This is a genomic window from Mucilaginibacter paludis DSM 18603 (genome assembly GCF_000166195.2).
GTDB lineage: Bacteria > Bacteroidota > Bacteroidia > Sphingobacteriales > Sphingobacteriaceae > Mucilaginibacter > Mucilaginibacter paludis.
This window is the reverse complement of record NZ_CM001403.1, coordinates 6,990,548-7,048,218: the sequence shown is the minus strand read 5'-3', so window position 1 is coordinate 7,048,218 and position 57,671 is coordinate 6,990,548. Positions and strand designations below refer to the sequence as shown.

Genomic DNA, 57,671 nt, shown 5'->3' with positions numbered 1-57,671 from the left:
CAACCGGCCTACAACAGGCATAATAATTAATGAGCTAACGCCCGAAACCATAAATAACAAGGGCAGTTGCTCCGCAGTAATCCCCAGGTTATTGATAGCGAAGGCGCTGCCGAAGGGCATCATCATAAAACCACCTATCGAAAGCAGTGCCGTAGCGGTAAAGCCAATGCGGTAATCGCGTTTAGCTACTGTATGCCACAGGTGCAGCAGTACCGATTTCTCGTTACGTACCAGCAAATGTTGTGTTACCGGTTTTAGTCTTAACATAATAACCAGCGCAATAATACCCGCCAAACCGGCAACCATTAAAAAAGGCGCTTCCCAACCCAGGGCATTGGCCAGGTACAGGCCTATAGGCACACCTAATACCTGGCTGGCGCCAAAACCCATTTGCACAAAACCCATTACCCGGCCGCGTTGCTGCAGCGTAAATAAATCGGTGATAATGGCCATAGAGATGGAGCCGATAACCCCGCCGAACAGTCCGGTGATAATACGGGCCGCCACCAGTACCACATAAGTATGCGCCAAACCACAAAATACAGTACCGCCAATAAAGCCGATGTAAAAAAACAGCAGCAGCTTTTTACGGTCAAACCTATCGGCAAAGCCAGCAGTTAACAGGCCCGAAAGGCCCGCGCTAAAAGCGTAGGCCGATACGGCTACGCCAAAAGCGGAGGGTTTTAAACTTAACGATTTCATGAGCATATCGCCCAGGGGCGACATCACCATAAAATCAAGTATCACCGTAAATTGGGTAAGGGCTAAAATAAATATCACCATTTTTTGATAGCCCGTAAAGGCTGCAATTTCTTTATTTTTCATTTTTTTTTTGACTTAGGTTAACTCACAGCAATGGTAGCCATGCACGTTAATCAAATTAATAATATACTGGTGATTAAGGCAGTCCGATTCGATACGTAAAACATGATCTTCGTCTTCCATGTCCAGATTCCATTGGTTTATCCGGCTATCATTGTCCAGTAAACGATGCAGGGCATTTTTGTCGGCATCGGTTTTAACATCCGTTTTAAAAATCAATACATGGTCAAAATTCTCCATTACTCTTCCTCCTGTAATTAATGGTATTAGTTTTTCAACGCTTTTAATACCAGGTTAAACGCTTGTTGTAATAACTCGTCGTTCATGATAAATGCCTTACCGCCAATGCTCCTCCCCTCGTTATGGAAACGCACCAGCGAGTAAAGCGGCGCAAAGGCTACCGACCAGTAAACCTCTAAAGGCATCTCATTCATCTCGCCCCGGGCCACTACATTCTGCATAAACTTCCCTATCGTCATTTTAAACCGCTCCATCACCGCGCTCATAAACTCTTCGTGATAGGTTGAGCTGCGCAACTGCTCAAACAACTGGGCCGACAAATAATTCTGAGTCATAAACTCGTACCGGTTTTTCCATTGCACCCACAAGCCATCCTCAAACGACGATTCCGGATCAAAACCCTTCAACATCGCGTCGCCCATCCTATCGCCCTCCTCCATGGCCACCTTGATGATCAAGTCATCCCGATCTTTGTAATAGATGTAAAGCGTAGCCACCGATATGCCGCAGGCCTTAGCCAACTTATTCATACTGAAGCCCTCAAAGCCGTATTTAACAATATTTTCAATAGCCTTTTGCTTAACTAACTGCTCTTTTTCGGTATCCCTGGTGCGCATAAATTTAATCTCGCTGCAAATATAAGTGAATATTCATTTATTTATGAGATTGGATGTAATTTATTTTTTGTGGCAGAGGTTGCATTTACCTGTTGAGATCAATGCAGTGGGTCTGGGGCGGTGAGCATTATTCGTCGCGCGCAGAAACACACCCCCTGTAGCCGCACCGTCCAGCACGCCCCCTATCGAGAGGGGAGCTAATTTAACGTATTCATTATAAATAAATTAAGACAAAAAACCGATGAGCATTTGCGATTCCCTATAGCGAGGTGGAGGCGTGTGCACTATGCGAGCGATGGGTGGTAGCCAGACTGACCAGTTCGGCAAGAGGTTAATTATACCCGCCACCGCATACCTCTCACCAACCTGTCATCCCGAGTAACCCAGCGGGCCTCCCCGCGGAAAAAACAGGGATGACATTCAAAACCTCGCAGACTGTTAAGTGCAGAAAGAAAAGTGCGCAAAAGCCAGACTGCACGCCGGGCCGTGAGGTGGCCTGTGGGAGGAAGGATCGGGCAGTCGTGACGTTATTCACCTGTTGTTTGTTTTTTCAAGGTGTTCATGAGCTCCCTACGGTCGGTATTTGGTTCTTTTTGTGTCAAGACAAAATTGCGATAGCAATCATTCACACCAAAAACAAACAACAGTGAATAACGTAACAGCCCTTCACGCGGCGGTTGAGCGTGCCGATGCTTTAAATTAAGAATACTGTATATTAGAGCAATAATATACACATTGACAATCAGTAGCTTATGTAATCGAAATGATAAGCCGCATCAAAAAAACACCTCGTACAGGGCCATGCCGCACGTCCTTCGACAGGCTCAGGATGACCGCTTTCGCGCACAAAAAAAGGCGTGTCATACTGAGTAAGGCTCCGGCTCTAAATTAAGAATACTAATTTTTTGCAGAAAAAAATACGCAATGATAATCAATAACTTAAGAAGACGTCATCCCGAGGTACGAGGGAACTTTTGCGAGCGATAAGTCTGCTGTATAACAAGCCCTTGCAAAAAGCCTAAAGCAGATCTGGCACGCGCAAAAGTTCCCTCCCTCCGGTCGGGATGACATCGTTTTTGATCGGGCGGCCAGTGCTGAATCAATCATTCGGTCTTGTCCTGAAAAATCAATCAATCAATCAATCAATCAATCAATCAATCAATCAATCATGCCCCTACTCATCACACCTCAAAGACACTCTTAGCTTTGCCAATTACTTTCTCAAGGTCAATGCCTTTTCCTAAAACGCCTTTAAACAAATCGCCCTCGGTTTTCAGGCGGGCTACGGAATTGAATATGGTGAAATCCTTCATGGTTAGTCCTGGTTTTACCTCGTCCCAATGCAGGGGCATGGATACGGTAGCGCCTACTTTGGGGCGCAACGAGTACGGGCCGGCAATGGTGGCACCGGGTCGGTTTTGCAAAAAGTCGAGGTACATTTTGCCTTTGCGGTTGGCTACCATACGCTCCAGGCTGGTATAATCGGGCAGCTGCTTGTGTACAATATTCACTATAATACGGGCAAACATTTGCGATTGATCATAATCATACTTTGCCCCCAGCGGGATATAAATGTGCATGCCGGTAGAGCCGGATGTTTTGCAAAAAGAGGGTACATCAATGGCATCCAAAACCTTTTTAACCTCGAGCGCGGCTTCAATTACCTGGTCGAAGGTGTTTTTATCGGGGTCCAGGTCAATCACGCAATAATCAGGGTTATCCGGCGACTCCACCCGGCTAAACCAGGGGTTCATTTCGATACAACCGAGGGCGGCCATCCATAGCAGGGCAGCCTCGTCGGTACCAACCAGGTACTCTTTGTGCTCACCTTCGCTGGTGGTATAGGGGAAAGTTTTAACCCAGTCGGGCGCTTTGCCTGTAACATCCTTTTGGTAAAAGCTGGGGCCATGGATGCCGCCTGGAAAACGATTGAGCGACATGGGCCTATCCTTCAGGTAGGGCAAAATATATTCGGCAACCTGGTAGTAGTAGTTAAACATATCTCGCTTGCTCACCTTATCTTCGGGCCAGTAAATTTTGCTCAGGTGGGTAAACTTCAGGTCGTGGCCGCAAATTTTGCGTACCTGGGTTTCTTCTGTGGGGTTCAGTAAAGTTTTGCGTCCCTTCTCCTTTGGCGGCTTAATAGCTTCGGCATGGGTGCCGGTTTTTTTTTCTGTCTGCTCCATTACTTGTTCGGTTGGGATAGCTGTTTCGCGTACTACCTCTTTGGCTTTTTTATCGATGCGCATGCCCTGGAACGATGGGTGCCTGAAAACTCCATCGCTGGTTACCTCGCTAAAAGCTACCTCGCAAACCAGCTCGGGCTTAAGCCAGGTTGCCTTTGCCTTGGGCGGGTTGGGCCTGAAGCGCGACGGCTTGTTAACATCCGGAATGGTATCAAAGGGGCTTTTATCGGTAACCAGGGGTTTAAACTGCGCTATCATCTCCTTTTGCAGCTTATCAGAAAACCCGGTGCCTACCTTGCCTACATATTGCAGCACGCCATCCTGGTAAACACCCAGCAACAGCGAACTGAATTGCTTGGAGGTATCCTGGTTGCGGGTATAGCCCGCTATAATTACCTCCTGCCGCTTGTGTACCTTAATCTTCAACCATTCGTTAGACCGCAAACCCGGCGAATAAGTGCTGCTGGCTTTTTTGGCAATAATGCCCTCCAGCCCCATCCGCTCGGCGGCGCTAAAAAATTCGGTTCCGCTGGCTTTAAAAACTTTGCTCAGGCGGATGCGATCGTCGTTGGTGGGTATTATCTCTTTTAAAATGGCTTGTCTTTGGCTTAAAGGCAGGTCCATCAGGTTTTTACCATCGTACCAAAGCACATCAAAAATATAATAGGTCAATTCGCCATCGGCTTCGCTTCGCCAGTTTTGTAAATCGCCAAAGTTGGATATGCCTTGCTCATTGAGCACCAGCACTTCGCCATCTACCACAATATCTATCTTCCATTTTAACAGGGCCTGGTAAATGGGATAAAACTTCTCGTTAAAATCCTTATTATTTCGCGACAGCATCTCCACCTCGCCTTTGTTAATCAAACTGAGGGCGCGGTAGCCATCCCACTTCACCTCGTAAACCCAGTCGGGGTCGTCAAAAGGCTCATCAACCAGGGTAGCCAGCATGGGTTTAATCCCTCTGGGGATGGACGCTTTTTTGGCTTTTTTAAGTAAGGCAGCCACATCGGGGGCTTCGGCATCGCCGCTATCGTTACCGGCTAAATCTGCTGCCGGTTCAGGGGCTTTTTTTTTACTGACCTTCTTCGGCTTTTCTAAATCTTCCTCGTGCCCGTGCAGCCACACCTTGTCGCCGGTTTTCTCTATCCCCTCAATGGTTTTGCCAGATAGTACCGACTTATCGTCCTTAGTAATATCATCCGCGGAAGCGTAAGCATCTTTGTGTTTGATGAGCAGCCAGCCGTTTTCGCCCATGCCGTGGGTTTTAACCAGCGCGTATTCACCTTCCAGCTTTTTACCGTGGAGCTTAATTTTGAGTGAGCCCGATTTAAGTTGCTGTAGCAAATGTTTCTCCTGAGCTTTTTTGCCTTTAATCTCCTCGATAGGTTCGTAGGTGCCCTCGTCCCAAACAATTACTGTACCGCCGCCATACTCACCCTGCGGGATGATGCCTTCAAAGTTGCGATAGTCGAACGGATGATCCTCCACCATCATGGCCAGGCGCTTGTTTTTAGGGTCGGTTGAAGGGCCTTTGGGCACCGCCCAACTCTTCAATACGCCGCCCATCTCGAGCCTGAAATCATAATGCAGGTGCGATGCATCGTGCTTCTGGATCACAAACATCAGCTTATCCTTGTCGGCACTTTTACCGGCTTTGGGCTCTGCGGTTTTGGTAAAGTCGCGCTTCTCCACGTATTTATCCAGGCTCATGGCTTATTTTTTATTGTTTAAGATATTTTTCGATATCTTTTATTGATGTGCCAACCGTTGCAACGGCCTGCTTCAAGGCCTCTACATTGGTGTTTAACTCTTTTGTCCAGTGTTCCACTTCGTAATACTCATGTATATTGATGCGCTCGGTATCAAGGCTACGCATATTTGAATCATCGTCCATATATATCTGTCTAATAGTTTATTTTTAATTGGTACGAAACGGGCTTTTTTAACTGGTTGAGTTATCCCGCTTCGTGATGATTAAACAACAGATAGGGTAGAAAGGTTTTAATGAGGGAGTATGGGGATTTAGGGAGGGATAATTTTTGAAATTTATTGAGCATTTATTATATTTGATTATAATTATTGATAAACCATGAGTGATAAGGACATAGAAATGTTGATTGAGCTGGCCAAGTTAAAATTGGAAGAAGCTAAACATATGTCAAAAAAAGAAGCTATTCTTTCACTTAATAAGGCAGGCCTGCTAACCAAAAAAGGCAAATCCATGAAAGTTTATAATGAGCTTGAGGAGGCGAGAGCCTAATCAAAGCCTATGTATGACACCAGGCCGAACATATTGATTGGTTTTCATGGCTGTGATGCCAGCGTGGCTAATAAATTGATTAACCAGCCAGACGACATTAAAATAAGTACCGAAAACTACGACTGGCTTGGTCATGGTATTTACTTCTGGGAGAACAACGCAGTTAGGGCGATGGAATGGGCGGAAGAAAAAAAAGCCCGGGGTAAAATTACGACACCCGCTATTGTAGGAGCAATTATTCATCTTGGCCAATGTTGCGATTTTCTCGATTCTAAATTCATCCGCATGCTGCAATATTACTACCCAATTATGGTGGATGAATATAAAAGCGCAGGCATGCCGTTAACATTCACCACTATATTTATTGTATTTCAAAACATCATATCAATACCTTATCTTAGCTTATAATTGTACACCTAACAATTATAAAACCAATGCTTGCACCCTTACGCTTTTGCCTGCTGCTGCTTATTATTGCCCTTATCCAAACAAGCGCCTTCGCGCAGGATAAAGTCCCCGTGAACATTAGTGTTGATTTAAACCAACAAATTGGCCCCATGAAACCCATATGGGCATGGTTTGGTTATGATGAACCCAATTTTACTTATATGAAAGACGGCCGCAGGCTGCTTACCGAAATTGCGGCTTTGAGCCCTGTACCGGTTTATGTGCGTGCACATAACCTGCTCACATCCGGCGATGGCGTGGCGGCTTTAAAGTGGGGGTCAACCAATATTTATACTGAAGATGCCCAGGGCAGGCCCATTTACAATTACCACATTGTGGATAGTATTTTTGATACTTACGTTAAACGCGGCATGAAACCGCTGGCGCAAATTGGCTTTATGCCCGAGGCTTTATCTACCCACCCGGAGCCTTACCGGCATTACTGGAAACCGGGGATGGACTACAAGGTTATTGAAACAGGATGGGCCTACCCGCCCAAGGATTATAAAAAATGGGGCGAGCTGGTTTATCAGTGGGTTAAACATTGCGTGGCCCGCTACGGGCAAAAAGAGGTTGAAAGCTGGTACTGGGAGGTTTGGAACGAGCCCGACGGCGCCTACTGGAAAGGCACCGAAGCGGAGTTTTTTAAGCTGTACGATTACGCGGCAGATGGCGTAAAGCGGGCCCTGCCTACCGCCCGCATAGGCGGCGCCAATGTTACTGGCGGCGCTACCCGGTGGCTGCGCGATTTTATTAACCATTGTTTAAAGGACACTAATTACGTTACGGGGAAAATAGGATCGCCGATGGATGCGCTATTGTTCCATGCCAAGGGTTCGCCCCGGATTGTAAACGGCGTGGTTACCATGGGGATCCGCAATCAGCTGGGTAATATTAACGGACATTTTAAGGTGATCAGCGCTTACCCGCAGCTCAAAAACATCCCCATCATCATCGGCGAATCAGACCCGGAAGGTTGCGCGGCCTGCGGCATGGCTACCAACCCCGAGAATGCTTACCGGAACGGCACCATGTATTCCAGCTATACTGCGGCAGCATTCGCCCGTAAATATCAACTGGCCGATCAGTTTGGCTTGAACCTTACGGGAGCGGTATCGTGGTCGTTTGAGTTTGAGGATCAGCCCTGGTTTGCGGGTTTCCGCGATCTGGCAACTAACGGCGTTGATAAACCTGTTTTAAACGTTTTCCGGATGTACGGCATGATGAAGGGCGAGCGGGTGTTGGCGCAAAGCGACCGGATGTACGCCCTGAAAACTATCCTCGACTCGGGTATCAGAAAGCAAACCGACGTTGGCGTATTAGCTACCAAAGCAAAGGGCTACGCCGCAGTAATGGTGTGGAACTACCACGACGAGGACAAGCAGGACGCTGGTTCGGCCATCAGGCTCAACATCAGTGGCGTACCGTCGGCAACCGCTAAACTAACCCAATACCGTATCGATAACCAACACAGTAATTCGTACGAGGTATGGAAGAAAATGGGCTCGCCACAAAACCCTACCCCGCAGCAAATCAGTCAGCTTGAAAAAGCCGGACAGCTGCAAACTATGGGGGCTGCGCAAAAGGTGCTTGTTAAGGATGGCGCAGCGGTTGTAAACCTGGTTTTACCGCGACAGGGGGTTGCTTTGTTGAAGTTGGATTGGTAAGATGAGAGGGGAAGCGTTGGCTGACAGGATGTGCTGTTATAATAACGTTTTCTTAAGTTATTGAAAGACAGTATAAAATCGTCATTGCGAGGAACGAAGCAATCGCGAACTATGCAGAGCGAACATGCCTCCGTGCGATTGCTTCGTACCTCAATGACATAGTTTAAGATACTTTTCAAACGTCATCCCTATTTTTTTCCGGCTGGCCGGGTTCGTTACTTATAACAACGTCTTCTTAAGTCATTGATTATCATTGCGTATATTTTGCTCCAAAAATCAGTATTCTTAATTTAGAACATCGGCCCGGTAGAGTAGAGCGGGAAAGTAAAGCACTTTCCCGACTCCCTCGGCAATATGCCGACATGCATATCCCGTTAGGGTCTCCCACGTTCATGCGCTACCTTCGTCCTGCACGCAACACCATTCTACTCCGGGTATCTGACAGTGTTCTTATTGCCGTTATTCCCACTGTCATGGCAGGTTTAAGCAAATGAGGGTGCTTGACCGATATCCTTTGGCGTAACGAAGCCTTACTGGTGCAGCTTACAGAACCATCTCGCCTGAGCTTCACATTGTTCATTTCTTCCCAATGTGCCAGGCTTACTTCAACCCGAACGGCAAATTTGGTTGTAAGGCTCTTTCATCCTTTAGGTATTTAATTATTACTAATACGCACGCCTCGTGGCGCACCTCAATCGCCGCGGGAAGAAGCCCCACCCAACCCTCCCCGGTAGGGAGGGCTTAAAAAGTCTCCCCTACCGGGCATAGGCGTCAACCTAACACCTGACATTATTGGAGAAGATGTTTGGGCGATTAATTTCACTTGTCTTTTTCTTGTTTGGGAAGATTAGTTTTGGCTTTCTTTACACGTTTTAGTACGAAGCTATTTCTATCTTCTATCAACCATTCCATTTCTTCGCCTTTTTCTAACAGGCAAGCATCGGCAACTGCTGCCGGGAAGTTTACATAAAACGATTTGGTACCTCCTCGCTCAACTTTTTGAACTTTTACTTTGTATCCCATTTTTTTTGATTAATTTACATAGTATATATACTATGTAAATATAAATTATTTCACCCATTAATCAAAAAGACATAATGAAAAAGGTCGATTTTTTAGCGTTGCTAAATGCCATGAACATTGGTGCTGATCAAATAAAGAAAATAGCAATTGATACCGGATTTCTGATACGGAAAGGTCTTATAGAGCCTGCCGATATTTTATATGCCATTTGCTGCACGGCCACGCATGGAACGGTTAGCTTTAATGATCTGGCGGCAAAAATAGATGCGGAAACTACTGTTTCTGTAAGTAGGCAGGCAATTGCAAAAAAGACAAACAAAGAATCATGTGTGCTTTTTTTAAAAAAGATACTGGCCCTTGTTATTATCAGTAGAATCGGAAAGGAAGAAATCGATTCATTGCGCAGGGCAGGTAAATTTAAGCGTGTTTTAGTGCAGGACAGCACAATCATTAAGTTGCCCCTTAGGTTGTTTGGCTTTTTTTCGGGCGTCTCCAACGCCCAGTCCAGTGTTTGTAATGCCCGGATTCAGTGTGTTTACGATTTGATAACTGAAAGCTTTATTTATTTTACCATCGATTCTTATACTAAGAACGATCAGAAAGCCGCCCCCGAATTAACGATAGAAAACGGCGACCTTGTTATTCGGGACAGGGGGTATCTAACCCTTAAGGAAATCGAGAGGCATTGGACAGCAGAAGCGGACTGCATATACAGGCATCAGAGTAATATAGTGCTTTTAGACAACCAAACAAAAGAAAGAATTAACCTGCTCACCGAATTAAAATCAAAAAAACAGCTTGATTTTGAGGTTACTTTAAATAATGAAAAAGGTACAAAAATCAGGATAGTCGCCTTGCCTGTAAGTGACGAAATTGCAAACAGGCGCAGGATGAAGGCTAAGAAAGAGGCCAAAAAGGAACCGGGTAAAGAGTGCCTGGCTCTGATGTCATGGTCCATTTTTATGACTACCATTTCCAGACAGGACGCAAATTATAACTTTCTTTTCAAAGTATATAGCCTGAGGTGGCGGATTGAAATCATATTCAAATCCTGGAAAAGTAACATGGAGTTTTCTAAGATCCATAATGTTTCGAAAAAACAACTATTACTTATCCTTTATGCGAGATTTATCATGATCATCATTTACATCCAGTATATCTTTTCGCCTGCCAGAATGATCATCAAAAAACATCAGAAAAGGGGCTTGAGTATGATAAAAGTAGTCCGGTATCTCATAAAAAATGCCTCTAAAATAATACAGGTCGTTAAAGCCATAGAAAGTTATAAGGGCAAGATAGGATATCATCTAATTGCTTTAGCCAGGTACTGCTCCTACGATAAAAGAGTCAGACCCAATTTTGAACAGGATTTCGATATTGCCTTTTTACCTTAGGTTGACGCATATGCCTACCGGGGGAGATTTAGAGGGGGCTTTGGACTGCCCGATCCTTCCCCCCACAGGCCAGCTCCCGGCCCGGCGTGCAGTCGGGGCCATTGCGCGCTTTTACCTGTGCTCCAATAATTACCGAAGGTACAAACGTCACCCCTATTTTTTTCCGGTTGGCCTGGTCAGTTACTTATGATGACCTCACTTAAGTCATTGACAGACAGTATAAAAGCGTCATTGCGAGGAACGAAGCAATCTCTACATAGGCAGAGTGAACATGCCGCCGTGCGATTGCTTCGTTCCAAAGACATAGTTTAAGATGCTTTTTAAACGTCATTCCTATTTTTTTCAGGCCGCCGGATCTGTTACCTATGATGAAAAATTTTTAAGTAATTGGCTATCAGGGAATCCCCCTTCAACAATCATTAGTTCTTAAATAAAAGCATCGGCCCTCATCCACTATAGCAACTCCTTCAGCTTGTCCATTAAAGCTTCTCCGCGCAGGTTGGTACCTACAATAATGCCCTTCGAATTGATCAACACGTTTTGGGGGATTAACTGGATGTTGTATAACTGGGCGGCGGGGTCTTTCCAGCCTAATAAGCCATAGCCGTCAATTTAAGCGACTGTACTCATACATAATTGATTTTCAGTTATTTAATTTTTAGGCGCGGTTTGCCCGCATGGGCAAACCTATGTATTTTTACTCTCATATTTTTCGTTTTTTAAGGCGGGGAGGTTTAGATGACCCCGCCTTTCTTATTTTTGTTTAACTATCTAAATATAGTATTTAAATATCTAATAATCAAATACTTATTACAATTTCTTCTATTTTTAACCTATGTTTTCTGTGCTCTTTTGAAAGGTGCTTTAAGTTTAATTTCTCCAACAGAGCTAACCACTTTGAGCATATCCCTAAAAGCTGCGCTCGCAATTCTTCTTTCGTAGAAGCGATTAGTCGATGCACCTTTAAAACACTAATTTGACCTATCTTACCGATAGCCATGCATATTTTCCAACTCAAAACTGCCCAGATCAACTTACTGTATAATATACTGGTTATACGATCCGAACTTCCTTTGGGGAACGTGTGTATCTTTAAAAACGACTTCCATGCTTTAAAAACCAATTCTATCTGCCATCGCAGGTGATATAACTTTTGGATCAATTCAGCGCTATATTTTTCGCTCACCAGGTTGGTAACAATAAAGTTAAACCCTGCCCGCTCTTTGAATCCCTTACTGGTGGTACTGCCTTTCTTTTTATTGTACTTTTCAGTATTGGCTATCCGCCTTGCCTTGAGCTCTTCACTTACCGGTTCTATTATTATCCTTACCGGCATCTTATCAGCTCCGATATATACCTGTTGATCAAATACGCCGGTTATGCCTTGTAGTTTCGACAACTCTAACTTTTGGTATTGGTCGTCCTTTAATAGATAAATCGTTGTTTTCGGACATAATTTATTAATAAAGAAAGCTTTGACTTTGTTAATATTGTTCATATAACTCAAGTGAGTGTAACCCAGATCTCTCATATATAATACCCCCGGCTGAATTGATGCCTTGTCCAGATGACTCTCACCCTGGTCATTTGCGTTGGCCGGAGTTACTTTGATATCGCTTTTACCACTTTTGATTTCAAATTCAAATTGTACAGATGCTCCCGCTTTCATCCCACTTCCTTTTGTTCCGGGGAATGTCTCTGCAATAACTTCCGGCAACGCGAAACGGGTAGAATCTTTGATACGGATCTCCAAGCCCTGTGTTTGCTCTTGCGGTAACTCAACTGCTATTAATTGCTCAAAAACGGCTTGTACAAACTTTGTCATATTGCTGTGATGTCTTTGATGCAATGCCTGCTTCGAAATATCAAGCCCATCCCTCCGCATTAACTGCATACTCATGCCGTTAAACGATTGATCTCCATCAAATAACGCCATATCCAATAGTTCCTTGCCTCCCACTTTTCGTTTGCGTTGTATAGCCTCTGTTTTACGGGCCAGGCCATCTAACACCGTTGGTTCAAATAGTTCCGAACTCATTCGCTCGAATAATGACTGCAATTTTGCAGTTCCGATTCTTGCTCTAAAAAAATTTTATCCCTTTTTTTTCTAAAGTTGACGGCTATGGCCTAATAAGCTGGATACGTGGAGCCAGGGCATCCCGTCTTTGGCTATGGCAGCTTTCCAGTTGTCGGCCTTGTTATCCAGCGATACGCTTAATACGTTGAAACCCTTGTCATGATAGGCCATGTAGGCTTTTACCACATTCGGGTTTTCGGCACGGCAGGGTATACACCAGCTTGCCCAAAAATCAACCAGGGTATATTTGCTGGCAGCCATTACATCGCTCAAGCGTAAAGTTTTACCTTCGGGTGTTAGCGACTCAAAATCGGCAGCCATTAAACCGGCACGTTTGCTTTTTCCGGCCAATATTTTTTCTTCGAGCGCTTTTCCTTCGGGCGAACTTTTGAGCTCGGCACTCAGCTTTTCAAAGTGCGGCATGGCTGTATCGTAACTCACCACACTGCCCGATATGTTTATTAAAAACATTAAGGCGATGTATGAATTAGGGTTATCATCTATTGCCTGGTAAATGGCGGCGCTTTCCTGCTTTTTTAAATCTTCTACCCTGGCCTCGATCATCTTTGCCTGTTGGCCGTTGCGCTGCCCGGCAGGTATGGCGTTGAGCTGGCTCCAGTACCTGAATTTCTGATCGCTTATCAGCGCAACCGGTTTGTTCATGCGGTCATAATCCTCGGTTAGCTTGCTGCCGCCGCTAACTACTGCGTATTTTAACGAATCGCGGGTAGTAAAAGTGATGTTCCCGGTGGACACATAGATACTCCTCTGGTCGTGCGGAACGGTACGGCCCATCGATAAATGAATAACCTGCGGCGGCGGAGCAACCAGGTTGATGGTAACAGTGCTGTTTTTAATGATGCCTGAGCCCAAAGTAAATTTTTTACCCGATTGATACAAAACCGTTACCGTATCGCCATTATGGGTAGCATCAAACTTACCGCTTACGGTTACATCAGCACTTTGCGCCATGGCAAAAACAGGCAGCAAAACCCATAAAATGCTTGTTCTAAAATATTTTAATTTCATCGTTTTTTTTGTTTTCAGGATGGAGTGGGAAGAAGTAAGTAAGAGGTAAGAAGCAGGAGGTAAGAAGTAAGAAATAAGAGGTGAGAAGCAGGCAACTGTACGCTTATTTTTTCTCTTTTCAATAACCTTCCTCTTACTCCTTCTTGCTTCTTACCTCCTGCGTCTTGCTTCCTGCCTCTCACTTCTGGCTTCCCTCCCTACATCAGTTGTTTTAGCTTATTAATCAAAGCCTCGCCACGTAAATTGGTGGCTATAATAACGCCTTTGGCATCAACCAGTACGTTTTGCGGAATGGCGTGTACGCCGTATAATTCGGCGGCGGGCTCTTTCCATCCCAGCAAGCTGGATACATGGTACCAGGGCATGCCATCTTTAGCGATGGCGGCCTTCCAGGCATCGGCTTTGGTATCTAACGACACGCTTAAGATATTGAAACCCTTATCATGATAGGTTGTGTAGGCCTTTACCACATTGGGGTTTTCGGCACGGCAGGGGCCGCACCAGCTTGCCCAAAAATCAATCAGGGTATATTTGCCGGTGGCTACCACTTCCTGCAGGCCGAGCTTTTTTCCGTCGGGCGTTAATGATTCGAAGGTTTTGGCCTTTGAGCCAACCATCATGCTTTTAGCAGCCATTAACTTCTTGTTAAAGGCCTTCCCCTTTTCGGTGTTCTTCAACTGGTTGCTGAGCTTTTCAAAATGGGGCATGGTGTTTTTGTAATTGATGGCAGCGCCCGAAACCTTCTCTAAAAAATCGAGCGAAACAAACGAATCGGGGTTATGATCGATAAAATCGTAAATGGCATTAAGGCCTGTTTTGGCAACATCCATAATTTTAACCACCAGGGCTTTCCCTTCTTCGCCCTTACGGTCTGCCGCCGCAATGGCCTGATATTGGACAGTTAGCTGCGCACGTTGTTTAACCAGGGGGCGCACGGTAGCCATCAGCCGTACATAATCTTCGGCAAGTTTATTGCCGCTTACGGTAGCATATTGGAGCGAATCGGCAGTAAGCAAGCTGATTTCACCCTTCGAAATAAAAATATCCAGGCTATTGGCGGGCTGCACTTTACCTAACCTGATGTAAGCTACCTCGGGTGTATAAACTTCGCTTTTAATGGTAAAGGCTCCGTTGGCTACCACGGTGCTATCCTTTACGGCACCTTTGGGGCCACTGTGGACCAACATCACCACTTCGCCGTTATGCGATGGCTTTACCTTGCCACTAATGGTTACATAATCGCTCTGGGCACAGGCCGCAGCAGGTATTAATGCAAAAGCCAGGTACAGACTTAATTTTTTAACTTTCATATGTTATTGTTATAGGTAAATCAATTAGTTACTATAGCCCGGGTTTTGTTTTAAAAACGGATCGGCAATAATATCTCCTGCCGGTATGGGGAACAGTTTAGCCTCGGGCCGCCAGTTAGGTTTGTTTTTAAGTACAATATCGGCCTGTCCGGTACGTTTAAGGTCGAGCCAGCGGTGGCCCAGTTCGGCAAAAAACTCTACAAAGCGCTCATGGGCAATTGCGGCAAGCAAATCGGCCTGATTGATGGTTGGTTTTGTGTTGGCAATTAAGCTAATGCCGGCGCGGTTGCGTACCACATCTAAATCGGCAATGGCGGCAGCAAGTTTACCCGCTTGTTGCGCCCGGGCCTCGGCCCTGATGAGGTATACTTCGGCCAGGCGCAAAAAAACCAAGGCCTCGGTACGTGGCCCTGTGGCCGTTGTACCACTGTTTATTTTATATTTATAAGGGAAATTATAAGCCTTGGCGCCTACAGTATTGGTTTTTATCCAATTGGTTTTTCGCAGGTCGCCGGTTTCAAACGAAGTATAAAGCGCATCGCTGATCTGATAGTTAGGTACGCCGGTTGAAATAAACGCGTACCCTTCCCAGGTATACAGTATTTTATCCGGCTGTACAATTTGTAAAATAACTTCTTTACTGGTTAATAAAAAGGTATTGGTTAAAGTAGTTTCTAAACTATACGAAACTTTCCCCACAGCCCCGTCAATCACATCCGTTGCCATGGCTTCTGCATCAGCATAATCCTGCAGGTACAAATAAACCCGGGCCAGCAAAGCGCTCACCGCATAGCGGTTGGCCCTGTAACGGTTTGCCCCGCTGATATAAGCCGGAGTAAGGTTGGCCTGGGCAAATTTTAAATCGTCGAGAATTAAATTATAAACATCTGCAACAGGTGTACGCGGCAAAAGGGAGTTCACTTTATAGTTTGAGGTGGTCGGCATCGGCACATCGCCAAATAAATTAAGCAGGTAAAAGTAATTGGCCGCCCTGATAAATTTAGCTTCGGCCAGGTATTGCAGTTTTGCCGCGGCCGACATTTGGGTGGAGGCATTGATACCTTCGATAGTGGCATTGGCCACATAGATCATGTTATACATCGGGCCCCAGTAATACCCCAAAACAAGGTTTGATGAGCTAACCGAGTTGTTATACAAATCGGGATAAGAGTTTAACGTAGTTAGCGTAGTAGCCGTTAACTCGTCGGCACTGAGGCCAAGGCCTACAGATACTGCGCCGCCGAAGGCATAGTTTGTACTGCCCACCATATCCACATATAAACCCCTGATTACGGCATCGGCCTTGGCATCGGTATCAAACACTTGTACCGCTGGAATGGAATCTATAGGGGGATCAATCTCCACAAATTTTTTGCATCCGGATACCGATATCAATACGGTGAACAAGGTACATATACTGATTTTTCTATATATATAATTTATTTTCATGACTCATTAAATGTTAAAGTGAGAGTTGTAAACCTGCAGTAATGGTGCGCAAAGGGGGCATCAAGGTAAAGCTTTGTGTTTCCGGATCGGCACCTTTGTAAGGTGTGATCACAAAGAGGTTTTGCCCCTGCATATAAACCCTGAACGACCTGACGTGTACCATGTTTAGCCATTTTGACGGCACATCGTAAGAGAGGTAAACATTTTTTAAACGAGCATACGAGGCATCGGTAACGTAAAACAAGTTTGAAAAATAACCTGCGTAATAACCCGACAAACCCGTTAATGAGCCTGCACTGGTCGTAAATTTTTGAACGTCGGTTATATCGCCCGGGTTTTGCCATCTGTCCAGCACCAGGGTGGGCACATTATTGGCCGTACCGGCAGGGCTGAGCACGGCGCCGCTTTGCCGCCAGTTTCTGCCCAATTGCTTGGTAAACTGAACAAAAAAGCTCAGGCTAAAGCGTTTATAGTTAAACGAGTTAGTAATTCCACCGTAAAACTTAGGATCGTAATTACCATAATCGGCATAATCAGCCGATGAAGCTATTTTATCACCGTTTACATCTTTTACGGTATATAAACCCGTTGCCGGATCGACACCATTATATTGCGCACTAAATATTTCTGTTAACGATTTACCCAAAATATATCTGGTGGCGTAAGCCGTATTCTGGATATCCGGGTATTGCTTTAAAATATTTTGGGGCACCGTCATGTTAAAATCGGTAGACCATTTAAAGCTCCCGCCGTTAAGGTTTTTTGTAGTAAGCGTAAATTCAAGGCCACGGTTTTGTACGCGGACACCCTCCAGGTTTTGAATGATGCTGGCAAAGCCGGTAATTTTGGGTAAGGGGTAGGTAACCAACGGATCGGAGGTGATACTTTGGTAGGCCGATGCCGTGAAAAGGATACGATCTTTAAAAAAACCCATTTCCAATCCAAATTCAAGCTTGCTATTGCGCTCCCAATGCAGGTAAGGGTTATAAAGCTTGGTAGGAAGCAAAGTTGTAGAGTCGGTATAGCCGCTTGCCGCCGACCATGAATCAAGGTAAGTATAGTTACCGATCTGATCGTTACCGGTGGTACCGTAGCTGGCCCTCAACTTACCGTAGCTTACTACCTTATTATTTTTTAAGATCTCCTCGTTTGAAAACACCCAGGCCGCACCTGCCGCACCGAAGTTTGAAAAACGCAAATCGGGCCCAAACCGGCTTGAGCCATCCCGCCTGCCGGTAAAATTAATAATGTATTTATCTTCCCAATTGTAATTTATACGCCCAAAAATGGCCTGGTAATTATATTGCGAACTTGAGTTGGTAGCGCTGATGGAGGTAGCTGCCTTGAGCGAGCCAATTAAATCGTCGCTGGTGTAACCTAACGCGCTGATGCTTTGCGTAGATGTATTGAGTTGATTATAAGTTGTACCCAATAATACATTGAGCTTGCCTTTGCTCACATGCCCGTTATACTCAATTTGAGGCTCGGCAATTACATTCCTGAAAAACGTATTGCCAAAGCCGCTTGTTCCGGTTGCACCACCGGGCTTCATCGGGTTTTGAGAAGCTATCGGTATTACCCGCTGCTCGTTGTTTTGGGTACTGTTATAACCAAAGCTACTTCTTAAAGTTAAGTTTTGCAGTAACCTGTAATTAAGCACCAGGTTAGCGTTTAAGTTGTACATGGCCGATGCATATTGCTGCTTGAGCAAAGCCAGGGGGTTATCTTTGCCATCGTAAATACCGCCTTCGTTCCAGGCGAGGTTTCCGTTGGCATCGTACAACCTGTAATTTGGTGGCAAAATGGCGGCGGCGGCCAGGTCGCCGGCTACCAAATCGCTATTGCTTACCGAGTAATTGCCGGTGAGGGCAGCAGTAAATTTTTCATCCTGCGAGCGGGTATTTAAGTTAAAACTGGTTGATAAGCGATCGCTCGATTTATCGCCTGGCCACACCGTTGTTTCTTTATGGTAGCCTGTAGCTATCCGATAGGTGGTACTCAGGCTCCCGCCCGAGATATTAACCTGCGCATCAGTGGCACGCGCTTTATTGCCAATCAGCAATTTTTCAAAATCTGTATAACGGTTTTGATCCCAGAGCAACAGGTCGTAAGCGTTTGAATTGGTCTTGGTTAGCTTATCATTTGCAAAAGCTTCGTTACGCATGGCAATATACTGTTGGGTATTAAGCAATGGCGTAAGGTAAGTAACCGTACTAATGCCCGAATAAGCGTTGGCGCTTAAAATCATTTTACCGGCTTTGCCTTTTTTGGTGGTAATTAGTATAACGCCGTTAGCGCCCCGGCTGCCGTAAATGGCGGTGGCATCGGCATCCTTTAAAACATCAATACTTTCAATATCGGCGGTATTAAGCCCGGCGAAAGCCGAAAGGCCGTTGGTTGTTGCCGGGCCAAAGGGGCCGCTTTGCACATTAACCTTATCGTTACCGGCCGCAGTGGGCACGCCATCAATAATAAACAGAGGTTGATCTGTTGATAAAAAATTATCAAAATTAGAGCGCCCCCTGATCTCGACATTTAAACGGGCTCCGGGTACACCAGTAGTTTGGCTGACTACCATACCCGGTATGCGGCCTTCCAAAGCTTGTAAGGGGTTTTGTACAGGCTGCTTATCCAGCTCTTCGGCGGTTATCCTCGAAATATTACTGGTGGCTAAGCGCTGGGAGCCCTTGCGATAGCCTTCTACCGATACCTCATCCAGCTTAGATACCTCCTCCTCCATCGTAATGATCAAACTTTTGGCGCCCTTTCTAACCACAACTTCCTGCGTTTTAAAGCCCACAAAAGATACCACCAGCACTGTTCCATCTTCTACATTGATGGCGAACTCGCCTTTGGTATTGGTAAACGTAGTTGTTTTACGGCTTTTATCCCGGATAACTGCGCCCGGCAGGCCCATGCCATTAACATCAATCACGCTGCCTTTGATGAGCCCTGCAGGAGCAATAACATCCGAAAGCTTATCGATCAGGTTTCTTTCTTTTTTTCTCAGGATAATGGTTTTATCCTTGATCTCGAAATCCAGGTCCTGCCCGGCTAAACAGATCTCGATACTTTTCTCGAGCTCAACCTTATTCAAATGGATGCTTACAGGCGCTGCGCCCTGCAAATCAAAATTGTTATAAATAAAATCGTATCCGCTTTGCTGATGGATCTGGTCGATCACGCTTTTAAGCGTACTGTTTTTGGTAATCAGGGTGATGCGCTGGGCAAAACTGCCGGCACTTACCTGCATAATGGCTGTTGTGAGGAAAATGGTAATCAGCTTCATAACCAGCAGGGTTTTATGCAAAGCGCCGGCATTATACCTGCGCTTAAGAAAGTAAAAATTCATACATTTGAATTGTTAGGGTTTTTAATCGTAAATAATTGTTTGTCGCAGTAATTTATAGAAAGGTTAACCCTGCAATCGGTCAGGGGTGGTTCCAAGCACTCCTGACTTCCTTTTAAGGCTCACCGTTAGGGTATAGGTTATGGCATAACGGTAATCCTCCTCCCTTCAATTTTAAAATGTACGGTATTGGTTGATTCTAAAATATTTAACAATTTGGATATGCTATCAAAACGCGATACGCTGCCCGAAAAATTTTGCCTGCTCATGCCACCCTCGTAATCCACCTGCACATCGTACCAGCGGGCTACCTTGCGCATCAAATCCTTAATATTTTCGTTCTCAAATTTAAACTTGCCGTTTTTCCAGGCAATGGCATCATCGGTATTGGCCGCGCTAATGCCCAGCGCTACGCCCGGCTGCATGGTTGCCTGCTCGCCCGGCCTTAACACCACCCGGTTGTTTAAACGCACGCTGCCCTCCAGCAAAGTAGTTTTGGTATCGGCATCGTCCGCGTAAGCGCTAATGTTAAAATGCGTGCCTAATACTTCAACCTGCTGGCCCTGGCTCTCTACCTTAAATGGCATTTGTTTATTTTTTGCCACTTCAAAATAAGCCTCGCCCGTTAACTTAACTTTACGCTCTGTACCGGTAAATGCAGTTGGGTAACTTAACGATGATGCCGCATTGAGCCAAACATGGCTATCATCGGGCAAAATAACCTGGTATTGGCCGCCGCGCGGCGTGGTAATGGTATTGAAGCCCACCGCTGCACCGGCTACTTTAGCCATTGGCGCAGCCGGGGCCGCACGGTATACAATTTGCCCATCTGCTGTTTTGGTAACCGTTATATTGCCCTGGTTTGCTAAGGTTCCATTTTTGGCCTCGCTCAATATAATTTTCTGCCCGTTAGCCAACGTTAACATAGCCTTATTACTACCGGGAGCCAAATCATTTTTAAAGCGCAGGTTTTGCGCTATTTGCCCCGGGGCTATTTGCCGGTACAAAAAGTAGCCCCCCATACTTAAACATAACAAAACGGCGGCTGCGGCGGCCATCCACCTGCGTGTTTTAAAAGGATAAATTTTGGCATGTTTGCGGGTGTTGATGTTTTGCCACATAGCTTCCCGGGCCTGCAACAAATCATCATCGGTTAGGCCAGCACCGGCTTGTTCATTTAAGCGGTGCAGCCAAAATTGCGCTACTTCCTCTTCCTGCGGCGTGGCAATGCCTAATTCAACCCGGTTTAACAGATCTTTGATGTCTTTTTTTTGCATTTCCACGTGTTGTAGGGCTTTTATTATAACCAAGACAACCCAGAAATACCTATTAGGTACAAGAGGTTAAAAAAAAGTTAATAAAACATGAAATAATTACGTGGATTTAAACGATTTGCATAAACCAACAGAGATTCCATCAAGTACAACAGAGGTGGATACGTTTTTTAGAAGAAGAGGAAAGACAAAGCCTGCACCAAGAAACGATTACAGGTAGTACTTAACGGCCCAAATTGCCCGTAGCCAAAATAGCATCAAAACAGGTATCTGTTTACGGAACATATCATCCTAAAGTATAATGGAAGAGGCCTGATCTATAGTATAAGCTTCTACGCTTTTATTAATGCCCAAATGCACCAATAGGGTCTTAACTGTTTGTGCAACCAGGGCATTTGTAATCAAGTTTGAATTAACGTATTTTTGTATATCAACAATCGCATGTCAAAATGGAATTGATCCTGAAATCGAATAACGAGCAAAGTATGGCGAAAATTTTAGCCTTAGCTAAAAAGCTTAATATTGTTATTGAAAAAAAAAATGACCTTGCCGGTGAAATTGAAAAAGAAGTTATAAAAAATCGCATTTTAAATTTTAAAGCAAAAGGAACATTACCTTTTGGCGATGCTGCCGGATGGGAAAGGGAACAACGCGAGGATAGAGCGCTTCCTTTATCTTAGTTATGACATTTTTGATAGATAGCAATATTGTTATATATTCATTATCTGATGAGTATACTTATTTACGAAAGCTTCTAATTGATGAATCAGCAGCGGTTTCCGAAATTACAAGAGTTGAGGTATTAGGTTATGGAGGCTTAAAAACGGATCAGGAAGAATATTTCCGGAATATCTTTAGTTACGTTCCGATTATTATACCTAACCAGGAAGTGTTTGATAAAGCGATTGACATTCGTAAAAAATACAACCTAAAACTGGGGGACAGTATCATTGCAGCAACGGCTCTCATCCATGATTTAACCCTGTATACCCGAAATCTGAAAGATTTTGAAAAGATTAGTGCATTAAAATCGCTTAACCCTATTCTTTAAGTACTGATCGCAAGCCAGTTAATCCAAAATCACCTCAACCATGCAGCACATAAACAATATAAATTACCACGCCTAACTTAAGTTTGAGCAGTTTAAGCGCCCGTTTCATTTGGGTAGAAACCGTCATTTCCGAAATTTGGAGCCTCGCGGCAATTTCTTTGGTACTTAAAAACTCTTTTCGTTTAAGCTCATAAATCTCGCGCATGCGTGGCGGCATGGCCGCAATTTCTTTTTCAATCAGCGCCGCAATATCCTTTTCCCTCACCAGGTAATCAGTTTCGGCGCTGTCGGTTTCAATAAAATGCTCGCCCGAACTGATGTATTGCTGAATAATATGCTGATGCTTAAAAATATTGAAAACCTTGTTGAGCACCGATTTATACAAAAAGCCCGACAGAGTAGATTTTAAAATGAATGTTTCGCGGCTGTTCCAAAGGGTAATAAAAACCTCCTGTACCACATCCTGAGCTTCTGCCTTATTTTGCAATTTTTTATAAGCATAAATATACAGCAAGCTATCGTAGCGCAGGTAAACCTCCTTAAAGGCGGCTTCACTGCCTTGCCGCACCAGGGAAATTAAATCATGATCAGAGAGTGTGCTAACAGGGGCCAAATGCAAATTCCTCAAAACGAATTTACAAAAAGTTTTTGTATTGAAGTAGGCCGCAGTGGTTTGGCCAGCAAATGGACCGAAATCAACCGCTATTTACTTAAAACCCGGCAAAGGATGTGCCGCCAGCCAGGCTTCAAACTCAGCTTTCATGATAGCATCAATATTTGATCTATCCGCCCCGGGCCAATACCATTGATGTTCTGAAACCAACAAATCTGCTTTGGCAAAATACAGTGTATAAAAGTTAGTAAAATTTGATGCATATCCAAGGCCGATGTGGATATCCTTTAAACTGCGGAAAGCCGCTAAGTAGTCCCGTTGCCCGGCTAAACACACGGTAGCCAAAAACGATGTGTAGTTTGCAAGCACCGCTTCGGCATCGCTGTAATCAAGTTGCAGTTCGTTAAAAACCCGGTCGGTTAAGGCCTGTAATTCAAACTGGTTATAAAACGGACTTACCCCGGCCAATATGGTTAAGCTTTCGGTATCAAACCCAGCCTGCAACATCTCTACGGCCCAGTTAACCCATTCGTCATCAATACTTTGCCCTAAAACTTTATAAGCCAATATTTGGTAAGTTGATGGAATAGCTTGCATTGATAATTTGCTTTACGTCACCGTTTATTGCCACTATGATACGTAAATGCCTTTGCTATTGCAAGCGGACCGGCTTTTGGAGGTAGAACCGACAACCAATGTAAATAAGCATATGGGCGTTTCCCGCCTCCGGACGGGCCACGCTGTCTGCTCATACTCCACAGGCCTTAGCCACAGGCCGGTATCCGCGCCCATCGTTAACGCGAAAAAGCCCACTGCACCTGGTGATGTTCGTCGCGCGGAGAGGACACACCCCTCCGCCCCTCTCAAGAGGGAATTCGCGCGGGGCCTCCGCCTTTTTTCAAGCTCCCCTCTCGAGAGTAATGCGGGCCTGGCGGTGCGGTTGCAGGGGTGTGTTCTCTGCGCGCGACGAACTTTGTGGCTTTTCGCAAGCAGCATATCGCGCGCAGAGCACACACCCCTCTGCCCCTCTCGAGAGGGGATTCGCGCGGGGCCGCTGCTTTTAAGCATACCGCATTGATAACTAACTTCCGAAAAAAAAATCACTCAATGCTGTAGCGCATTCGCACTGCCATACGTACAGTTCAATAACCTAACAACGCTATCTATGAAAAGAATTCATTTGTGTATCATCACAACGCTGCTGTTGCTCTCTTGTAAAAAAGATAACAGTTCAAATTCTCAAACCATTACCAAGGGTAGTAAATGGGGCATCCAGATAGGTAGTTCCCCGGCGGACGTTTTTGCGCAGCTTCAACAAGTCGGCGCAGATAAAGGCTTTGATGAGGTGGCCGTTGTTTACCGGCAAGCTTTTTCAAAGCCGGCGCAAGTACAAAGCCTTTTTAAATACTATAACGCCGTTACCCTGCAAACCAGCCAGGGCCAGATAGAACGCGCCGTGATTGAACTTGATGACAACAAGGTAAAGGCCATAAACACCGGTGGAGCACTACCTTCGGCAGCTACTAAATGGCCACAGAATGTAGCCGACGCGCTAACTATCCACCAGGGCGACCCGCTTAGTACCCTTTATTTAAAACTGGTTGGTATTTTCCAGCTACCCCAATACGCCGGTTACCAAATCATTTTACCCAACAAACCGCTCAGCAATCCCTTCGATCCCGATATGGCTAACTACAACGAGTGGGCATTTACTTTTACCGAAAGCACCAGTTCGTCAACAAGCGCAACTTCGGCAGTCAGGTTGATTTTCAAAAATGGAACATTGAACACCATCAGGATCGGCTATAATGAAGGGACAGTGTATAATTAACAACGGCGATTAAACCTCCATATTTACCAATGGACCTTATTAACTGATTTACATTAGGTTATCAGGTTGATTTATCAGCAGGGTGAATTACTGATGCGCTTCGCATCCGGCAATTGCCATGATTCATATTTTGATGCCCATAATAGTTATCAAAGCAGCGCCCAACCCGGCGATGTGCTGATGCACGGTAACATAGCTCAGCTTTGGCCATCATATTTAGGCAATCAACCGCTTATCAATTCCGTCTCTCATCCCGGCAAATCCCCAATATCTTCGTGGTTATAATGCCGGTCTTGTGTAAGAATAGTCCTTGAATTTTGTATTTTTAGCTGATCGGCCAGAATAATAAGTAACTAACCCGTTCGGCCGGAAAAAACAGGGATGAAGTTTGGAACTTATAGATTACCAAGAGTAGAAAGAAAGTGCGCAAAAGCCAGACTGCACGCCGGGCCGGGAGCTGGCATTACTAATATGATGCAAACTTACCGCTTTTAAAAGACCCCTCCTCGCGTCGGGATGACATAACGGAGATTATTAAACATTGACAATCAAAAACTTAACAACAAATCACTACAAGTAATGAACCTGACCAAGCAAAAAAACAGGAATGATGTTTCAACTTTATAGATTACAAAGCGCAGATAGGAAATGTGCGCAAAAGGCCCCTACCGCATGCCGGGTATCGCTGCTTTAAATAAAAAGAAAGCAATATAACAAACATCATTTTAAAGATTTAAATTGGCTAAAAACATATCCATGCGTTCCTTTTCCGGGAAATTTAACGGGCTCGACCATTTAAGAGCCGTTGCCATTTTATTGGTTCTTACTTTCCATTACCGGATGTTTGGACATCCGGACTGGGTTGATACCTATGGTGGACTGGGATGGACGGGGGTAGACTTATTTTTTGTTTTAAGCGGTTTTTTAATCTCCAACAAACTTTTCAGTGAAATTAAAAAACAAAATACCATTAACCTGAAAGTGTTTTTTGCAAAACGTCTTTTCAGAATCATTCCGCCTTATTTGCTTACCGTGTTATTGTATTTCTGCTTTCCGGTGATCAGGGAGAAGGAAGCTTTACCACCATTATGGAAATTCATCACCTTTACCCAGAATTACGGACTAAATTTATTTGATCAGGGCACATTTTCTCATGCCTGGTCGTTATGTATTGAAGAGCAGTTTTACCTGCTCATTCCTTTTTCATTACTGCTGCTGATAAAAACCAAAACCTTCAGATACATCCGGTATATCATTTTGATACTGATAGTGATTTCCATATCAGCACGTTACATCACCTGGCAGAAAGATATTGTTCCGCTGATTCCGACAGACAACTACTGGAAAGAATGGTATATGAAGATATATTACCCTACTTACACCCGCTTGGATGGCTTAGCAATGGGTGTTTTAACGGGGTATTTGTTTCAGTATTCCGCCTGGTTCAAAAAGTTTATTGCGTCGAAAGGTAATTTGCTTTTTATTGTTGGCATCATTATGCTCGGTTTCTCATTTTGGTTTTGTAGTGACCAGGTCTCTCCGCACGCATCAACCTGGGGATTTACACTCGTTGCCCTAAGTTATACCCTGCTTGTAATGGCGGCAATTTCAGAATCATGCTTTCTTTATCGTACCAAGTTATTCGCCACTTCACAACTTGCCAGCTTATCATATGCCCTGTATTTATCGCATAAATTTGTTATTCATATCATTCAAAACATCCTCAAACAAATGCAAATACAGGTGGCAAGTAATGTAACCCTGATTATCTGCCTAACGGCCTGCATCATTACTGCGTTAATTTACCGCTATACCGTCGAAAACATTTCAGCAAAAATCAAAAATAAACTCATCCATATCAAAAACTAACCTGATACTGCAGGCACGCGTGGTTGCAAAAGTTAACCGACATTTCAACCGCTTTTGCATTTTAATTAAGGGGTCTGTTCCTGTCTGCGCAAACTATTTTACTGCGAGCGCTTATTACTTGTTGCCAACTGTTAACTTAATTGGTGTAAATGAGTGGAGCGGAAATGGATGTATATTTATTTGAACGTTATTTTTAATTGGACCGTGCCCTTCTTTGTATCAAAACATAAATTGTTGCTGCAATTACTGGCCACAACTATGCCGACTCCGACGGTGTATCAATGCTGGTTTAATCAGCCATGTTGTAAGGATAACGACTTTACCTTTATGGTATTGCGTTCAAAAAAATATAGTTAAAAACCAATATTTTGATAAGTGTTTCCTTATATTTTTGATAAAAACAAATGGATCCCACCTATGCAAAGCGTATTTTCACAGACATTTTTCCACGGTACCAAAGCTGATCTAAAGCTCGGCGAGCTGGTAACCACTGGCATGAACTCCAATTATGGGCAAAGAAAACAAGCGGAATATGTGTATCTTACGGCTACGCTTGATGCCGCTATATGGGGGGCTGAACTTGCTTATGGCGAAGAACGGCAGCGCATATATTTAGTAGAACCGATGGGCCAGGTTGAAGATGATCCCGATTTGACGGACAAAAAATTTCCAGGCAACCCCACTTTATCGTACCGCTCCAAGCACCCATTTAAAGTTGTTGGCGAGATTACCATCTGGCAGGGACACGCTCCGGAACAGGTTAAAGCAATGAAACACGGATTGGCAAAATTAAGCGAACAAGGCATTGAAGGCTAACCGTATATTAAGGAGGTAACTGCTTACAATTATCGGTTCTGAAAGCTGGCTAAAAAAGGTTTTTAACTGCTTTATCAAACCGTAAGAAGCTCATTGAACAATAGCTAATCAAACGAAATTTAATTGAACCTTAATGTACAACTAACGAAAATTAATTTATTTTGCGGCACCTAAAACTATATATCTTATGAAGCAATTTAAATTGTGTTTTTTGCTCTTTTTTGTTTTGTTTTCGTGTAAAAAAAATGAAGTTACGATTAACAACACAAGCCCCCCGGTAGCCGATTCGGGTGGCAAAGTATCACCGATACCGCCGATCAATCCCAACGATACGACAATTTTTTCGGACGGCAGCTCAACTGAACCCTTAGAAGGGCGGATTTTAATTAAGCAAAAAACAAACCCGGCGTTCTTAAACAGAATCTGGCAAGGGGTACCTACTATCACTGCCGACAATAATAATAATTTATTTGCGGCCTGGTATAGCGGTTACAAAAGTGAAGGACCAGGTAACTATATTACCGTATCTGTCAGTAAAGATCTGGGCAAGAGCTGGTTAGATAACGAAGCCATCATTACACCCAATGCCAATACTTTAATCCGCTTTTTTGACGCTTGCTTATGGACGGATCCCCATGGTCATGTTTATTTATTCTGGGGAAAGGTAAAATCGAAATTACTTTGGGACGGAAGAGGTGGAGTTTGGTATTCAAGGCTAAGTTTTGTAAATGATAGTTTAAAATTTGATACCCCCAAACGGTTGTCTGACGGGATTATGATGAACAAGCCGATCTGCATCAACAACAATGCTGATATTATATTTCCAATCAGCGTATGGAGAGATGCACCCACTCAAGCCGGCCTTGATGGGGCATTTATTTACAAAGCGAGTTTTGCCATTAAAAACAGTTTTGCAAAATTATCTAACCTACCTGCTGTTGAGCCCGCCACAGGTGATAACATTGAGCACATGGTTACCGATTTAGGCAATGGACATTTGTTTGCTCTAACGCGAACCGGGGCAGGCAATAATGCCGGTAATATTCAATATTCAAACAGTTATGATAATGGCAACAGTTGGGATACCATTAGGGCGTTTAAAAAAATATTCCCTAATGCCGCTTCCAGGGTATTTATTAGGAAATTAAAAAGCGGCAATATTTTATTGATCATAAATAATAGCTGGTATCGAACCAACCTTACGGTATTTTTATCTGTAAATAACGGCGTCAGTTGGAAATATAAAACAGTTTTGGTAGCAAACGATATAGTAGCGTCGCCCAGTTACCCGGATGCTGTGCAAACAACTGATGGCGTGATTCATATGGTAAACGATGCCGATCGATATGGCGCAGGCTTGATAAACCACACATCGTTTACCGAACAAGATATCATGACTGGGGATATCAATAGTTTTTATAAAAGTACGGTTTCGAGAAAGTGATAGCTCGATATGCAAACTCCCGGGCATTAAACTACGTGCCCGGGAGTTTGTTTTTAAAGATTTGCCTGCTGCAGTGTATTACGTAAAATCATCCTTGTATACTACCGTGCCCTGGGCTTTTAAAATAGCATCGCCAATAAAATAAATGAACGTCGGCTAAAGAGTAACCTCGTTAGTAGCTGGCCTTAGGGCCAATTAACTCATCCCCCCCTACCACACCACCCTAACCCGATAATCATGCTTTTGGCTAAACCAAAAGCAGATTTGGATAAATCAGTTTAACCTCCATAATTGATCTTTGTATCAACAAACTCAAATTAATTATGCGTGTATTCATCACAGGAGCCACAGGCTTCATCGGTACTGCCATTGTGCAGGAATTAATTAGTGCCGGGCACCAGGTATTAGGTCTGGCCCGTTCGGATGCATCAGCCAATAAACTCATTGAGGCCGGTGCCGAGGTGCATCGCGGCGACCTTGAAGACCTGGACAGCCTGCGCAGCGGTGCCGCATCGGCAGAGGGCGTAATCCATGCCGGTTTTATTCACGATTTTGCCCGCTTTAAAGAAGTATGCGAGGTAGATCAAAAAGCCATCGAAACCATCGGCCAGGTATTGGCCCGTTCAAACCGCCCTTTGATTGTTACTTCAGGCACGGCGCTGGTACGCCCCGGAAAACTGGCTACCGAAGATATCATCCCCACCTTTAACCCGGAATGGCCGCGTGCTTCTGAGCAGGCCGCCGAAGCTGTAGCCGCGCTGGGCGTGCGCGTGGCAGCCATCCGTTTATCGCCATCGGTACATGGCCATGGCGATCACCATGGTTTTATACCGATGTTGATCAATCTCGCGCGCCAAAAAGGCGTTTCTGCCTATATCGGCGAAGGCCTTAACCAATGGAACGCCGTGCACCGGCTTGATGCCGCCCATTTATACCGGCTGGCTTTAGAAAGCGGCGCACCTCATGCTCGTTATCATGCTGCCGCAGAAGAAAGCATCACCCTAAAAACAATAGCCGAAGCCATAGGCCAACAACTGGATATCCCGGTTAAATCAGTAAGCGCAGCAGCAGCAGCAGAACATTTTGGCTGGTTTGCCCAGATGGCCGCGCTTGACTGCCCGGCATCGAGTAAACTAACGCAGCAATGGTTAAACTGGCAGCCAACCCATTCAACCTTACTTGCCGATATTGAAAGCGGCGTTTATACTCAATAACAAACCATGAAAATCATAGTAACCGGTTCGTTAGGGAACATCAGCAAGCCGCTCGCCAAGCTATTGGTAGCGCAGGGGCACTCGGTAACGGTAGTCAGCAGCAACCCGGATAAAATACCTGCTATCCAAAATTTGGGGGCTACGCCAGCTATCGGCTCCATCAATGATGTGGCTTTCCTCAGCAGCACTTTTGCAGGCGCGGATGCGGTTTACGCCATGATACCCTTAAGTTTTACCGAACCCGACCTGGGCGAATATTTACGCCGCATGGCACAAAATTATGAGCGGGCCTTAAAGCAGGCCGGCACCAAACGCGTAGTGGTGATGAGTGGCTGGGCGGCCGACCTGGTGAAAGGTGAAAACGTAGAGGATGTATTTGCGGAGCTTAACACATCGCTCACCATAATGCGGCCTGCCGCTTTTTATACTAACTTTTACCAATCGATAGACCTGATCAAAGGCCAGGGGCTGATTGGGAAATTCCTGACGTTGCGCTACCTGGGTATCGGCGCCCTGCTAACCGGCAAAACCGGCCTGCTGATGGGGAATTACGGCGGCGATGACCGGATAATTTTTGTATCGCCGGAGGATATTGCCTCTGCCGTGGCCGAAGAGTTGCTGCTACTGCCCGAAAAAACAACCATCAGGTATGTGGGCAGTGAAGAAATGACTTGCAACCAGGCCGCCACCATTATTGGCACCGCGGTAGGTAAACCCTGGTTAAAATGGATACTGCTAACCGATAAGCAAATGCTGCAAGCACTAAAAATGGCCAGGGTACCTGGCAAACTGGCCGAAACCCTGGTTGAAATGCAGGCAGCGATGCATAGTGGTAAGGCGCTGGAGAATTTCCATCGCAGCCAAGCCCAAATGGGCAAAATAAAACTGGCCGATTTTGCCAAAGAATTTGCCCTGGCCTATCATAAAAAATAAGTATATTTAATTTATCTATGAACAGCAACCGGCTTTTCCGCCTCAGTACCATTACCGAGTATCACCGGGCGGCAGGCCTGCCCAATCCGGCACATCCGCTGATCAGCATTGTGCATATGGACGACATCAAGCTGCCTATTGCCGAAATTCCGTTCAGCCTGATTTTCGACTTTTATTCTATTTCGCTGAAAAAGATGAATCATGCCCAATTTAAATACGGGCACCAGGCCTGTGATTTTGACGAAGGCGTTTTGTTTTTTATGTCGCCCGGCCAGTTATTCGGTATAGATAGCGTGGTTGAGCAAGCCGAGCCGAAACGCCCCAAAGGCTGGATGATATTGATTCACCCGGATTTTTTATGGAACACCCCATTGGCCAAAACCATCAAACAGTACGAGTACTTTAACTATTCGGTTAACGAAGCGTTGTACCTGTCTGATAAAGAAGAAAACATGCTTACGGCCATAGCCAACCAGATTGAGCAGGAGTACAATGCCAATATAGACCGGTATAGCCAAAATGTGATCATCGCTCAGCTTGAACTGCTGCTAACCTATTCGGAAAGATTTTACCAGCGCCAGTTTATCACCCGCAAAATAGCGAGCCACGAGTTGCTAACCAGGCTGGAAGATTACCTATCCAACTATTTTAACAGCGGTGCCCTGGCCAAACAGGGCCTGCCTACGGTGGTTCATATTGCCGAAACCTTAAATATCTCGCCGGGTTACCTCAGCGGTTTGCTCAAATCGTTAACCGGCCAAAGCACACAGCAACACCTGCACAACAAATTGATCGATCTGGCTAAAGAAAAACTGTCAACCACTAATCTGTCCGTCAGCGAAATTGCCTATGAACTGGGCTTTGAACACCTGCAATCGTTCAGCAAACTTTTTAAAACCAAAACCAACATTTCGCCGCTGGAATTTCGGCATTCGTTTAATTGATTTGAGGGATGTGGTTTAGGAGTAACGAAGTCGGCCAAGTGAAAAAAACAGGGATGAGGTGTGGACCTTCTATACTGTTCGATGCATAAGCCCCCTCTAACCGCGTATCGCTCATGCACACTAAAACAAACTGCCCCCTCTAAACAGCGTAAGCTCTCATGCACACCAAAAAAACAAACACAGTGCATAATCTCCCCCGGTTGGGGAGACTTTTATTCTTTTTTTTAAAGCCATCCCTACCGGGGAGGATTGGGTGGGGCTTCTTCCCGCGGTGTTTGAGCGGGCCGATGGTGTAAATTAAGAATACTGATATTAACGCAAATAAGCGATTGACAATCAGCACACCAGATATGCTGCATACTTATCGCGCGCAAAAGGTTCCTCCGCGCGTCGTAATGACATGACGGAGAAAAATTCAGCATTGACAATCAATAACTTAACAGCACGTCATTATACAATAATGTTGAAACATCCCCGAAAGCGAGTTTTTGGCGATGTTTTATTTAACGGCCCCTACCCTGCCGCGTCCCATTGTCCATGATGTTAAGCAAGGCCATTTTTGCATCATCGAAAACAATATTAGCAAACCTGAAATCAGGAAAATCGGCTAAAGCATCAAATATTATAAGCCTTAATAGCAACATGCCTCAATAGTCAAGTAATGTTTAGGCTATCTGTAATAGCTTTTCATAATCATATTTGATGTATTTCTCATCCGCTTGTTTTTCTTTCTGCAACGCAATTAATTCATTTTTGATCTGAATTTTAAGCCACAGATCTGCCGGAGTATGAAAGAAGTGGCCGAACTTTAAAGCTAACTCTGTGTTAAATTTCCGGTCGCCGCGATAGTATTTATTCAGATTAGCCCCATCTATTTCAATAAAACCTGCAAAGGCTGTTTTATTGATCCCCAATACTTTGAGAAAATCTGTTACAAAATATTCAATCGTACAAGTGTTTTCAAATGAAACCGTATCATCTTGCAGATAATGTTCCATTCGATATTGTACAGCTAACATGGCATTTTTTAATATTCGTTGGGGCGACCGCTTGCTGTGATGAAGTTTGGCCAAGGCGGCCATTTCATCCGCTTTAGCCTTACTCCGTTTATTTCCGTCATGAGGTCCTATAGTTACCTCTGTCACCATGGAGCTATATTCTCGAAGTTGTTTATCTTTTTTTGTTGTGCTCATCTTTTTTATCATTTAGGCGCCTGTAGATACTCGGCAACCAGCTCCTCTCCGTCCTCATCCACAATCACCATCGTAGTAGTTTGCCCCACACGTTTTGCATGGTATTTGGATGAATAAATGCTCATTAACTTTGTTTCATCTTCTTTGTTCTGCTCCAGCACATCAAATTGCAGATAACCTTTAAAATGCTCCCAGCCTTGCGTAATACTTAACTGATAAGCGTAAGCTATTAAGCAACCCGCTACCCGCTCATATTTTCTATTATCCTTTTTATTGTGAGGGGCAACCTCCACAAAAGCCATATACGGTGCTTTTTTATCTATTAACTGAAAAATCATACACCCTTCAATAATATCCGGGCTTTCTTCCGTTACTAAAAGATAACCAGTGGCATTTTTTAATTTCTTTAACTCTTTATCAAAATTAAACCGCCAGCCTTGCTGAATGGATGGCATTTCTGCTACTGTACCCTTTTTTATCAAAGCAACCACTTCTTCAGCGGTGATTACCTTTATTATTTTAACTTTCATTTTAACACCTATACTTCATATGATGCGATTTTATGACCTATATAAAAATACGAAAAACATTCTGTTGGTACAAATCGTACCAGTATAGCACTTAAATTTAACATAAAAATGTTTTTTTCCCAATTGTACAAGCGCCCCCTCAGTAACTCCATATGGTACAAATTATTTAATTTGCGCCGTTAAATAAATTAAACTAATGGGGGTACTAAAAACGCTTTTTACTAAACCTAAAGCAACGCCAGAAATGGTAATTGCGATGATACCCCTGGCAGATAAAGATTCTTTTTCGTATCAAAATTTTATTGACGATTACAAGCTGTACTATGGCGTGTTTGCGGAGGCAAAGGGAGATGATATGGCTGCTGCATTAGAAGCTGATGGAGAAAACATTGCCCTAATGAATATAGATAAGCCAATTCCGGCAGAGGATATTGAGGGAACCGCACAGTACAGCTATAACTGGCCGAACGCTGTCGCGGATTTAAAAGACCATCAGGCACACCTGATTATAGCGTTAACAGGAGGCTCTTTAGATGCCGTTAAACGATTTAAGCTGCTCACCCAGCTAATTTGCGCCGCGTTAAGAACAACGGCTGCTGCAATCGGCGTTTATATGGGCGTCCAATCATTACTCATACCTACTCAAAGTTATTTAAATATAGCTCAGTTAATGACTGATGATGCCCTACCCCTAAACCTCTGGATTTATTTTGGCTACCGTACAATAAACGAAAAGCGCAATGCCTACACTTATGGCCTGCTGGCTTTTGGTAAAAACGAAATTGAAATACTCCAATCAAACCGGCCTTTTGTTGAGCTTCAAGACATGCTTTTTCTGACAAGCCACTATCTGCTGTTAAGCAATGTTAATTTAAAACACGGGCAAACCTTAGGTTTTACAGAAGATCAAAAGATTAAAATAACTGAAACAAAGGGCGAATTTGTAGCAGGCAAAAGCTTTAAATTATCTTATTAACCGGGCAAAGGTTTAACCCGCAATAAATTAACGAAGATGCAGAAAATCCAGCCGTATAAGTCGGCGCGGTTACCTCACTTGTTTAAGCCATCGGATTAACCGCAACATATAAGGCAGTCATTCAATTAGCGTACAAACCTCAACAGTCGGCATAGTAACTTTGATATCCTTTTGCTACAACAAGTTTGATTTTACCGTTGGCCGGATTATATAGAATACCCATCCCTTGCAAACCCATTTCCTTTTTGCTTTAAACATGGAAGTCCTAATGGAGGATGCTTGTATCTAAGTACCTAAAATCTATGTAAATTGTAAGTTTAAGCTATGTATTTTGAAGATAAAAGCTATGTAAATTGTAAGTAATTGCTATTTTTGCTTAATTTATAGTTATGAGTAACCTATAATAAAAGCCCAAAAAAACAATTTCTATTGCTGGTGTTTACGCAGCGATATTTTTAAAAAAGGCTATTCGGCCAAAACATACTGATTTTTTCATCCCAAATTCTTCATTTTTTGAATCACCTTTTTTAATGTTTCTGTAGCTTCCCAGGCATTTAAACGCGCAATAACACTGGGGTTTGTTACAGCACTTTTATTCGTAACTAAAACCTCGGTGTAAATTTCTAAAAGCTTTTTGCAGCCGCTGATTGGCAAATCGTTCATTTGTTTTATACAGCATGCTAACAAACTTTCTAATGCCAGGTTATGCTGCGGTGATATTTGATACATGTTTGAAATAGCCAGGTCGGTAAAACGCTTTAAGGGTGCAAGCTCAATGCATTCGTGCTTGCCGATGATCTTGCCAATTGAGCCGCTATCTATCGCTGCTTCGGTTACGCCTTTAATCCATAATTCCGCGGCATAGGTCCGTACCGTTTTATCGTTACTGAGCATACAAGATGCGATTAATAATTTCGACATACTGCCGGGCCGGTACTTTAAAGTTAAAAGAGCCTCAAGCGTATAGGTGATTAATTTCTTATCATCTGCGCTCGAAAAATCGCCATATAGTAAACCCTTATCAATAATATGGGCAATTAAAATATCCGGCTGTTGCGGAAGCAGGTAAAGCAGGCGTTTAATATCATTATGCTCAGCGGATATATATTCCAATTTGAGTTCGGTATAAGCGTAAACTGATGGTTCAACGCCCTTTTGATCAGGAAGTATTTTGCTCAATACCGTTTTAAACGCAGACGTCTTTTTTTGTTTATCACCGAAACTGATTCTGATAATTTTTCTTTTGGCTGGCACGTCTACGTTCTTACCTAATTTGTAATCATACCGCTGCCAAACGTAATCTTCCACTAACGAGTCCCACTCAAACTCACCGTTAAGATACCGATCTGGTAAACTGGAAAATGAAGCCCATTGGGGGTCAATATCCGGCGAAGATTTAGAGATCCCGGCAACAAGCCAGGCCAACTTGAGTTTGTAACTATCTTTAGGATGCTGATCTTCACCCAAAACCAAGCCCATAAGTTCGCGGTATTCTCCAGTAAGGTTTTCGTTAGCTAACCTGATTGCCTCCGCCAGGTTGCCCGGAAAGCAGCGGGCTATGGCAATCTGAAGATCCATATCTCCAGGCATAACATGAGCCCGCTGGTATTGGCTTAAACGCTCAATCAGCGCAGTTGCAGAAACCCAACAAGGTTGGTGGGTTGGGGTAGACAGCAAGGGTAGGCTGATTTTTTTCTCCAGCATAAAAAAAGCATTCAGCAAAATATGTTTATGCGGTTTATACCCCAACGAACGCGAACGGATATCCCAGCCCTTTATGCCGCCAGCCTTAATTTGGTAAGTGTTCCTTCCGTTCTCTAAATCGGCTAAGGCCTGATACACCGGGCTGGCAGGTTCATCGGCTGTAGCCTTATTACTGAGCAAAAGCTGGCCAAAGCTTACAAAAAAGGTAGCCAGCATATCGTCTAAATAACCTCTGTTAATTGTCCAGTCGCCCTTTATTATTTGATAGGCACGCTGAAAAGCGGGCATCAGCTTCAAAATATTACCCGCCGTCATTTCGTTTTGAAATTTCAGCACAGAGGCTGGCAACAAATCAAAATGATAAGTTTCGTTTTGATCAAATGACTGGCTGGCTAAAAACACAAATTCATCAAAGGTTTCGGGCATCCGGATCTCAGGAAAATCCGACCCGGTATCGGTTAAATCATCCTCGGTTAAAGCATCATCGCTTATAAACTCTTTTAAAAAATCATTTAAAACATTGCGTGCTTCAGAAAACAAGGCATCACCATAAGCCTCAAGGCTTTCTTTCATACTTCCGGAGCTTGTATCCCCAAATTTCTGTATCAGCTTGGCAGCCCTTAGCTGTATGCTATTGTCTTGGTGTATAAAGGCCTGGCAGGCAATCATGCAGATTTGCTCCTGCCGTGCTGGATGCTTTTTGGCCAACTTATCTAAGGTTGTTAACGCAGTAACAACAATAGCTTTAGACTCTGATGTTAGCAATAAGGCAGCATAATCCAGGTAAGCATCAACTAAAAAGTCTTTTTCATCCGTCAAATCTTTTAAATATCTGGAAGATGTATTAACCACCTTACTGTGCGGCGAATTGAGTATCTGATATAACTCTTCCTGTAACTCTATAATTTCTGCCTTTGTTGGTTCAAGTTTGACGAATAATTCGATAAACCAGCCCGACAATCCCTGATTAAAATTATTGTTACTTGCCTTAAGCGATTCGTTCAAAAGCCGTTTACGGTCAATTCTGTTTTCGCTGGTATATTTCTTAATAGCATCAATCCATAACCCATCTTTGGTTTTCTCGGGTAAGTTGATATACCGGTCGCTCAAATTAATCCCCGACTCATGCTTGAATAGATACCAGAAATGCTCATGTAAAGTAATGTCTCGCTGTAGCAAATTTTCAGGGACATATTCATGTGCCCTGGGTAAAACCTTAAAGATATAACTTGGTAATATCCTCGAAATTACCAAAGGCGATTCCCTTACATATTGCTGCTCCACCAGCTCCATATACCAATCGTAATTTAAAGCATAAGGCGTAAAGTTTTGATTGGCATAATTATTTATAAAATCACTAAACCAATTAGGGCAATACCAAGGTAAAATGGTATCTAAAGTTTGTTTGTTAATAACGCCCGAATTACCTTGCTCAAAATCTTTCCGGGTATGGCAAACAAAACCTGCAACACCCAGTATAATGCGTTGCGGGTCGGTCCATTTTGGTCTAAAGGTAGTTGTGCCTCCTTCCTGGCTATAAGCAGAGTATGCTTTATAAAGCTTTTTTAAAACCGGTACCAGTTCTTTCTTGTGCTGCTTATCCAATCGCTGCAAAAACGGAATTAGCTCCGCTTCCCCTTCGCGCTCAACAATGCTGGTAAATTCTTCAATAATAGTCATTGCAACCTTAGTTAAGCACTAATTTTTTAACTGCCAATATATGTTTGCAAACGCCCCGCTCACCTTGGTTTTTACTAAACCAGGTACAGGTACATTGCTCTTTACCTGCACTCAGTATCACAATGTGCTTAACACCGCTGCCTTCTACCTGCGCTTCTATTTTATCATCGTTACGTACCATAATTTTCACCTTGCCTTCGCTTAATAATTTTTCGGCATCCTTTAGCCTTGGGTTAAGGCTCATCATGCGGCTAAGCTTAAAAGGCAGCCTCCTGTAAAAGAAACTGTTTTCATCCAGATCGTACCCCAGCAAGCCAATTGCCGAAAGGCGGCCCGTTATATTTTCTACTTTTTTCAGGTCCAGCCCCTCGTTAACGGCAAGTAAAGTGGCATTGAACTCCTGGTTGGCGTAACTATACTGATCAACAAGCTCCACCCACTGATCAGGAATATCTTCGATCAGCGATTCCAGTGCGGCACCTTCGCCAGAAAATCCGCGCCAGGCATCTCTTGATAATGACAAGGTGAATCTTACAGGCCCAATATAAACCTGCCAGGTAGTTGCCTGCATCGTAGCATGCGGAAATACCCTTAACTCATCGGCAATGGCCAATAAAGGTTCAATTAGTTTTAAGCGGTGTATGCCGCCAATGGTTACCGCATCGTGGGCTTTTGCCGGCGAGAATAGGGGCTTTCCCCCTCTTATCAATAAATAATAGTCGGTTTTAGGCTTACCGCTTGGTATGGTTTTAAATAACTGCAATGCCTGCAGGCGGTTAAACGTATAAACCTTTTCTGACTGGGCAAGAAACATTTGTACCGAAGTTAAACCCTTTATCCATTTAACCGGTAGCGGAACTTTTCGCTCTATTATTTTTTCGTTTTCGCGGTGTAAGCCTACCTCTTTTTGCCCGATAGAGAGTAACACGTTTTCGTTTTTACGGATACTGCTCAGGGCAGAAAGCATGGGTTGATTAAAGTCCACATTGGTGGTGCCGCTTGCCAAAAATTCGCCATCGTGCCCATCACCTAAAATATCCACCCGGGCATAAACGCCCGCACAATGCGAAAAGCCCTCAAATCTGATTTTATCGTTACCGGCAGTAACAATAGGGTCTTTTAACATGGCAAGCAAAAAGGGAGATAAATTAAAACTGGACTGAACCACATTTGATAGTGTAAGCAGGCAGCGCGCCGTTACATACGGATCGGTTAAGCGGCCCCAGAAAAAGCAAGGTGCATTCGTTTTTTGTACTTCGCTATATTTAGCCAAAAACAACTCGTCTGAAGCATCAGACTTGTTTAAAGCCGAAGATTTGTTGTATTGATAGGTAATGGTATCAGACATGGTGATCAGGCAGCATAATGTAATAAGCAAACTAAAATAGCAGAATTTTAGTTGATTATATTAATATTTTGAAGCTTAATTCAAGTTAAGCTATTTGTTAATACTTAATTAATAAGCAAGTGCTGTTGCATCAACTGTTGGCAAAGGTATAGGTAGGTTTGCGCAAGCCCGATAATACCAATACTGGTTTTCCTGCACACTAATAATATCAATGATTAGACTGCTATGCTCTACCAACAAAGAGGAAGCACAGGTATTAAGGCTCCGGAGCAGCCTCCTTAACCCAAAGAATTTTGTCGTTTTATTCCTTCATAATAAACTGTAATTCATTGGTTTGTTTTCATAGGGAAGATGGGGCCGTTGGATTTTTAATTGGCTATGGAATGAACAATTGCGTCGCTTGGTTTCATCCCAACTGGAACCACGCAATAAGTTTTGAATTACGTTAAATATCAAGACCCGAATTTGCACGCCAGGATATGATCTTTAGATTTATCGAAGTATTCGGCTTTCCAATAATGCGGATCATTGATATCGCGATATTCAATATCATTCAAAATGTAATTACGTCTAAATGGCATTTTCAAAAAAATCATAATGGTTTTTTCATTAGGCCATCCCTTAGCGGTTTCTATAATTTCGTTCCCCAGTAAAAGCTCTGAGCGTAAAATCTCGTTCAATTTACCTTTTAAATTATCTATATGTTCTTGGGTTATCATTAAAATTTATTGGCATTATATATAAATAAATTTAAAATAAAAACTCCTAATAACCTGTCCTTTTTTCATTGCCAATAAAAAAAGCCCCTGTTGAATAAACAGAGGCTTCGGTGTATTTAAATCCAATTACAATTTTTCAATGTATTCTACAGGGAGCTTGGTAAATCTGGCAATCTGCTCATTTGGAATACCGTCTTTCTTCATTTCGGTTGCAATGGCTAAAGCCTTTTCACGCTCGCCTTCAAGCTTGCCTTCAAGTTTACCTTGAAGCTTACCTTCAATCTTGCCTTCTTCTTTTGCTTCTGCCAATAACATCTCTTCTATGCCCATAGTATCATCTTTATTTGTTAATATGAATAAACAGGGGCTTCGGTGTATTTAAATCCAATTACAATTTTTCAATTTCTTCTACAGGGAGCTTGGTAAATCTGGCAATCTGCTCTTTTGGAATACCGTCTTTCTTCATTTCGGTTGCAATGGCTAAAGCCTTTTCAAGCTCGCCTTCAAGTTTGCCTTCAAGTTTACCTTCAAGTTTCCCTTGAAGCTTACCTTCAATCTTGCCTTCTTCTTTTGCTTCTGCCAATAACATTTCTTCTATGCCCATAATATCATCTTTATTTGTTAATATGAATAAACAGGGGCTTCGATGTATTTAAATCCAATTACAATTTTTCAATTTCTTCTACAGGGAGCTTGGTAAATCTGGCAATCTGCTCTTTTGGAATACCGTCTTTCTTCATTTCGGTTGCAATGGCTAAAGCCTTTTCACGCTCGCCTTCAAGTTTGCCTTCAAGCTTGCCTTCAAGCTTGCCTTCAAGTTTACCTTCAAGTTTCCCTTCAAGCTTACCTTCAATCTTGCCTTCTTCTTTTGCTTCTGCCAATAACATTTCTTCTATGCCCATAGTATCATCTTTATTTGTTAATATAGCAATCTCTTTCTCAAATTTAGCAAACATATCCGGATTTTCAAAACTGAGGTAATACCTCAAAAAGTTCATCACCTTGCGTATCTTAATTTTAGGTATCTGTTTACTCACTAACCTGCGCGCCAGCTCATACGCCTGGGCAAAAAGCTGCTCATCCTTCAATTCGCCGCGCGACAACGCCAGCTTGGCCGACAACACGGCCATGGCGAAAGGATTGTCGCTTGCCTGCAAAACGGCATCATCCTGATCGATGATCTTGAATGTATTATAGCTGTATAAAACCTTTGTTCCTAAAAAATCCCGTTCGTACGCTTTGGGATGAAAGTTTTTATTGGTATCGGCAAAAATGGCAAATGCGGTAATTGGCTTATGGTACAAGTCAAGTATCCTGTAATAGTATTGAAACATGCGCTGCGCGAAATCCTGATCGGTATAAGATTGAACTTCGATATGCACCAAAACCCATTCTTCGCCGCCGCTTTTGGTAAACACTTTAACCAGTTTATCAACATACCTGGGGGCTTGGTTGCCCGCTTCCGGCGGAAAAAGCTGGTCGAGCTCCTTATCCAGGTATTGAAAGCCCTTATCAAGATCAAAGAGGGTTTCGGCTTCAGGATAAAAGAAGCTCAGAAAATCATCAAATAGATCTTCCAACGCGCCCTTCCATAAATTATCATGATTTCTTTTCATAAGTATAAGCAGTAGCAGCCCAAAAGTAATAAAGATAAACAACGCCTAAAGGCTGAAAGGTAATTTCTGGCATCAAGAAGCGTATACAAAGGGATTTTATCAACCATTTACAATCAGTTTGCCCTCGGTACCGAATGCAAAAACTCGCCATACTGCATCGGCTCCTCCAACCTACACGACCAAACCAACTGATCTTTACCATTCTTATCTGTCCATACCGTTATATCGGGGCAACCGTCGCACATGCTCTGATCCCCGTTGGGCATAAAATCAACCGGCTGGATAATCATGATGGATTGCATGTAAACCCGCTTAAAAATGCGCAACGGATTGGCAATTAAATAAGCCAAGTACTTTTTTAGCGTGCTCCTGATGCCCTTATTGATAGCCCATAAACTAAACAAAGTAGTGCGGCCCAGGCTTAAGGTTTTTGGCGAAACATAAGATAAATAGCGGTTGTTTTTATAATGATATAAAGCCATCACCATTTCAATAAACTTATTGTCCATGTAACCCAAAACCTTATCTTTAGTGCCCATGCGCTCGGTTAGCAGCCATTTAAAATCATCGGCCTGGTGCGTTCCGTTTAAAAAAGCCGCAGGCTTAAAATCGGGCGCTGTTTTTCTAATTTCGGCCACAATTTGCGGGGCCACCAGGTTGGTTACCTCCTCCTTATCCGAGTGGTAGTGTATCTCATCAAACACAATCTTTTTATCACCGGTATAAAAATCATAAGGCAAATCGGGCGTAATGTAGCGGAACAGGATAAACACCATCGTATGCACAATATCAATATGCCTTTGTGCCCAGGCGGCCAGCTCCGGCACATAGTGCAGCGTATCATCATAAACCGTGGAGTTGAACGAGCAGGATATCCCGCCCTCGGCAGCCAGCATTTCGGCATAATAAAGCCTGAGCTCGTTCAGTTCAAGCTCATTTTTACCTTCCCACCTGGGGCCGCGGCCCCGCCCCTGGCGACTGTCGATATGAAAAGTAAAACCAAACACCCCTGCCTTTTTCAACTCGTGAAGCAGCTCCCTGGTTAATTCAATCCCGTTAGAGTTGATAATGGGCTTTAAACCGCGCGATTTTACCTCGGCCACCAGCTCAACAATATGCGGGTATAACAGCGGCTCGCCACCCGCAATCGAGATACAGTCCGTTTTGCGTAAAGCCTGAAATACATCAAGCTCGTGCTTTACCTGCTCCATCGACTTATGCGAATGTTTGATGTTTTTGCGATAGCAGCCATAGCAGTTAAGGTTACAGCGGGCCGTAGGCTCAAGCCACGAAATACCGTTATCAGGCAAAGTCCACGGAAGGCGATACAAATCAGCAGGATCAACTATTTTTGTTTCCATCAGGTTTAGATAAATTATATTTCATTATTTAAAATACTTTCAAAAAAAAACCAGACCCGCATTGTAGCATCACATTCGCCATTTTCAAAACCATCCAAAGGCCACCCCTAAATTCCATAAGCATACGGGCCTTGCCCCTGCTGCCACACCAAATCCGTATTTCTCAACCCCTGCTACCCCCTAACGAGCAAAATCTACCCGCACGATCAGCCTTTTATTTGAGGCCCCAGGCCACATTCACCAGTCACTCAACAGGCGGTAGCAAAACTTAATAATAAAGGTACAGGTATAAAAAAATATAGAAAAACTAAACCCGGCAAAAAAAGCCTATTATGATTAACATCACAAAAAATCAGAAGAAAGAATCTGAAAAACAGATACTTATCTAATATACAACATAAGCAATACGCATAAAAGATCTCTCCCTTCCGTTCCAGAGATGACATTTTTATTCAGAAATTAATTAACTGTTCTTAAGATAAATAAACAACAACAATCGTCTATCAGCAGGGTGTTGCCTCCGGCCCGCGCTTTCCGTTTATACTGCACAGGCCTTAGCCACAAGGCCGGTATCCACTCCAATCGCTAACACGAAACAAAACTGATGGTGAGTACCATCACATTTGTGCAACAAAAGCAGCGTAACATTGCCTGGCAAACCGCAGAAACCCTTTCCTCCACCTTCCCCGAGGGAAGCAATCGCGCGGGGCCAACCGCTTTAAGTTGGGGTAAAAACAAAAGGCGAAGGGAAAGTGCGATTCCCATCTTGGGGCAGCGTTGCGTGTTCTATACGAGCGACAAGCAATTGCGCAAAAGTTCGTCGCGCGCAGAAACACACCCCCTGCAGCCGCACCGCCAAACCCGCCCCCTCTCAAGAGGGGAGCTAAAACAAAACACTCATTATCAAATATTTAAAAACAAAAAGTAAAGGAAAGTGCCATTACCATCTCGAGAGAGGTGGAGGGGTGTGTGCTATGCGAGCGACAAAAAAACGCAGGCAAAAATCAATCAATCAATCAATCAATCAATCAATCAATCCTAAAGCGTTAGCGATGGCAGCGGATACCGGCCTGTGGCTAAGGCCCGCGCAGTATGAGCGTACAGCGCGGGCCGCCAGGCAACGCCCTTATAAGCGTGAAACGGGAACAAGCCAGCATCAGGGTTAAGTACATACAACCCGAGAAAGGATCGGGTTGGGTCTGTCTCATTTCCTGACTCTTTCATCTTGCCTCCTGCGTCTATTATCCGGCTTCTTTCATCTTGCTTCTTTATTTAGCCAGGCTAAAATTAATGGGGACGGTATATTGCACGCGCACCGGTTTGCCGTTTTGTACGCCGGGGTTCCACTTGGGCGACAGCTTAAGCACACGCAAACCTTCGTCGCCCAAACCTGCGCCGGGGTCGCGCAATATTTTTAAGTCGGTTAGGCTGCCATCGGTCTCGACAACAAATTGTATAAATACGCGGCCGGTTACGTTTGCGTCTTTGGCGGTTTTAGGATATCGTACATTTTCAATTAAAAATCGGCGAAAAGCCTCTTCGCCGCCAGGGAATGAGGGATTAATCTGGACAGCACTAAAAATTGGCTGGGCATTTGCATCCTGGGTAACGGGTGGGGTGGCCCCGGTGGGCGGGTTACCGCTAACGGGCGTGGGCGGTGCCAGGCTGAAAGTAACAGGCACAGTGTATTTTACCCGTACTGGCTTGCCATTTTGTAGGGCGGGCATCCACTTAGGCGATAGTTTGAGTACGCGGAGAGCTTCTTCGCCAAGGCCGGCGCCGGGTTCGCGTAGTACTGTCATATCGCCCAGGCTACCATCGGTTTCGACAAAAAATTGCACGAATACACGGCCGGAAACACTTGCGTCTCTGGCTGATTTAGGATAGCGTACATTTCTGGCTAAAAAGCGGCCAAAGGCTCCCTCGCCACCTGGGAATGAAGGATTAATTTCAACCAGATCAGTATCTGCGCGCACCTTAGCATTTATTGTTTGCTTTGAAACTTGCTGGGCCTGCGCAGTGGCCGCTTGGTGCGCTGCATTAGCCTGGTCTGCCTTTACCGAAGTTTCGGCTGGTGCTAACGCCTGTTTTACTACCAGCCCGATACTTATATTTTTGGCGTCGTAGGTGGCGTAGCGGGTACCGTGGGTCTGGGTGGCTGTTAGTAGCAGCTGCGGAACCAGGTCAACCCATCCGTAACTTTTGGTAAAGGCCAGGGTTGACATGCACAGCATGCTGCCCAGCAGCGGCAATACGGCCAGGTATTTGAACCTTGCCGAGCTGCCCGATTTTTTTTGATACAACATAATAATCCTCCTTTTTAATTGGTTTTTATTGAAAAATGAATTGGTAAGCGGACTGGGGAGCAGGCCATAAGCATTGCCGATTAAAAAATCGGTATAGCTGGCGGTATCGCCCTCCAGGGCGGCGGCGTGGCTGTCGGCAATAAACTCGTGCACCTCTTTAATGCTTTTTTGCAGCAGGTAAACAAAGGGATTAAACCAGTTGGCGGCCTTTAACAGCTCGAGGTAAATAATATCCCAACTGTGTTTCTGCCTGATGTGTACCTGCTCGTGGTGCAGTATAGTAGCCGACGATGCCAGCCGCTGGTTGATAAACAGGTAGCCCAAAAACGAAAAAGCGGCATTTGGGTCGGGGAGCTCAACAAGCGTAAAACCGTTATGCCGTTTGGCTACACCTTTTTTGGCCAGCGCCACTAATGCATATATTTTAATACCCAGGTGCACCAGCATAGCCAGCGTTACCAGGGCGTAGGTCAGCAGGGCATAATCGGCCCAGGCCCAGGCTGGGTTTTGCTGCGCCGTGGGCAGGGCGGCGCCTACCATGCCGCCCATATTAATGCTAACATTAACAGTGGGCCGCGGCCTTAAAATGCCAACTTGTAAAAGCGGTAAAACAAAGGCCAGCGCGCTGCTGAGCAGCAGGTAGGCCCGGTTAAGCTGGTAATAGGTTTCGCTGCGCAGCAGCAGGGCGTAAAGCAGGTAGAAACCAGCCAGGTACAGGTTGGCTTCCAGTAAATAGCGCATCAGGTTCATGGCTTTTTGTTTTTAAGGTTTTCGGCCAGTTTGGTTAGTTCTTCCAGTTGGTTAACATCAAGCTTTTGCTCGTTCACCAGGAAGGATACCAGGCTTTGGTACGAGTTGCTGAAGTAATTGGTCATGATTTTATCTACGGCAAATTTTTTGTAATCTTCTTCGCCAATGGCGGGGAAGTACACGTAGGAGTTGCTGTAGGCTTTATGGTTGATAAAGCCCTTCCCCTCCAGCACCCGGATAACGGTTGATACGGTATTATAGGCTGGCTTAGGATGGGGCATTTGCTCCACCACATCTTTCACCATGGCTTCATTGAGCTGCCACAGGATGCGCATCACCTGTTCTTCGGCTTTGGTTAGTTCTTTGATTGTTTGCATGGCTAACTATTTTTATAGTTTGGTTAAGTGAAGGTAGAAACTATAAAAATAGTTTGCAAACTATTTTTATAGTTTTTTTATTGAGGATGATGAGCCCCCTCTAAACCGCGTAGCGCTCATGCACACCAAAAAAACAAAAACCGTGCATAATCTCCCCCGGTTGGGGAGACTTTTTATTTTTTTAAGCATTTTTCTTAAAGCCCTCCCTACCGGGGAGGGTTTGGGTGGGGCTCTTTTACCGGGGAGGGTTTGGGTGGGGCTTCTTCAGCATGTTCGAGTGGCGCTCTACGCCATCGCTTCATTTAACTGCGCAATGCTTTGCAGCAAAACGGGGTGTATATAGCCGGGGGCTATTTCGGCCAGGGGCGCAAGGGTAAACTTACGGTTATGGAGTTGTGGGTGGGGCACCACCAGGTCGGGCTCGTTAATTACCTCGTTGCCGTAAAATAAAATATCGATGTCGATAGTGCGCGATCCCCATTTTTCTTTACGCTCGCGGCCCAGTTGTTTTTCGATGCCCAGGATGGTTTGCAGCAGTTGCCGGGCTGGCATGGCGGTTTCAACAAGGAGTACCTGGTTCAGGTAATCGGGCTCGTCGGTTTTGCCCCAGGCCAGGGTTTGGTGTACGGCCGATTGCCGTATAACCGGGCCTACCAGCGTTTCAATCTGGCTGATGGCGTTTTCCAAAAACAATTGGCGGTTGCCCATGTTACTTCCCAACAGCAAAAAAACCTTAATCATTGTTGTAACAAATACCCTTGTTAATGCTCTTATCCATATCTATTTAGTAGTTTTGCATAGTTAAAGTTTTTTTATATTACATGAAACAATTCTTCAAATTTGTTTTTGCCACCATCATCGGCATTATTATTTCTTCGTTCCTCCTGGTGATCATCTTAATCGGAATTGTTTCGGTAGCTACCAGTGGCGATAAAAGTACCGAAGTGGCATCCAACTCGGTATTGCGCATCGCCCTCTCCAGCTCCATCGCCGAGCGCACGCCGGATAACCCCTTGGCCGAACTGGGTTTTTTAGGTTTAAATGGAGATAAAGCCATCGGACTGAATGATATTTTAGCCAACATCCGCAAAGCAAAAACTGATAGTAACATTAAAGGTATTTTTTTAGACGAGAGCAGCATGGCATCGGGCCAGGCCACTACCGAGGAGATCCGCAATGCGCTGATCGACTTTAAAAAATCGGGCAAATTCATCATCGCCTACTCCGAAATATACAGCCAGAGCTTTTATTACTTAGCCTCCGTTGCCGATAAGGTGTACATGAACCCTAAAGGTATTTTTGAGTTTCACGGCTTTAGCTCGCAAATCACCTTTTTTAAAGGCGCACTGGATAAGCTGGGTATTGATATGCAGATCATCAAGGTGGGCACTTATAAAAGCGCGGTTGAGCCCTTCTTTTTAGATAAAATGAGCGATGCCAACCGTATGCAGGTGAATGCCTACCTGGGCTCGTTATATGATCATTTCCTGACGGGGATTAGCGCCAGCCGCAAAATCAACAAGGATTCGCTGGCCAACATTGCCAATAACTTACTGATACAAAACCCCGAAGATGCGGTAAAATACAAACTGCTCGACGGCCTGAAATATAAGGACGAATTGCTTGACGAACTGAAAGACCGCACCGGCGTTAGTAAAAAGAAAGACATTAAATCGGTTAACATAGGCGAGTATACCAAGGCCGGTACCGATAACGATGCCGATACCACCAATCTGGATAGCCGCATAGCCATTGTATATGCCTCGGGCGAAATTGCGGGCGGCAATGGCGATGATAACAGCATCGGATCTGAAAAAGTGTCGGCCGCCTTGCGCAAGGTGCGCCTGAACGATAAAATAAAAGCGGTAGTACTGCGTGTCAATTCGCCGGGGGGCAGCTCGCTGGCATCCGACGTAATTTGGCGCGAGGTATTGCTCACCAAAAAAGCAAAACCGGTAATTGTTTCCATGGGCGATTACGCTGCATCGGGCGGGTACTACATTGCCTGCGCTGCCGATTCCATTTACGCCGAACCTAATACCATTACCGGCTCCATTGGTATTTTTGCCATGCTGCCCAACATGCAAAAGTTTTTTAACGATAAGCTGGGCCTCACCTTTGACGGCGTTAAAACCGGCAAATTTGCCGACCTGGGCGATGTATCGCGCCCGCTTACTCCCGAAGAAAGGATGATACTACAGGCACAGGTTAACCGCGGCTACGATACCTTTACCAAAGCCGTTGCCGATGGCCGCCATAAAACACAGGCCTACATTAACAGCATTGGCCAGGGCCGCGTATGGACAGGCAGCCAGGCCATTAAAATTGGACTGGTTGATAAGCTGGGCAACATTAACGACGCCATCCGCTCGGCGGCAAAAATGGCTAAACTAAAGGATTACAGCGTAGTAGCCTACCCCGAGCAAACCAGCAAATTTAAAAGCCTGGGCCGCGCCTTTGGTGCCGAAACCCGTGTTTACATGCTTAAATCGGAACTGGGCGAAAACTATAAATATTATAACCAGGTTAAGGCAGCATCGCAAATGAGCGGCATACAAATGCTGATGCCGTATGAGGTGGTGGTGAGATAAGCCCCACCAAACCTCCCCTGAAGGGGAGGCTTTGAAAATCATGATGGATATGGTGTGCGTAGAGCTTTAACGGCTAAGGTTTGACGATGAGCTTTGACAACTTTTAAAAAGTTGTCAAAGCTTAGCTGTTTTAATTAGGCATTTTCAGGCAGGGTTACAGAGTTCGTGGCCCCCCTGTAGCCCGTAGCGAAACCCGCGCCCTCCCGAGAGGACATCATAATAAAAACACTCATTATCAATGTAATACGCAAGGAAAGCGGCAGCCCGTGCGATTCCCCTCTTGAGAGCAGGGCTGTTGCATTTAAAAGAAGAAGGATTTAAATTTGCAGAAAAAAGAGTATGGACAAGGGCATCATAACCTATTTGCAGAAGTTGCCAGACGTGCGTAGAAAGGCTGGTCAGCGGCATGACCAAACGTTTATTTTGTTATTATTTGTGATGGGGACGATGAGTGGTTATTACGGCTATCGTGCTCTGGGTGATTTTATAAAGCGTAATCAAAAAGATCTTTTGACTTATTTCACTCCGAAAAAATCCCGTTTGCCTACGTTTTATACCGTGAGGCGTGTACTGCAGAATTTAGATTTTGAAAGTTTAAGCGAAGTTTTTTATCAATGGGCCAGTCAGTATACAGAAATCAATAAAAATGAATGGATGAATATAGATGGCAAAGCGATCAAAGGGACAATGAGTGATTATGCGCTTGAAAAACAGCGATTTGTAAATTTGGTAAGTATCTATAATGGGAGCCGTGGTCAAGTATTAGCCCAGGGTCTTGTAGACAATTCAAAGGAAAGTGAAATTCCGGTGGTACGCAAGCTTATTGCTGAACTGGGATTGGAAGGGGTAACGTTTACGCTTGACGCCTTACATTGCCAAAAAAAACAGTTGAGCTGATAATAGGTACGAATAATGATTATATGATAGGCGTAAAAAAGAATCAAAAGGGCCTTTATGAAAAAATAGCGGCGCTGACATCGGATACAGCAAAGGTTTGCAGCAAGTTCGTTGAATTGGAGAAAAATAAAGGACGTACAGAGCGCAGATCGGTATGTATATGCCCGGCGCCAGAAGAAATCAGTAAAGCCTGGATAGGCGCCAGTCAGGTAATCAAGGTAGAGCGTTGGGTAAAAGACAAAAATAAGATCAGTGAGGATTGCGCATTCTATATCAGCAGTGTGAGGGAAAATGCACAATTGTTATGCTATGGAATCAGAAGTCATTGGGGGATAGAGAATAAGCTACATTGGGTAAAGGATGTCACGTTTAAAGAGGATGCCTCCCGCATTAGAACTTCTCATGCACCAGAAAATATATCGGTGTTTAGAAACATCGCTATTAACGTTTTCAGAGCTCATGGCTTTCAAAATATAGCACAAGCACAAAGACTCGTTTGCAATGACATCGGCAGATTGAAACAATTACTCACTTAGAATGCAACAGCCCTGCTCTTGAGAGGGGTGGAGGGGTGTGTTCTATGCGAGCGATAAAAAGCGCAGTGTTATTGCTTAGCATCGGCGCCTTTGCGTAAGTATATTGCCATTTTATAAGTAACTCCATTTCTTAACTAAACCACATTGGATGTTATATTCTTATTTTCTGTAAAGGTGTTTTTGGATTTACATCGCTATTTAAGATTTTTAAAGGAGAAATGTATGTCTGCCATCACAAAACAAACCTCAATTAAAAAAGGATTTGGTACTGCAATTTTAAGTGATAAGGTTACAGACCATGCCAATGACCCTTTTGTAGTAAAAAAAGTAAATAAGGCATTTGAAACACTTAAAAAAGTTGGATAGCCTAATACCACCAAAAAATAAACATCATATTTTTGATAAAGGCTAATTGAAGTACCAAACATAACATGCCAAAACAGTTATACATATTATTCTGCGAAAGCCCCTTGAATAGAAACAAGGTTGATCCTGATTTTGAAAGCGAATTTTTGAGTGCAACAGAAAATGGTTTCTGTACTTTGTTGTTCAATTTTGATGAACTGGTAGATAACAAAGATGCTGAATTGGCAACAAAAAGAATTAAGCCCAATGGTACACTCACGGATGTAGTTTACCGGGGATGGATGCTTACACCAGACCAGTATTCCACACTTTATCATAACCTGCTGGCTAAAAACTACAGGTTGATTAACAATAAAATCGAATATCAAAACTGCCATTACTTACCTGATAGTCTGAAATTTATTTCGGCCCATACACCAAAAACAATTTTCGAAAGCGCATCCAGTGAATCATTCATCAATACGCTAATAGCAGAAGCAAAAGCGTTTGGCAGCCAGCCCATTATTATTAAAGATTACGTAAAATCCGAGAAACACCATTGGCAAACAGCCTGCTTTGTAAGCCAGGCTTCGAATACAGCGAAGCTTAAAGAAACTATTGATAATTTAATTCGCCTCCGCGGAGATTACCTGAATGAGGGTATTGTGATTAGGGAATTTTTAGAACTTAGTGATCTCACTATTCATTCTAAAAGCGGCATGCCTTTAAAAGAAGAATATCGCTTATTTTTTTGTCATAAAAAATTGATCGGCATCTACAATTATTGGGAAGAAGGCGAGTACCTTGCTTCAAAACCTGACACCGAAGGTTTTGAAGTTTTAGCGCAGGGCATTACCAGCAATTTCTTCAGTATGGATATTGCCAGGCAAAAAAACGGGAATCTGATTATCATTGAGCTGGGCGATGGACAGGTTTCTGGCATACCTGATCATACCGATCAAAATGAGTTTTATAAAAACCTTTGGAGTTGCCTGCCGTAAGCCATTCGACTGGTTGTTATATTAAAACCTTTAGTGATCAACTCTAATACCTGGCTCAAAATTCGCCCGCCCCTATCCATAATTAAAATAAACCGTGCTGATGCCTTTGCTTTGCGCATATTCAAGGAAGTTTTTAAAGTTGCGTAAATCCTGCCCGAAGTTGTTGCCGATGTAGCCGTTGCCTTGATTGACCGTAAAGTTGGAAAAATAAGTTTTATTGTCCAGCGTATCGTAATCGGTTGGTGTTAGCAGGGCGGGTAAGTTATCTATGGCCGTTAGCTTATGAATGAGTTGATTGATGAGTTCTGTTATTTTCGCGATGTTGCCTTGCAATTTGGCTTTGTTTTGGGCCGCTTGATGCAGCAATGTTTGCTTTTCCTGGTCAGTGTAGGCCATGGATAAAAAAAACGCTAAACTTTCCTCTTCCGGATAATCGTTCATATCATACAATGCCGATATGTCGACCCCGGTGATTTGCCCTATCTGGTCGAGTTCGGGTTCGCCGGTTTGTATCACATCCCTTCGGCTCATTAAATTGCAAAAGGTGCGGCTGAGCGAATGCTGGTAGAAATATACCTCACTGTAATTGCCTTCAAAAATAACGTCTTCGTTTTCAGTGGCGATGCGGATGTCCAGTCCCATTTTGGTGTTGATTGATAAACGAATATAAAAAATGAATTTGGTAATGTTGGGAGTTACATACCCAGCCAGGCGGAAAAAACAGACATGGCGTTTGAAACTTCGTGATCTTCTCCGGACCACAGGCAACAGCGGGCAAAGGCCCCGACTGCACGCCGGGATGACAGGGTTGGAGAAAGGCACTGTGTTTGAAATACCTACATCAGCTACTTAAAAAAAATGTCATTTTGACGAGGTACGAGGAAAAATTTTCTGCGCGCTAAAGGTATACAGCAAGGCTTATCGCTCGTAAAGCATTCCTGCTTTCCATATCCCATTACAAACGCAGCTTTGACAACTTTTTAAAAGTTGTCAAAGCTCTCACGGTCAGTGCCTCCACGCGGTATACTTATCGCTCGCAAAAGGTCCCTCGTACCTCGGGATGACAGGGTTTAGAAATGATGCTACTTCAAAAAGAAATATCATTTCCCCCTACACCACCTTCAAGGTATAAAAAAACCTGCTACCTTCCCCTTCCTGGCTCTCAACTCCTATTTTGCCGCCCTGGGCTTCAATAAAATCTTTGGCGATGGCCAGGCCAAGGCCGGTTCCGGTTTTATCGAGGCCTGCGCCGGGTACTTTAAAGTAGCGCTCAAATATGCGCGACAGGTAGCGGGCGTCAATCCCCTGGCCATAATCCTTCACCGAAAATTCAAGCATGTCCTTGTGCCTTTTTACCGTAAGCTCAATGGTTGATTTGGATGCGCTGTATTTTACCGCGTTACTGAGCAGGTTGATGAGTACCCAGGTGGTTTTATCCAGATCGGCCTGTACATCGGGCAAACTATCGGGGCAATTAATTTTGATGGTGATCTGTTTCTGGTCGGCTATAAATTTTACGGCCTGTACGGCGTAGTTTACAATATTTTGCGGGTGCGTGTTGCCAAAGTTAAGATTGATCTTCCCGGTTTCAACCTGCGCCAGGTCGAGCAGTTCGCCGGTTATTTGCAGCAGGCGGCGGGTATCGTCGTCAATATTTTGCAGCAATTGCCTTTGCTCGGAGTTCACATCCCCAATACGGGCATCCTCCAGCAATTTTAAACTCATTTTAATGGATGAGATAGGCGTTTTGAGCTCGTGCGATATGGTGGCGATAAAGTTGGTTTTAGCCTCGTCCAATTGCTGAAACTCCGTAATGTTTTTCAGGATGATTACCTTGCCAATGGTGGTGCCATCGTTAACCACATCAACGGTTTCCTTATTAAAAAAGCTCTCTTTGTTATCGGCGTAAATTTTCATTTTATGCTGATCGGTCACCAGCATATTGCGCAATAAATCATTCTCCAAAGCCACATCAGGGCCGTGGTGACCTATCAGTTTATCTTCGGTTTGGCCTATCAGGGTACAAGCTACCTGGTTAGCAAATACAATGGTCATTTTATCATCCAAACCAACAACGGCATCCTGCATCGAGTTGATGATGGCCTCAATGCGTTTCTTCTCAAACATAATGCTGGCTAAGTTGCTGTTCTCGTAATCGTTCAGCTTGCGGGCCATCTGATTAAAGGCCTCGGCCAGGTCGCGAAACTCATCGTCCGACTCAAACTCCAAACGTTTCTGGTAATTTTTATCAGCAATCTCTTTAATCCCCGCCGTTAGCTCTTTTACCGGATTAGCAATATAGCCCGGAAAATTAACCATAAAGCTAAAGGCCACTAAAAAGCAAAAGGAGCCCATCAGCGCCACAATAATAGCAGCGTTATTGGCAGTATTTTCGGCAGTGCGGTTTTTGCGCTCAATGGCCGTCATGTTAACCTGGGTAATATCATAAAGCAGGGGCTTGAGTTTAAGCTTCACTTTATTCACTTCGACAGGGTTGCCCAGGGCAGCTTTTAAGCGTTCAAAATTCATGCGTAACGAATCTGCATAAGCCTGTTCGCCAACTTCTGTAATATTGCCCTGCTCGGCGGCCAGGTTCTTTTCAATCACCTGCAGCTGCGCCGTGTTGGGTACCGGCTGGTTATCCAGCGCCTGGCCTATGTTTTTGGAATACACCAGCGACCGGTAATTATCTTTCAGAATAGCTTTTGAATCGAACGACAGGCGGTTTAAATAATAAGCGGCCAGTCCGGAGCATAACAGGGCCATCAAAAACAGAAAGCCTATGCCCATGCGAAGTTTATTTTTAATGCTCATGATTTATGATAGTATAACAAGGTCAACATCCGATTTACTCAATTTATTGAGCAGTTGCGTAAAAACAGCCGTTTTAATAACCAGCTGGTAAAATTTAAAATGGGGCTTGCCAATGCAAATGGTTGTAATTTCGTATTTCTCGGCAGTTTCCCAGATGGCTTTAGCCACATTGTTGCTTTTTACTTTAATTACCTCGGCCCCCAATTCGGTGGCTAATTTAAAGTTATTGATCAGATATCGTTGCGACGAGAGCCTGATTTTATCACTGCTTTCGGTATCGGTTTGTACATACATCACAAACCATTTGGATCGGTAGTACGATGCCAGCCTGGCCGTTTTGCGGATAATGATTTTAGCCGAAGCCTCGTTGGTGCTAATGCAGGCCAAAAGTAACTCGGGCCGCAACTTAATGGTTTTAGGGATCTCAATATCAATTTTCCGCTCCAGCAGGTGGGCCACCTCTTTAAGGGCCAGCTCGCGCAGCTGCAAAATGCGCTCGGTTTGGAAAAAATTGCCCAGCGCCAGAGGCACCTTCTTTTCATCGTATATCTTGCCTTCCTTCAGACGGTCAATCAACTCATCAGCCGTTAAATCGATGTTCACCACCTCGTCGGCCAGCTGCAACACACTATCCGGGATGCGCTCGCGGATGGCGGTGCCGGTAATTTTCTCAATATCCTCGTTCAGGCTCTCGATGTGCTGAATGTTTACCGCGCTGATCACGTTGATACCGGCGTTTAAAATATCCACCACATCCTGCCAGCGTTTATCGTTTTTGCTGCCCTCGATATTGGTATGGGCCAGTTCATCAACAATCACTACTTCGGGGCGCAGGTTAATGATGGCTTGCAGGTCCATCTCCTCCAGGTCCTTGCCCTTGTAAAACAAGTGCCTGCGGGGGATGAGCGGCAGCCCCTCTAACTGCGCCAGGGTTTCTTTACGGTTATGCGTTTCAATATAGCCAATCTTTACATCAATGCCGTTGCGCAGCAGTGCCTGCGCCTCCAGCAGCATCCGGTAAGTTTTACCCACGCCGGCACTCATGCCAATGTAGATCTTAAACTTCCCGCGCCTTGATTTTTTGATCAGCTCGAGAAAGTGCTGAACCGATTCTTCCTTTTCCATTTGGTTGTTAACTGTGAATAATTATTCCTCACTTAAGCGTCATTGCGAGGTATGAAGCAATCTCTACGTAGGTGGGGCCGGTCTGCAAATTAACCTCGCCACCAACTGTCATTGCGAGGGACGAAGCAATCGCACGGAAGCAGAGCCGCTCTGCAAGTTCGCCCTGTATAACTTGGAGATTGCTTTGTCTTAACTCCTTATAACGTGGTATCAGTTCTCGATTTATCATTTCGTTTGTTTTGCGCTTATAAAGCAGTAGGTCTTAATTTATAGCATCGGCGCGCTCAATCGCCGCGCGAAGGGCTTTGTTCTTTTTGTCTTGACACAAAAAGAACCAAAAAAGTCAAGACTGCCCGATCCTTCCGCCCACAGGCCAACTCCTGGCCCGGCGTGCAGTCGGGCCTTTGCCCACTTTTGCCTTTGTATAAAATAAGTTCAAACATCATCTCATTGCTGTTCGCGATAACACTTTGAGAAACTGATCATCATATTATTAAAACGTCATTGCGAGGCACGAAGCAATCTCTACATAGGCAGAGGGGCTTTGCAGCTTCTATCGCACACGCCCCTCCGCTTTTTTATTTACCCATGCTATCCAGCGCGATGTTCAGCTTCAGCACGTTTACCTTGGCGGGGCCGAACAGGCCCAGCAGGGGTTGCTCGGTATGCTCATCAACCAAAGCTAACACTTTATCGGTGCTTAAGTTACGGGCTTTGGCAACACGGGCGGCCTGAACTTTGGCGCCTGCGGGCGACAGGTCAGGATCAAGCCCGCTGCCTGATGCGGTTACCAGTTCGGCGGGGATCTGGGCGCGGGTTACACCAGGGTTATGTTTTAAAAAGTTTTGGATACGGCCCTCAACATCCTTAAGATAATCGGGGTTTGAGGGGCCTTTGTTTGAGCCGCCCGAACCATCGGCATGGTAATCAACCGCCGAAGGGCGCGACCAAAAATACTCGTCTTTAGTAAACTTTTGGCCCACATTAGCGTAGCCAACTACTTTGCCGTGTAAACTTACGGTAACACCATCACCACCACCGGGGGTTAATTTACCAACGGCAGCAATGGCTAAAGGATATAAGCCAGCCAGTATAACCAACAGGATCACTGTTATTTTTAAGGAAGGCAACAGATATGTTTTCATTTTTTTTAGTATTGAGATTTGCGTATTGCGTATTGCGATGTTTGTTTTTTAGTATTTTTTTAGTATTGAGATTTGCGTATTGCGTAATGCGATGTCTTTTTTAGTATTGAGATTTGCGTAGTGCGTAGTGCGATGTTATTTTAGTATTGAGATTTGCGTAGTGCGTAGTGCGATGTTATACTGGATTATGTTTTTTACTATCTATCCAAACTTTTTTTATCGCAATACGCAATACTCATTACGCTATACTTCAACTACCTATCTAAACTTTTTCATCGCAATACGCAATACTCACATCGCAATACTCATATAAATATAGCTACCAGTAAATCAATCAGTTTAATACCTATAAAGGGTATCAATATACCGCCGAAACCGTAAATAAACAGGTTGCGCCTTAATAAAGCACTGGCACCTATCGGTTTATATTCCACACCGCGTAATGCCAGCGGGATAAGCATCGGTATAATGATGGCGTTAAAAATTACTGCCGACAATATGGCCGACTCGGGGCTGTGCAGCTGCATAATGTTTAAAGCCTTTAAAGCCGGGATAGATACCATAAACAGCGCCGGAACGATGGCGAAGTACTTGGCCACATCGTTCGCTATCGAGAAGGTGGTTAGCGTACCGCGGGTCATTAACAACTGCTTGCCTATTTCCACAATTTCAATCAGCTTGGTAGGGTCGTTATCCAAATCCACCATGTTACCGGCTTCTTTGGCGGCCTGTGTACCGCTGTTCATGGCCACGCCTACATCAGCCTGGGCCAGGGCGGGCGCATCGTTTGTACCA

At 44.3% G+C, this 57,671-nt stretch carries 49 protein-coding genes and 2 pseudogenes (2 of these 51 running past the window's edge); 20 read left to right on the top strand and 31 right to left on the bottom strand.

Annotation, left to right across the window (positions count from 1 at the left end; all coding sequences use genetic code 11):
* The 5 genes from MUCPA_RS29930 to MUCPA_RS37285 form a co-directional block, all read right to left on the bottom strand.
* A protein-coding gene (locus MUCPA_RS29930; RefSeq protein ID WP_008511624.1) for an MFS transporter crosses the window boundary here: on the bottom strand, positions 1-825 show its 5' portion. It extends 456 nt beyond the left edge of the window; only the first 825 of its 1,281 coding nucleotides appear in the window; its start codon is at positions 823-825; the stop codon falls past the left edge of the window.
* Between the two features lie 12 nt (positions 826-837).
* Entirely contained in the window at positions 838-1,062 is a 225-nt protein-coding gene (locus MUCPA_RS29925; protein ID WP_008511622.1) for a hypothetical protein, read from the bottom strand.
* Positions 1,063-1,088: 26 nt separating this feature from the next.
* Entirely contained in the window at positions 1,089-1,679 is a 591-nt protein-coding gene (locus MUCPA_RS29920; RefSeq protein ID WP_008511620.1) for a TetR/AcrR family transcriptional regulator, read from the bottom strand.
* Between the two features lie 1,181 nt (positions 1,680-2,860).
* Positions 2,861-5,578, bottom strand: coding sequence for a DNA ligase D (gene ligD, locus MUCPA_RS29915; RefSeq protein ID WP_008511619.1), 2,718 nt, complete (start codon positions 5,576-5,578; stop codon positions 2,861-2,863).
* A gap of 10 nt (positions 5,579-5,588) precedes the next feature.
* Positions 5,589-5,762, bottom strand: coding sequence for a DUF3606 domain-containing protein (locus MUCPA_RS37285; RefSeq protein ID WP_008511617.1), 174 nt, complete (start codon positions 5,760-5,762; stop codon positions 5,589-5,591).
* Between the two features lie 195 nt (positions 5,763-5,957).
* Here MUCPA_RS37285 and MUCPA_RS38460 point away from each other — a divergent pair, with 195 nt between their 5' ends.
* Genes MUCPA_RS38460 through MUCPA_RS29905 form a run of 3 tightly spaced genes read left to right on the top strand, consistent with a single transcriptional unit; the run spans position 5,958 to position 8,242 of the window.
* Positions 5,958-6,128, top strand: a complete 171-nt coding sequence (locus MUCPA_RS38460; protein ID WP_008511615.1) for a hypothetical protein — start codon at positions 5,958-5,960, stop codon at positions 6,126-6,128.
* 9 nt (positions 6,129-6,137) lie between these two features.
* Positions 6,138-6,536, top strand: a complete 399-nt coding sequence (locus MUCPA_RS29910; RefSeq protein ID WP_008511614.1) for a hypothetical protein — start codon at positions 6,138-6,140, stop codon at positions 6,534-6,536.
* Positions 6,537-6,562: 26 nt separating this feature from the next.
* Positions 6,563-8,242 (top strand): GH39 family glycosyl hydrolase, encoded by a 1,680-nt coding sequence (locus tag MUCPA_RS29905; protein WP_008511613.1) that lies wholly within the window; start codon positions 6,563-6,565, stop codon positions 8,240-8,242.
* Positions 8,243-9,061: 819 nt separating this feature from the next.
* Here MUCPA_RS29905 and MUCPA_RS29900 read toward each other — a convergent pair.
* On the bottom strand, positions 9,062-9,265 hold the full coding sequence (locus MUCPA_RS29900) for a hypothetical protein (protein ID WP_008504097.1): 204 nt from the start codon (positions 9,263-9,265) through the stop codon (positions 9,062-9,064).
* Positions 9,266-9,339: 74 nt separating this feature from the next.
* Between MUCPA_RS29900 and MUCPA_RS29895 the strand changes: the two genes are divergently transcribed.
* Complete coding sequence (locus MUCPA_RS29895) at positions 9,340-10,659, top strand: IS4 family transposase (protein WP_008509152.1); 1,320 nt, start codon at positions 9,340-9,342, stop codon at positions 10,657-10,659.
* A gap of 799 nt (positions 10,660-11,458) precedes the next feature.
* Here the strand turns inward: MUCPA_RS29895 and MUCPA_RS29885 are convergent.
* The 6 genes from MUCPA_RS29885 to MUCPA_RS29860 form a co-directional block, all read right to left on the bottom strand.
* Positions 11,459-12,697 (bottom strand): IS4 family transposase, encoded by a 1,239-nt coding sequence (locus MUCPA_RS29885; RefSeq protein ID WP_008503844.1) that lies wholly within the window; start codon positions 12,695-12,697, stop codon positions 11,459-11,461.
* A gap of 69 nt (positions 12,698-12,766) precedes the next feature.
* Positions 12,767-13,765, bottom strand: a complete 999-nt coding sequence (locus MUCPA_RS36525) for a TlpA disulfide reductase family protein (RefSeq protein WP_008511611.1) — start codon at positions 13,763-13,765, stop codon at positions 12,767-12,769.
* A gap of 197 nt (positions 13,766-13,962) precedes the next feature.
* Complete coding sequence (locus tag MUCPA_RS29875) at positions 13,963-15,075, bottom strand: TlpA disulfide reductase family protein (protein WP_008511609.1); 1,113 nt, start codon at positions 15,073-15,075, stop codon at positions 13,963-13,965.
* Between the two features lie 24 nt (positions 15,076-15,099).
* A complete protein-coding gene (locus MUCPA_RS29870) occupies positions 15,100-16,524 on the bottom strand; it encodes a RagB/SusD family nutrient uptake outer membrane protein (protein WP_008511607.1) in 1,425 nt (474 codons plus the stop codon).
* A gap of 13 nt (positions 16,525-16,537) precedes the next feature.
* On the bottom strand, positions 16,538-19,876 hold the full coding sequence (locus MUCPA_RS29865; RefSeq protein ID WP_008511605.1) for a SusC/RagA family TonB-linked outer membrane protein: 3,339 nt from the start codon (positions 19,874-19,876) through the stop codon (positions 16,538-16,540).
* Between the two features lie 137 nt (positions 19,877-20,013).
* Positions 20,014-21,150, bottom strand: a complete 1,137-nt coding sequence (locus MUCPA_RS29860; protein WP_008511603.1) for a FecR family protein — start codon at positions 21,148-21,150, stop codon at positions 20,014-20,016.
* Between the two features lie 446 nt (positions 21,151-21,596).
* On the opposite strand from MUCPA_RS29860, the gene MUCPA_RS29855 reads away from it, so the two are divergent.
* Together MUCPA_RS29855 and MUCPA_RS29850 are read left to right on the top strand one after the other, a co-directional pair.
* The gene (locus tag MUCPA_RS29855) at positions 21,597-21,827 is read left to right on the top strand and encodes a hypothetical protein (RefSeq protein ID WP_008511602.1); all 231 of its coding nucleotides are present in this window, start codon (positions 21,597-21,599) and stop codon (positions 21,825-21,827) included.
* A 2-nt stretch (positions 21,828-21,829) separates the two neighbouring features.
* On the top strand, positions 21,830-22,198 hold the full coding sequence (locus MUCPA_RS29850) for a type II toxin-antitoxin system VapC family toxin (RefSeq protein WP_008511600.1): 369 nt from the start codon (positions 21,830-21,832) through the stop codon (positions 22,196-22,198).
* 34 nt (positions 22,199-22,232) lie between these two features.
* Here the strand turns inward: MUCPA_RS29850 and MUCPA_RS29845 are convergent, their stop codons facing one another.
* Both MUCPA_RS29845 and MUCPA_RS36520 read right to left on the bottom strand, forming a co-directional pair.
* Entirely contained in the window at positions 22,233-22,826 is a 594-nt protein-coding gene (locus tag MUCPA_RS29845; protein ID WP_008511599.1) for an RNA polymerase sigma factor, read from the bottom strand.
* A gap of 78 nt (positions 22,827-22,904) precedes the next feature.
* Positions 22,905-23,408 carry a hypothetical protein gene (locus MUCPA_RS36520; RefSeq protein WP_008511597.1) on the bottom strand — a complete coding sequence of 168 codons (504 nt, stop codon included), beginning with the start codon at positions 23,406-23,408 and terminating at the stop codon, positions 22,905-22,907.
* Between the two features lie 568 nt (positions 23,409-23,976).
* On the opposite strand from MUCPA_RS36520, the gene MUCPA_RS29835 reads away from it, so the two are divergent.
* The 7 genes from MUCPA_RS29835 (at position 23,977) to MUCPA_RS29800 (ending at position 31,862) form a co-directional block, all read left to right on the top strand.
* Entirely contained in the window at positions 23,977-24,642 is a 666-nt protein-coding gene (locus MUCPA_RS29835) for a hypothetical protein (RefSeq protein ID WP_008511594.1), read from the top strand.
* Between the two features lie 756 nt (positions 24,643-25,398).
* Complete coding sequence (locus MUCPA_RS29825) at positions 25,399-26,511, top strand: acyltransferase family protein (protein WP_008511592.1); 1,113 nt, start codon at positions 25,399-25,401, stop codon at positions 26,509-26,511.
* A gap of 408 nt (positions 26,512-26,919) precedes the next feature.
* On the top strand, positions 26,920-27,327 hold the full coding sequence (gene arr / locus MUCPA_RS29820) for an NAD(+)--rifampin ADP-ribosyltransferase (RefSeq protein ID WP_040628350.1): 408 nt from the start codon (positions 26,920-26,922) through the stop codon (positions 27,325-27,327).
* A gap of 187 nt (positions 27,328-27,514) precedes the next feature.
* Positions 27,515-28,771: an exo-alpha-sialidase gene (locus MUCPA_RS29815; protein WP_008511589.1), complete on the top strand. Its 1,257-nt coding sequence runs from the start codon at positions 27,515-27,517 to the stop codon at positions 28,769-28,771.
* A gap of 323 nt (positions 28,772-29,094) precedes the next feature.
* Positions 29,095-29,985 carry an SDR family oxidoreductase gene (locus tag MUCPA_RS29810; RefSeq protein ID WP_008511588.1) on the top strand — a complete coding sequence of 297 codons (891 nt, stop codon included), beginning with the start codon at positions 29,095-29,097 and terminating at the stop codon, positions 29,983-29,985.
* Between the two features lie 6 nt (positions 29,986-29,991).
* Positions 29,992-30,918 (top strand): NAD(P)H-binding protein, encoded by a 927-nt coding sequence (locus MUCPA_RS29805; RefSeq protein ID WP_008511587.1) that lies wholly within the window; start codon positions 29,992-29,994, stop codon positions 30,916-30,918.
* Between the two features lie 17 nt (positions 30,919-30,935).
* Entirely contained in the window at positions 30,936-31,862 is a 927-nt protein-coding gene (locus tag MUCPA_RS29800; RefSeq protein ID WP_008511586.1) for a helix-turn-helix domain-containing protein, read from the top strand.
* Between the two features lie 665 nt (positions 31,863-32,527).
* Here the strand turns inward: MUCPA_RS29800 and MUCPA_RS29795 are convergent.
* On the bottom strand, positions 32,528-33,055 hold the full coding sequence (locus tag MUCPA_RS29795) for a helix-turn-helix transcriptional regulator (protein WP_008511585.1): 528 nt from the start codon (positions 33,053-33,055) through the stop codon (positions 32,528-32,530).
* Between the two features lie 8 nt (positions 33,056-33,063).
* The gene (locus tag MUCPA_RS29790) at positions 33,064-33,585 is read right to left on the bottom strand and encodes a hypothetical protein (RefSeq protein ID WP_008511584.1); all 522 of its coding nucleotides are present in this window, start codon (positions 33,583-33,585) and stop codon (positions 33,064-33,066) included.
* A gap of 196 nt (positions 33,586-33,781) precedes the next feature.
* Here MUCPA_RS29790 and MUCPA_RS29785 point away from each other — a divergent pair, with 196 nt between their 5' ends.
* Positions 33,782-34,561, top strand: coding sequence for a DUF4261 domain-containing protein (locus MUCPA_RS29785; RefSeq protein WP_008511582.1), 780 nt, complete (start codon positions 33,782-33,784; stop codon positions 34,559-34,561).
* 492 nt (positions 34,562-35,053) lie between these two features.
* Here the strand turns inward: MUCPA_RS29785 and MUCPA_RS29780 are convergent, their stop codons facing one another.
* From MUCPA_RS29780 to MUCPA_RS29750, 7 genes and pseudogenes are all read right to left on the bottom strand, one after another.
* Complete coding sequence (locus tag MUCPA_RS29780) at positions 35,054-37,945, bottom strand: DUF6493 family protein (RefSeq protein WP_008511580.1); 2,892 nt, start codon at positions 37,943-37,945, stop codon at positions 35,054-35,056.
* 7 nt (positions 37,946-37,952) lie between these two features.
* The gene (locus tag MUCPA_RS29775) at positions 37,953-39,293 is read right to left on the bottom strand and encodes an SWIM zinc finger family protein (RefSeq protein WP_040626665.1); all 1,341 of its coding nucleotides are present in this window, start codon (positions 39,291-39,293) and stop codon (positions 37,953-37,955) included.
* A gap of 452 nt (positions 39,294-39,745) precedes the next feature.
* On the bottom strand, positions 39,746-40,012 hold the full coding sequence (locus MUCPA_RS29770; RefSeq protein WP_008511577.1) for a hypothetical protein: 267 nt from the start codon (positions 40,010-40,012) through the stop codon (positions 39,746-39,748).
* A 126-nt stretch (positions 40,013-40,138) separates the two neighbouring features.
* The gene (locus tag MUCPA_RS29765; RefSeq protein ID WP_008511576.1) at positions 40,139-40,342 is read right to left on the bottom strand and encodes a hypothetical protein; all 204 of its coding nucleotides are present in this window, start codon (positions 40,340-40,342) and stop codon (positions 40,139-40,141) included.
* 58 nt (positions 40,343-40,400) lie between these two features.
* Positions 40,401-40,589: pseudogene (locus tag MUCPA_RS29760) on the bottom strand (hypothetical protein); the annotation flags it as partial.
* Between the two features lie 85 nt (positions 40,590-40,674).
* Positions 40,675-41,628 (bottom strand): Rpn family recombination-promoting nuclease/putative transposase, encoded by a 954-nt coding sequence (locus MUCPA_RS29755; protein ID WP_008511574.1) that lies wholly within the window; start codon positions 41,626-41,628, stop codon positions 40,675-40,677.
* 113 nt (positions 41,629-41,741) lie between these two features.
* Positions 41,742-42,989: a radical SAM protein gene (locus tag MUCPA_RS29750; protein WP_008511573.1), complete on the bottom strand. Its 1,248-nt coding sequence runs from the start codon at positions 42,987-42,989 to the stop codon at positions 41,742-41,744.
* A 604-nt stretch (positions 42,990-43,593) separates the two neighbouring features.
* Here MUCPA_RS29750 and MUCPA_RS38455 point away from each other — a divergent pair.
* Positions 43,594-43,917 carry a hypothetical protein gene (locus MUCPA_RS38455; protein WP_008511572.1) on the top strand — a complete coding sequence of 108 codons (324 nt, stop codon included), beginning with the start codon at positions 43,594-43,596 and terminating at the stop codon, positions 43,915-43,917.
* 46 nt (positions 43,918-43,963) lie between these two features.
* Positions 43,964-44,155, top strand: a complete 192-nt coding sequence (locus MUCPA_RS38450; protein WP_040626663.1) for a hypothetical protein — start codon at positions 43,964-43,966, stop codon at positions 44,153-44,155.
* Positions 44,156-44,257: 102 nt separating this feature from the next.
* On the opposite strand, the gene MUCPA_RS29735 is transcribed toward MUCPA_RS38450, so the two are convergent.
* The 3 genes from MUCPA_RS29735 to folK all read right to left on the bottom strand — a co-directional run bounded on the left by MUCPA_RS29735 (position 44,258) and on the right by folK (position 47,163).
* Entirely contained in the window at positions 44,258-46,045 is a 1,788-nt protein-coding gene (locus tag MUCPA_RS29735; RefSeq protein ID WP_008511571.1) for a M56 family metallopeptidase, read from the bottom strand.
* Entirely contained in the window at positions 46,042-46,422 is a 381-nt protein-coding gene (locus MUCPA_RS29730) for a BlaI/MecI/CopY family transcriptional regulator (protein WP_008511570.1), read from the bottom strand. Before MUCPA_RS29730 ends, MUCPA_RS29735 begins: the two co-directional genes overlap by 4 nt.
* Before the next feature lie 285 nt (positions 46,423-46,707).
* Complete coding sequence (folK, locus tag MUCPA_RS29725; RefSeq protein WP_008511569.1) at positions 46,708-47,163, bottom strand: 2-amino-4-hydroxy-6-hydroxymethyldihydropteridine diphosphokinase; 456 nt, start codon at positions 47,161-47,163, stop codon at positions 46,708-46,710.
* 80 nt (positions 47,164-47,243) lie between these two features.
* On the opposite strand from folK, the gene sppA reads away from it, so the two are divergent.
* From sppA to MUCPA_RS29705, 4 genes and pseudogenes are all read left to right on the top strand, one after another.
* Positions 47,244-49,013, top strand: coding sequence for a signal peptide peptidase SppA (gene sppA, locus MUCPA_RS29720; RefSeq protein WP_008511568.1), 1,770 nt, complete (start codon positions 47,244-47,246; stop codon positions 49,011-49,013).
* 339 nt (positions 49,014-49,352) lie between these two features.
* A pseudogene (locus tag MUCPA_RS39645) lies at positions 49,353-50,446 on the top strand (ISAs1 family transposase).
* A 222-nt stretch (positions 50,447-50,668) separates the two neighbouring features.
* Positions 50,669-50,812, top strand: a complete 144-nt coding sequence (locus MUCPA_RS38440) for a hypothetical protein (RefSeq protein WP_008511567.1) — start codon at positions 50,669-50,671, stop codon at positions 50,810-50,812.
* A 65-nt stretch (positions 50,813-50,877) separates the two neighbouring features.
* Entirely contained in the window at positions 50,878-51,792 is a 915-nt protein-coding gene (locus MUCPA_RS29705) for an ATP-grasp domain-containing protein (protein WP_008511566.1), read from the top strand.
* 72 nt (positions 51,793-51,864) lie between these two features.
* Here MUCPA_RS29705 and MUCPA_RS29700 read toward each other — a convergent pair whose 3' ends face one another.
* The 5 genes from MUCPA_RS29700 to kdpB form a co-directional block, all read right to left on the bottom strand.
* Positions 51,865-52,434 (bottom strand): hypothetical protein, encoded by a 570-nt coding sequence (locus MUCPA_RS29700; RefSeq protein WP_008511565.1) that lies wholly within the window; start codon positions 52,432-52,434, stop codon positions 51,865-51,867.
* 468 nt (positions 52,435-52,902) lie between these two features.
* Positions 52,903-54,606 carry a HAMP domain-containing sensor histidine kinase gene (locus MUCPA_RS29695; RefSeq protein WP_008511564.1) on the bottom strand — a complete coding sequence of 568 codons (1,704 nt, stop codon included), beginning with the start codon at positions 54,604-54,606 and terminating at the stop codon, positions 52,903-52,905.
* A gap of 3 nt (positions 54,607-54,609) precedes the next feature.
* A complete protein-coding gene (locus MUCPA_RS29690; protein WP_008511563.1) occupies positions 54,610-55,731 on the bottom strand; it encodes a signal transduction histidine kinase in 1,122 nt (373 codons plus the stop codon).
* A gap of 578 nt (positions 55,732-56,309) precedes the next feature.
* Positions 56,310-56,876 carry a K(+)-transporting ATPase subunit C gene (locus MUCPA_RS29680; RefSeq protein ID WP_008511561.1) on the bottom strand — a complete coding sequence of 189 codons (567 nt, stop codon included), beginning with the start codon at positions 56,874-56,876 and terminating at the stop codon, positions 56,310-56,312.
* Positions 56,877-57,181: 305 nt separating this feature from the next.
* Positions 57,182-57,671, bottom strand: the 3' end of a protein-coding gene (gene kdpB / locus MUCPA_RS29675) for a potassium-transporting ATPase subunit KdpB (protein WP_008511560.1). It continues 1,538 nt past the right edge of the window; the window shows 490 of its 2,028 coding nt (coding positions 1,539-2,028); its start codon lies off the right edge, out of view; its stop codon occupies positions 57,182-57,184.

Bases quoted from the DNA above. Each gene is read 5' to 3' on its own strand.
- MUCPA_RS29925 (WP_008511622.1), bottom strand. From the start codon at position 1,062: ATGGAGAATTTTGACCATGTATTGATTTTTAAAACGGATGTTAAAACC.
- MUCPA_RS29920 (WP_008511620.1), bottom strand. From the start codon at position 1,679: ATGCGCACCAGGGATACCGAAAAAGAGCAGTTAGTTAAGCAAAAGGCT.
- ligD (WP_008511619.1), bottom strand. From the start codon at position 5,578: ATGAGCCTGGATAAATACGTGGAGAAGCGCGACTTTACCAAAACCGCA.
- MUCPA_RS37285 (WP_008511617.1), bottom strand. From the start codon at position 5,762: ATGGACGATGATTCAAATATGCGTAGCCTTGATACCGAGCGCATCAAT.
- MUCPA_RS38460 (WP_008511615.1), top strand. From the start codon at position 5,958: ATGAGTGATAAGGACATAGAAATGTTGATTGAGCTGGCCAAGTTAAAA.
- MUCPA_RS29910 (WP_008511614.1), top strand. From the start codon at position 6,138: ATGTATGACACCAGGCCGAACATATTGATTGGTTTTCATGGCTGTGAT.
- MUCPA_RS29905 (WP_008511613.1), top strand. From the start codon at position 6,563: ATGCTTGCACCCTTACGCTTTTGCCTGCTGCTGCTTATTATTGCCCTT.
- MUCPA_RS29900 (WP_008504097.1), bottom strand. From the start codon at position 9,265: ATGGGATACAAAGTAAAAGTTCAAAAAGTTGAGCGAGGAGGTACCAAA.
- MUCPA_RS29895 (WP_008509152.1), top strand. From the start codon at position 9,340: ATGAAAAAGGTCGATTTTTTAGCGTTGCTAAATGCCATGAACATTGGT.
- MUCPA_RS29885 (WP_008503844.1), bottom strand. From the start codon at position 12,697: ATGAGTTCGGAACTATTTGAACCAACGGTGTTAGATGGCCTGGCCCGT.
- MUCPA_RS36525 (WP_008511611.1), bottom strand. From the start codon at position 13,765: ATGAAATTAAAATATTTTAGAACAAGCATTTTATGGGTTTTGCTGCCT.
- MUCPA_RS29875 (WP_008511609.1), bottom strand. From the start codon at position 15,075: ATGAAAGTTAAAAAATTAAGTCTGTACCTGGCTTTTGCATTAATACCT.
- MUCPA_RS29870 (WP_008511607.1), bottom strand. From the start codon at position 16,524: ATGAAAATAAATTATATATATAGAAAAATCAGTATATGTACCTTGTTC.
- MUCPA_RS29865 (WP_008511605.1), bottom strand. From the start codon at position 19,876: ATGAATTTTTACTTTCTTAAGCGCAGGTATAATGCCGGCGCTTTGCAT.
- MUCPA_RS29860 (WP_008511603.1), bottom strand. From the start codon at position 21,150: ATGCAAAAAAAAGACATCAAAGATCTGTTAAACCGGGTTGAATTAGGC.
- MUCPA_RS29855 (WP_008511602.1), top strand. From the start codon at position 21,597: ATGGAATTGATCCTGAAATCGAATAACGAGCAAAGTATGGCGAAAATT.
- MUCPA_RS29850 (WP_008511600.1), top strand. From the start codon at position 21,830: ATGACATTTTTGATAGATAGCAATATTGTTATATATTCATTATCTGAT.
- MUCPA_RS36520 (WP_008511597.1), bottom strand. From the start codon at position 23,408: ATGCAAGCTATTCCATCAACTTACCAAATATTGGCTTATAAAGTTTTA.
- MUCPA_RS29835 (WP_008511594.1), top strand. From the start codon at position 23,977: ATGAAAAGAATTCATTTGTGTATCATCACAACGCTGCTGTTGCTCTCT.
- MUCPA_RS29825 (WP_008511592.1), top strand. From the start codon at position 25,399: ATGCGTTCCTTTTCCGGGAAATTTAACGGGCTCGACCATTTAAGAGCC.
- MUCPA_RS29815 (WP_008511589.1), top strand. From the start codon at position 27,515: ATGAAGCAATTTAAATTGTGTTTTTTGCTCTTTTTTGTTTTGTTTTCG.
- MUCPA_RS29810 (WP_008511588.1), top strand. From the start codon at position 29,095: ATGCGTGTATTCATCACAGGAGCCACAGGCTTCATCGGTACTGCCATT.
- MUCPA_RS29805 (WP_008511587.1), top strand. From the start codon at position 29,992: ATGAAAATCATAGTAACCGGTTCGTTAGGGAACATCAGCAAGCCGCTC.
- MUCPA_RS29800 (WP_008511586.1), top strand. From the start codon at position 30,936: ATGAACAGCAACCGGCTTTTCCGCCTCAGTACCATTACCGAGTATCAC.
- MUCPA_RS29795 (WP_008511585.1), bottom strand. From the start codon at position 33,055: ATGAGCACAACAAAAAAAGATAAACAACTTCGAGAATATAGCTCCATG.
- MUCPA_RS29790 (WP_008511584.1), bottom strand. From the start codon at position 33,585: ATGAAAGTTAAAATAATAAAGGTAATCACCGCTGAAGAAGTGGTTGCT.
- MUCPA_RS29785 (WP_008511582.1), top strand. From the start codon at position 33,782: ATGGGGGTACTAAAAACGCTTTTTACTAAACCTAAAGCAACGCCAGAA.
- MUCPA_RS29780 (WP_008511580.1), bottom strand. From the start codon at position 37,945: ATGACTATTATTGAAGAATTTACCAGCATTGTTGAGCGCGAAGGGGAA.
- MUCPA_RS29775 (WP_040626665.1), bottom strand. From the start codon at position 39,293: ATGTCTGATACCATTACCTATCAATACAACAAATCTTCGGCTTTAAAC.
- MUCPA_RS29770 (WP_008511577.1), bottom strand. From the start codon at position 40,012: ATGATAACCCAAGAACATATAGATAATTTAAAAGGTAAATTGAACGAG.
- MUCPA_RS29765 (WP_008511576.1), bottom strand. From the start codon at position 40,342: ATGGGCATAGAAGAGATGTTATTGGCAGAAGCAAAAGAAGAAGGCAAG.
- MUCPA_RS29755 (WP_008511574.1), bottom strand. From the start codon at position 41,628: ATGAAAAGAAATCATGATAATTTATGGAAGGGCGCGTTGGAAGATCTA.
- MUCPA_RS29750 (WP_008511573.1), bottom strand. From the start codon at position 42,989: ATGGAAACAAAAATAGTTGATCCTGCTGATTTGTATCGCCTTCCGTGG.
- MUCPA_RS38455 (WP_008511572.1), top strand. From the start codon at position 43,594: ATGGTGAGTACCATCACATTTGTGCAACAAAAGCAGCGTAACATTGCC.
- MUCPA_RS38450 (WP_040626663.1), top strand. From the start codon at position 43,964: ATGCGAGCGACAAAAAAACGCAGGCAAAAATCAATCAATCAATCAATC.
- MUCPA_RS29735 (WP_008511571.1), bottom strand. From the start codon at position 46,045: ATGAACCTGATGCGCTATTTACTGGAAGCCAACCTGTACCTGGCTGGT.
- MUCPA_RS29730 (WP_008511570.1), bottom strand. From the start codon at position 46,422: ATGCAAACAATCAAAGAACTAACCAAAGCCGAAGAACAGGTGATGCGC.
- folK (WP_008511569.1), bottom strand. From the start codon at position 47,163: ATGATTAAGGTTTTTTTGCTGTTGGGAAGTAACATGGGCAACCGCCAA.
- sppA (WP_008511568.1), top strand. From the start codon at position 47,244: ATGAAACAATTCTTCAAATTTGTTTTTGCCACCATCATCGGCATTATT.
- MUCPA_RS38440 (WP_008511567.1), top strand. From the start codon at position 50,669: ATGTCTGCCATCACAAAACAAACCTCAATTAAAAAAGGATTTGGTACT.
- MUCPA_RS29705 (WP_008511566.1), top strand. From the start codon at position 50,878: ATGCCAAAACAGTTATACATATTATTCTGCGAAAGCCCCTTGAATAGA.
- MUCPA_RS29700 (WP_008511565.1), bottom strand. From the start codon at position 52,434: ATGGGACTGGACATCCGCATCGCCACTGAAAACGAAGACGTTATTTTT.
- MUCPA_RS29695 (WP_008511564.1), bottom strand. From the start codon at position 54,606: ATGAGCATTAAAAATAAACTTCGCATGGGCATAGGCTTTCTGTTTTTG.
- MUCPA_RS29690 (WP_008511563.1), bottom strand. From the start codon at position 55,731: ATGGAAAAGGAAGAATCGGTTCAGCACTTTCTCGAGCTGATCAAAAAA.
- MUCPA_RS29680 (WP_008511561.1), bottom strand. From the start codon at position 56,876: ATGAAAACATATCTGTTGCCTTCCTTAAAAATAACAGTGATCCTGTTG.